Source organism: Rhodococcus sp. T2V (assembly GCF_029269925.1).
Taxonomy (GTDB): domain Bacteria; phylum Actinomycetota; class Actinomycetes; order Mycobacteriales; family Mycobacteriaceae; genus Rhodococcus_F; species Rhodococcus_F koreensis.
In genome coordinates, this window is sequence record NZ_JARJBD010000029.1 from 57,672 (window position 1) to 113,504 (window position 55,833).

Genomic DNA, 55,833 nt, shown 5'->3' on the forward strand with positions numbered 1-55,833 from the left:
GCCAAGTCAAAGGCCCCGCCCGTTGCCGGGGCGGGGCCTTTCTCGAACTGATGTGTCAGCGGCCGGTGTCGGTTCCGGGGTCGCCTTCGTCGCCGACGGTCAGCGGCTCGTGGCGTTCCTTCTCGAGCACGGTGCTGGCGTGCTTGCCACCGTGGCCCGGTCCGACGTGCGCCTCGGCCTTCATCCGCTCGACCATGTGCGGGTAGTGCAGCTCGAACGCGGGGCGCTCGGAGCGGATGCGCGGCAGCTCGGTGAAGTTGTGCCGCGGCGGCGGGCAGCTGGTGGCCCACTCGAGGGAGTTGCCGTAACCCCACGGGTCGTCGACGGTGACGACCTCGCCGTACCGGTAGCTCTTGAAGACGTTCCAGATGAACGGCAGCGTCGAGGCACCGAGGACGAACGCGAAGATCGTCGAGAACGAGTTGAGGAACGTGAACCCGTCCGAGGGCAGGTAGTCGGCGTAGCGACGGGGCATGCCTTCGTTACCCAGCCAGTGCTGGACGAGGAACGTGCCGTGGAAGCCGATGAACGTGGTCCAGAAGTGCCACTTGCCGAGACGCTCGTCCATCATGCGACCGGTCATCTTCGGGAACCAGAAGTAGATGCCCGCGTAGGTGGCGAACACGACGGTGCCGAAGACCACGTAGTGGAAGTGGGCGACCACGAAGTAGGTGTCCGTGACGTGGAAGTCCAGCGGCGGGCTCGCGAGGATGACGCCCGACAGACCACCGAAGAGGAACGTGATGAGGAAGCCGATCGAGAACAGCATCGGCGACTCGAACGTCAACTGGCCCTTCCACATGGTGCCGATCCAGTTGAAGATCTTCACACCCGTCGGGACGGCGATCAGGAACGTCATGAACGAGAAGTACGGGAGCAGCACGGCGCCGGTGGCGTACATGTGGTGCGCCCACACCGCGATGGAGAGCGCTGCGATCGCCAGGGTCGCGTAGACCAGGCCGCTGTAACCGAACACCGGCTTACGGCTGAAGACCGGGAAGATCTCCGAGACGATGCCGAAGAACGGCAGCGCGATGATGTACACCTCGGGGTGACCGAAGAACCAGAACAGGTGCTGCCACAGCAGCACACCACCCGTGGCCGGGTCGAAGATGTGGCCACCGAGGTGACGGTCGACGAACAGACCCATGAACGCGGCGGTCAGCAGCGGGAACGCCAGCAGAATCAGGATGCTGGTGATGAAGATGTTCCACGTGAAGATCGGCATCCGGAACATCGTCATGCCGGGGGCACGCAGGCAGATGACGGTGGTGATCATGTTGACACCACCGAGGATGGTGCCGAGGCCGGCGACCGCGAGGCCCATGACCCAGAGGTCGGCGCCGACGCCCGGGGAGTGCAGCGCACTCGTCAGGGGCGTGTAGGCGGTCCAGCCGAAGTCGGCGGCACCACCGGGGGTGATGAAGCCCGCGGTCGTGATGATCGCGCCGAACACGTACAGCCAGTAGCTGAACGCGTTGAGTCGCGGGAACGCCACGTCGGGGGCACCGATCTGCAGCGGCAGGATGTAGTTGGCGAACCCGAACACGATCGGCGTCGCGTACAGCAGCAGCATGATCGTGCCGTGCATCGTGAACAGCTGGTTGAACTGCTCGTTCGACAAGAACTGCATACCGGGCACAGCGAGCTCGGCGCGCATCATCAGGGCCATGAGACCACCGATGAGGAAGAACGCGATCGAAGTCGTCAAGTACATGATTCCGAGCACCTTGGGGTCGGTGGTCGTAATCATTTTGAAGATGAACGAGCCCTTGGGTCCCTGCCGCGGCGGGTAAGGCCTGGCTGCAGCTATCGCGGGGACTGGCTGGGGCGCTACGGCAGTCACTGATCCTCCTGAATGCGCGTCCGACCCCGGGCTGCGAGGCGAACGGTCTCTGGCTTGCGCTCATCGAATCGTAGACCGTGCCCTCTGCGGCCTCCGACTGGGTCCTACCCACTGTCGTACTTACCCGGACTCAGAGCAAACCGGGGCGCGGGCGACCTGCGGTTTGTTCCACCGGGGAGAGGCGGGGAGTGCTCACTGTCACGCAGTCCGGCGTGTCGCATGGAGACGGTCGCGGCGGTCCCGCGGAGGCTCCGGCACGCCGGAAGCCGGCTGTTAAGGTTTCGCTCACCTAACTTCAATCAGGAGCTCCATGTGAACGTTCTCTCCCGCCGCCGGGTAGTCGCCGGCGCGGTCGCGCTGGCCGCGGCAGCCACCTTCTCGATCACGTCCTGCTCCAGCAGCGACGACTCCGCCGTCGCCGGCACCACGTCGTCGACCGGGCAGTTCCCCCGCACCGTCGACCACTTCCGCGGCAGCACCAAGATCCCGGCCGCACCGCAGCGCATCGTGGCACTCGACAACAGCTTCACCGACGCCGTCCTCCTCCTCGAGGCACCCCTGGTCGGGTACGTCGACTACCGCGAGCCCGGCCTGCCCGACTACCTCGGCACCACCCGCGACGAGTACGCGGCGGATGCGAAGTCGGTGGGCAAGGTCAGCAACGCGAGCCTCGAGCAGATCGCCGCGCTGCAACCCGACCTGATCATCTCCGCCGAGGTGCGCGACGGAAAGAACTACGAGCAACTGTCGGCGATCGCGCCGACCATCTTCACCGAGACGACCGGGCCCACGTGGAAGGACAACATCCGGCTCGTCGGAAAGGCGCTCGGCAAGGAAGAACTCGCGGAGCAGAAGATCGGTGCCTACGAGGAGCGGGCCGCCTCGGTCGGCGCGGAGATCAACGGCACGGCGTCGAATCCGGTGATCTCGGTCGTCCGGTTCGCGGGCGAGCCGACGGCGCGCCTCTACCGCACCACCTCGTTCAGCGGCATCGTCCTCGCGGACGCCGGGCTGGCACGTCCGCAGAGCCAGGGCCCCGATCCGGCCGACCCGGACAACATCATGCAGGCCGTCAGCCCCGAACTGATCAGCGAGGCGGAGGCCGACGTCATCTTCGTCAGCACCTGGCAGGACCCGGCAGGCAAGAGCGCCGAAGCAGCGAAGCCGTTCCTGGAGAGCCCGCTGTGGCAGACGCTGAAGGGACGCAAGGTCGACGTCGACGACGCCCGCTGGATGACGCCGGTCAGCGTCCAGGGTGCGCACCTGATCCTCGACGACCTGTCGGACGCGTTCGGGGTGGACAAGCACAGCGGCTAACCTGAACGCGCCCGCACACACAGGAAGTCGCCGAATTGTCCCCTCGTAGGTTTTCCGCCCGCCGCGCGTCCACCGGTCTGGTCGCTGCCGTCGCCGCGCTCACGCTGGCCGGCTGCTCGCAACCGTCCGACGACGATCCTGCAGCGTCCATCGTCCGGACCACCACGCAGATCGCCGGAGCCGGCGTCGTCGGCATCGAGCGGGACACCACGACCTCCTGCGCCGAGCCGGCCCCGGTCGACGCCGCACTCGCGGCCGGCTCGACGCACCGGGTGGTCCACACAAAGGGCCAGAGCGACGTCCCGTCCGATCCGCAGAGGATCGTGGTCCTCGACAGCGCCGCGCTGGACGCGGTGTGCGCCCTCGGCCTGTGGGAGAACGTGGTCGGCGCGGCAACCCTCGACGGTGAGTCGCCGCAGCCCGGCTACCTCGGCACCGGCGTCTCCGAGATCCCGAGCGTCGGATCCGTCGACGCCCCGGACCTGAACAGGATCGCGCAGACGGACCCGGACCTGATCCTCGGATCGAGTCCGGCGTCCGACCAGCTGTACGGCGCGCTCTCCCCCATCGCACCCACCGTGTTCGTCGGCTCCGACCCCGTGTACTGGAAAGCGCAGTTCCTCCTCGCCGGCAACGCGCTGGGACGGGCCGACGCGGCGAGCACGGCACTCGAGCAGTACCAGCAGGACGCGAAGCAACTCGGCATCGACATCGATGCCGCACAGACCCAGGCGTCCGTCGTGCGTTTCGACGCCGACAGCATGGAGGTCGAGGGTCCGGCCACGTTCGCGGGCCAGGTCCTCACGGACGCCGGGGTGCGGCGGCCCGCCTATCAGAACCTCGACGGCACCGTCACCGAATCGATCTCCGAAGCCGACATCGACCAGGCCGAGGGCGACCTCATCTACGCCGTCCTGGACGGCAAGGAGGGCACCGCGCACGCGGAGGACGTCATGTCCGGGGAGGCCTGGGAAGACCTCGAGGCCGCCCGCGACAAACGGGTCTTCGCCGTCGAGGGTGACGTGTGGGGCGGAAACGGCGTCGTCGCCGCGCGCGCAATGCTCACCGACCTGCGGAACACGCTGAACGGCTACGTCGGCTAGGAGGCTCGATGCCCGTGCCCGAGTTCGTCACCGCCCTGCGCTGCCACGTCGGAACCGCACCGCTGTGGTTGTCCGGGGTGAGCGTCGTGGTGCGTGACGACGACGGGCGGGTGCTGCTGACCCGGCGCGTCGACAACGGCAAGTGGGCCGTCGTGTCCGGCATCCTCGAACCCGGGGAGGAACCGGGACCGGCCGCGCTCCGGGAGGTCCGCGAGGAAACCGGCGTGGACGCCGAACTGGTCCGGATCACGAGCGTCGACGTCACCGACCCGGTCACCTACCCCAACGGCGACGTCGCGCAATACCTCGACGTGTGCTTCCTCGCCCGGTACGTCGGCGGGGAGGCCGCCGTGTCGGACGACGAGAACCACGACGTGGCCTGGTTCTCCCCCGACTCGATGCCGGACGACCTCACCCCGTCGTCGCGGCTGCGCCTCGACAAGGCAGTGCAGGACGTCCCGGAGGCGTGGTTCCGCCGCTGAACGCAATTCGCCCGATGCCGCACCGGTGCAGCAGAACCGAACCGGTGTGACATCGGGCGACGCGAAAAGTTCGTTCTAGAAATCCCAGTCTTCGTCTTCGGTGTTGACGGCCTTGCCGATGACGTAGGAGCTGCCCGAGCCGGAGAAGAAGTCGTGGTTCTCGTCCGCGTTGGGTGAGAGCGCCGACAGGATCGCCGGGTTGACGTCCGTCTCGTCCTTCGGGAACAGACCCTCGTAGCCGAGGTTCATCAGCGCCTTGTTGGCGTTGTACCGCAGGAACTTCTTGACGTCCTCGGTGAGGCCCACCTCGTCGTACAGGTCCTGGGTGTAGTCGACCTCGTTGTCGTAGAGCTCGAAGAGCAACTCGAACGTGTAGTTCTTGAGGTCGTCGCGCTCGGCCTCGGTGAGCTGCTCGAGACCCTTCTGGTATTTGTAGCCGATGTAGTACCCGTGCACGGCCTCGTCACGGATGATGAGGCGGATGAGGTCGGCGGTGTTGGTGAGCTTCGCCCGCGACGACCAGTACATCGGCAGGTAGAAGCCGGAGTAGAACAGGAAGCTCTCGAGCAGGGTGGACGCCACCTTGCGCTTGAGCGGCTCGTCGCCCTGGTAGTAGTCCATGACGATCTCGGCCTTGCGCTGCAGGTTCGGGTTCTCCTCGGACCAGCGGAAGGCGTCGTCGATGTCGCGGGTGGAGCACAGCGTCGAGAAGATCGAGCTGTAGCTCTTCGCGTGCACCGACTCCATGAATGCGATGTTGGTGTACACCGCCTCTTCGTGCGGGGTGATGGCGTCGGGAATGAGGCTGACGGCGCCCACGGTGCCCTGAATGGTGTCGAGGAGCGTCAGCCCCGTGAACACCCGCATCGTGAGCTGCTTCTCCTGCGCCGTGAGCGTCCCCCACGACGGGATGTCGTTGGACACCGGCACCTTTTCGGGCAGCCAGAAGTTGCCGACGAGACGGTCCCACACCTCGGCGTCCTTCTCGTCCTGGACGCGGTTCCAGTTGATCGCGGATACGCGACTCACCAGCTTGACCATTGATTCCTCACTTCGTTCGGCTGTGAGTACTTGTTAACCGCCGGCGGTTAACAAGTACTCACGGGCGGCGGAGCCGCCTACAGCATGCAGGAGACGCAGTTTTCGACCTCGGTACCCTCCAGAGCCATCTGACGCAGCCGGATGTAGTACAGCGTCTTGATGCCCTTGCGCCACGCGTAGATCTGCGCCTTGTTGATGTCGCGGGTGGTGGCGGTGTCCTTGAAGAACAGCGTCAGCGACAGGCCCTGGTCTACGTGCTGGGTGGCCGCGGCGTAGGTGTCGATGATCTTCTCGTACCCGATCTCGTAGGCATCCTGGTAGTACTCCAGGTTGTCGTTGGTCAGGTAGGGCGCCGGGTAGTAGACGCGGCCGATCTTGCCTTCCTTGCGGATCTCGATCTTCGACGCCACCGGGTGGATGGAGCTGGTGGAGTTGTTGATGTAGGAGATCGATCCGGTCGGCGGCACCGCCTGCAGGTTCTGGTTGTAGATCCCGTGCTGCTGCACGGACGCCTTCAGCTCCCGCCAGTCGTCCTGGGTCGGGATGTGCAGGCCCGCATCGGCGAACAGCTGCCGCACCCGCTCGGTCTCCGGCTCCCACACCCGGTCGGTGTACTTGTCAAAGAACTCTCCGGACGCGTACTTGGACTCCGGGAAGCCCGCGAAGTACGTGCCCCGCTCCTTGGCGATCTCGTTGGACGCCCGGATCGCGTGGAACACCACGGTGTAGAAGTAGATGTTCGTGAAATCGATGCCCTCGTCGGAGCCGTAGTGGATCCGCTCGCGCGCCAGGTATCCGTGCAGGTTCATCTGCCCGAGCCCGATGGCGTGACCCTCGTCGTTCGCCTTCCGGATCGACGGGACTGAGTCGATGGAGGTCTGATCGGCGACGGCGGTCAGCGCGCGGATCGACGTCTCGATGGTGCATGCGAAGTCCGGCGAGTCCATGGTCTTCGCAATGTTCAGCGAACCGAGGTTGCAGGAGATGTCCTTGCCGATGTGGCTGTAGGACAGGTCGTCGTTGAACAGCGACGGCGTGGAGACCTGCAGGATCTCCGAGCACAGGTTCGAGTGGGTGACCTTGCCCGCGATCGGGTTGGCGCGGTTCACCGTGTCCTCGTACATGATGTACGGATAACCGGACTCGAACTGCAGCTCGGCGACGGTCTGGAAGAACTCGCGCGCCTTGATCTTCGACTTGCGGATGCGCTTGTCGTCGACCATCTCGTAGTACTTCTCGGTGACGTTGATGTCCGCGAACGGCTTGCCGTAGATGCGCTCCACGTCGTACGGCGAGAAGAGGTACATGTCCTCGTTCTTCTTCGCCAGCTCGAACGTGATGTCCGGGATGACGACGCCGAGAGACAGCGTCTTGATGCGGATCTTCTCGTCCGCGTTCTCGCGCTTGGTGTCGAGGAAGCGGTAGATGTCCGGGTGGTGCGCGTGCAGGTACACCGCGCCCGCGCCCTGACGCGCGCCCAGCTGATTGGCGTACGAGAAGGAGTCCTCGAGCAGCTTCATGATCGGGATGACCCCGGAGCTCTGGTTCTCGATCTTCTTGATCGGGGCACCGTGCTCACGAACGTTGCTGAGCAGCAACGCAACTCCGCCGCCGCGCTTGGACAGCTGCAGGGCGGAGTTGATCGAACGGCCGATCGACTCCATGTTGTCCTCGATGCGCAGCAGGAAGCAGGACACGGGCTCGCCGCGCTGCTTCTTGCCCGAGTTGAGGAAGGTCGGGGTGGCAGGCTGGAACCGGCCGGCGATGATCTCGTCGACGAGCTTGGTCGCCAGGTCCTCGTCGCCGGCAGCCAGCGTCAGGGCGACCATGCAGACACGGTCCTCGAAACGCTCCAGGTACCGCTTACCGTCGAACGTCTTGAGCGTGTACGAGGTGTAGTACTTGAACGCGCCCAGGAACGTCGGGAAACGGAACTTCTTCGAGTAGGCGTGGTCGATCAGCGTCTTGACGAAGTTGCGGGTGTACTGGTCGAGGACCTCACGCTCGTAGTAGTTCTCCTTGACCAGGTAGTCCAGCTTCTCGTCCTGGTTGTGGAAGAAGACGGTGTTCTGGTTGACGTGCTGGAGGAAGTACTGGTTCGCGGCCTCGCGATCCTTGTCGAACTGGATCTCGCCGTTGGGCCCGTACAGGTTGAGCATCGCGTTGAGTGCGTGGTAATCGAGACCGTTCGTCGAGTCTCCACCGCGCGCGTCGCGCTCTACGCTCCCCGCGTCGATGGTGTCTGTGATGGTCGGCGCCACTTCTCGTGCTCCTCGTCGTCTAAGTGATCCCAGAATTCACCCAGACCGGCCTTTACCCGCTCGACGTCCTCGGCTGTGCCCATGAGTTCGAAGCGGTAGAGGTAGGGAACGTGGCATTTCTGAGAAATGATGTTTCCTGCAAAGCAATAGGATTCACCGAAATTGGTGTTTCCTGCCGCGATCACTGCTCGGATCAGCGACCTGTTGTGTGTGTTGTTGAGAAATCGGATGACCGGCTTCGGGACGTAGCTGGTGTCGCGGCCCATGGCCGTCGTCCCCCCGCCGTAGGTCGGGAGGATCAGCACATAGGGTTCGTGCACCTCGAAGGTGCCCTCGCGGTCGTGAATGGGTATGCGCGTCGCAGGCAGCCCGAGCCGCTGGACGAATCGGTGCGTGTTCTCCGAGGCGCTGGAGAAGTACACCAGCGATGTCATCGGTTTCCACAATCTGGACTAGTACTACCGTTTACTTCCGTCCGGGAATCGGCTCGTTCTCCGCCTCGGGCGGTGCGATCGCCTCGCTTCAAGCAGCGTTTGCCGAGAGGGTCTTGATGCGGTCGGGGCGGAAGCCCGACCAGTGCTCGTCACCGGCCACGATCACGGGCGCCTGCAGGTATCCCAGTGCCATGACGTAGTCCCGGGCTTCGGGGTCTTCGGTGATGTCGACGACGGAGTATTCGATACCCGCCTTGTCGAGGGCCCGGTAGGTGGCATTGCACTGAACGCAAGCGGGCTTGGTGTAGACGGTGATGCTCATGAAGTCCCTCTTTCCACTGCCGAATGGAGCTGACGAAGTGTGTGTTCAGCGCACTGAGACTTCCCCGGATCGAGATGGCGGTGACCCCCGATGGAGATGCTCACCGAGTCGGTTCTCGTTGTGGTCTCTCAGTGCTCAAGACACTACACCTAGTGGCCGACAGAAACACTTAACCCGAGATGTTGTGAGTCACATTGATGAAATTCCCTGGTCGTCATCCCGCGGACCACAAATTTCAGTGCTCGCTCCGGCGTGTCGCACATCACATTTTCGGCGTGACGCGGAACACCCCTCGCATCGCGCTCGCGCACTGGAGGCTTGGGGAGCTTACGTCACCTCCGGGGACACGCCCGCATCGGCGGCGCGGGCTCCGGCACAGCGCCGTCCGGACCCGCCGGCCACGGGCTCCGCCGGACCGTCGCGGCCGCTCCCGGGACCCGGCCCCGCCGCACCCCACCCCTCTCACCCGTCTGCTGCGGCCGGGCGCACCGGGCGTCGCACCCGGCGGGCGCCCCCACGCTTGCCGGCCGGTAACTGCCGGACCCGACGCCGCGTCCCGGTAGCGTGAGCGGATGCCCGAAGAGCCCCTCGTCTGGTCGGCACCCGTAGCGCGCACGAGGCGGGTGACGCCGAACATGCAGAGGATCACCCTCGCGGGCGGCGATCTGAGTCGATTCGAATCCAGCGGGACGCCCGACGAGCGCCTGCTCCTCGCGTTCCCGCCGGACGGCGCGGAGAAGCGCAGTTACACCGTGCGCCGCTGGGACCCGGACGCCCTGGAGATGGACATCGACTTCGCCGTCCACGCGGGCGGGACCGCGGCGCACTGGGCCGCGAGCGCGCGCCTGGGCGAGATGCTCGGGTTCTCCACCGCCTCGGGGTGGTACGCGCCGCCCGCCGAGGCCGAATGGCAGCTTCTCCTCGCCGACATGACGGCACTGCCCGCCGTCGGGCGGATCCTGGAGGAATTACCCGATTCGGCGCGTGTGCACGTGATCGCGGAGGTCACCACACCGGCGGACCGGCAGCAGTTCGCGACCGACGCAGCGCTGACCGTGACGTGGCTGGACGGAAGCGGCAACGGCACCGGGGACAGCCTGCTGGCCGAGGCGGCCCGCGACCGGCCGGTCCCGGATTCGCCGGGATACGTGTGGTTCGCGGGCGAGGCGACGGTGTCGCGGGTGGTGCGACGCTGGTTGCGCCACGACCTGGGCTGGCCCGCGGACCGCTACGACGTCATCGGCTACTGGCGCGACAACAAGGAGGAGTGGGTCGCGCGGTACGAGACGGTGCGCGAACAGATAGAAGCCGCCAGGGACTATGCCCTGGCGGCCGGTGAAGACTTCGACGCGGTGCGGGACGCCGTCGATGCAGCCCTGGATCGGACCGGGCTGTAACGACGGCGTCCCGCGTGCGGATCGTCAGGCGTCGACGAGTTCCTTCGTGGCGTCGACCAGGCTGGCGACGACGCCGGCGACCTGCTGCGCGACCTCGGCGTTCTCGCGCGGGTGCCGGTCACCGAACTTGTCGATGGTGCCGCCGATGGCGAGGGTGACGTCCTCGAGGACCTTGCCGCCTGCGATGCGGACAGCCTTGCGGGTGTCCTCGTGCGCCCACTGCGCGCCGTTGCCGCTGGGCGAGGCGCTGATGACGGCGACGGGCTTGTCCTTGACGGCGCCGGTGCCGTACGGCCGGGAGATCCAGTCGATGGCGTTCTTGAGGACGGCCGGGATGGTGCCGTTGTACTCGGGCGTGAGGAGCAGGAGCGCGTCGGCGCGGCCTGCGGCGTCGCGCAGCGCCTCGACGGCGGGGATGGAACCGGCGACGTCGATGTCCTCGTTGTAGAAGGGGACCTCACCGAGTCCGTCGAACACGATCACCTCGGCACCCTCGGGTGCCACGGCGACCGCGGTCTCGGCGAGCTGACGGTTGACCGAGGCGGCGCGGAGGCTGCCGACGAGAACGAGAACGTTGGTCTGTGACATGTCAATAATCCTTCGATGGTGCGTAGGGCGACTCGTGAACATGTATAGCAACTAAACGGACCGCGGTCCACTTATGTTCCCGTCGCGGTAGGATGCGGAGTGTGACCAGCCCCCTCCTGCCCCAGATCGGGGTCGATCCCCCGGAACGCGGAGACGCCGCACGTAACAGGCGTCTTCTGCTCGATGCGGCCGCGCTCCTAGTCGCCCAGCGTGGTGTCGACGCCGTCACGATGGACGCCGTCGCCTGCAAGGCCGGTGTGGGCAAGGGCACAGTGTTCCGCCGGTTCGGCAGCCGGTCGGGACTCATGCACGCTCTCCTCGACCACACCGAACGAGAACTCCAGCAGTCCTTCATGTTCGGTCCGCCGCCCCTCGGGCCCGGCGCCGACCCGATCGACCGGCTGATCGCCTTCGGGCACGCCCGCATCGCGATCGTCGAAGTGCAGGGCGAGGTCCAGCGCGCGGCCGAGAACTCTCTCGAGTTCCGTTTCGCCGCCCCCGCGCGGGCGGTGTCCGTGCGCCATGTGGTCTCCCTCCTCCGCGCGGCCGGCGTGCAGGGCGATCACGAATTGCTCGCGTGCTCGCTGCTCGCCCCCCTGGAGGCCACACTCGTCCTGCACGAACTGCGCGACCTCGGGATGTCCGTCGAACGGCTCGGCGACGCCTGGGAGGACCTGATCCGGCGCGTCACCCGATGTTGATCCCGGATCCGGGCATTTTGTCTAACCTCGGGGAATGCGCACCACCGCCGCCGTTCTCGGCCTCCTGACGTTCGCCTCGCTCACCGCCTGCGGCGGGGACGCGCAGCCCGAGGCCTCGGACCCGGTGGGCCGCACGTTCGTCTCCACCTCCGTCGAGGGCGACCCCATTCCCGGCGGTGGGCCGCTCGTGCTCGGGTTCACCGACCCCGGGCGACTGTCCGTCGACGCCGGATGCAATCAGGGCAGCGCCGACGTCGACCTGTCCGACGGGAAGATCGTGACGGGACCGCTCGCCATGACGCTGATGGCGTGCCCCGGCGAGGCGGCAGGCGCCGACGCCTGGGTGGCGGCCCTGCTGGACGCGAAACCGAACTGGACCCTCGACGGCGACACGCTCACCCTCACCACGCCCACCGCTTCGGTGACGCTCACGGATGAGAAGGTCGCCCGGCCGGACCGGCCCGTCGTCGGGACCACGTGGACGGTGACCGCGCTGATCAGCCCGGACGCGGTCACCACGACAGCGGCGCTGGAACGGACCGCACCGCAGTTGCTGATCGCAGCCGACGGTTCGGCGTCCGGTTTCACCGGCTGCAACCGGATGACCGGGACCGCGGACGTGCAGCAGAGTTCGATCACGTTCGGGTCGTGGGCCACCACCCGGATGGCGTGTCCGCCGGACGAGACCGAGGTGGAGCGCGCCGTCCTCACGGCTCTGACCGGGGAGACGGGATACAGCGTCCATTCGGATTCGATGCGCGTGGTCAACGCGGACGGCACCGGGCTGGAACTACGGGCGAGCTAGAGAGCGGTCAGCCAGCGCCCGAGTTCGCGGGCGCTCGCATCGATCCGGGCCGGCCAGTCCAGTGCCGAGTCGTCCGCCGTGTCGCTGACGTGCTTGACGAGCCGGCACCGGGCACCGGCGCGGGCGCTGGCATACGCGACGGCGAAACCCTCCATGTCGACGAGGTCGGCTCTGCGGGCGAGTTCGTCGCGCACGCCGGCGTCGGACACGAACAGATCTCCGGTCGCGAGCACGGAACCGTCGCCGTCGGGCAGGGCCAGAAGATCGGCCACGTCGTGCCCGAGCGCCCGGATGGCGTCGCCGCTGATGTCGTGGTTCAGGACGGTCGACGGCGTGAACAGCCCGCTGTGATGCTCGTGGAGCGCCCCCGCGGTGCCGATGTTGACGACGAGCGGCCGGTCGGTTCGCGGGTAGTCGGCGAGCGCGGACGCCACGGCCACGGCGGCGCTCACCTTGCCGATCCCGGTGATCAGGACCTCGAACTCGGACGGGACGTGCACCGCCTCCGCCTTGGTCGCGCTGACCACCAGAATGTCCGATCGACTCATACGCGGAACCGTACCCTGCGCCCGTCAGGGGCACTCGCTAGAGTTCTGGCATGGCGAATCTACGTGCGCAGATCCTCGAGGAACTCGGTGCCCGGCCCACCATCGACGCGGCCGGCGAGATCCGCAAACGTGTTCAGTTCCTGAAGGACTACCTGCTGTCGACCCCGGCCAAGGGTTTCGTCCTGGGTATCAGCGGCGGTCAGGACAGCACCCTCACCGGACGCCTCGCCCAGCTCGCGGCGAGCGAACTGCGCGAGGAGGGCCACGACGCCGAGTTCGTGGCCGTGCGGCTGCCCTACGGCACCCAGGCCGACGAGTCCGACGCGCAGATCTCCCTCGACTTCATCAAGCCCGACCGGTCGGTGGTCGTCAACGTGAAGCCCGGCGCGGACGCGACCGCGAAGGAGTCGTCCGAGGCGCTGCGCGACATCATCGGCGACGGCGGCGAACTCCGCGACTTCGTCCGCGGCAACATCAAGGCCCGCGAGCGCATGGTGATCCAGTATTCGATCGCCGGTCAGCTCGGGTATCTCGTCGTCGGCACCGACCATGCCGCCGAGGCGATCACCGGTTTCTTCACCAAGTTCGGCGACGGCGGCGTGGACGTCACTCCCCTGACGGGGTTGTCCAAGCGTCAGGGTGCCGCGCTGCTCCGCGAACTCGGCGCACCCGAGAGCACGTGGAAGAAGGTTCCCACCGCCGACCTCGAGGACGACCGTCCCGCCCTTCCCGACGAGGAGGCGCTGGGCCTGACGTACGCGCAGATCGACGACTACCTCGAAGGCAAGGACGTCCCCGACGCCGTGGCCGAGAAGCTTGAGGCGATGTTCCGCAGCACCCGGCACAAGCGCACCGTCCCGGTGACCCCGCTCGACACGTGGTGGCGGTGACCCGGTGGTCCAGGCGCTGGTCGTGGGCGGTACCGGCACGGCGGGCCGGCAGGTGGTCAAGGAGTTCCTCGCCCGCGGTCACTCCGTCCGGGTCCTGACCCGGCACGGCGGGGCGCCCGGTAGCGAGATCGCGCATTTCCACGGCGATCTCGTCACCGGCGACGGCCTCGACGAGGCGCTCGACGGTGTCGACGTCGTGGTGGACACCACCGACGGCAAGACCAAGGGCACCCGGGCGGTGCTGGAGAAGGGCGCCGAGAACCTGCTCGCCACCGCGGACGGCGCGGGCGTCGGACGCGCCGTCCTCCTCTCCATCGTCAACGTCGACCAGGCCGAATTCGCCTACTACCAGGCGAAGCGCACCCAGGAGCGGGTCTACGAGAGTGCCGCGATGGAGACGGCGATCGTGCGGGCGACCCAGTTCCACGACTTCATTCCCATGATCGCGAAGCCGGCGAGCCGGGCGGGGCTGATCCCGGCGTTCTCGAAGACGAGCTTTCAGACCATCGACACGAGGGACGTGGCGACCGCCCTGGTCGACGCAGCCCTGGCCACCGACGCGCCGAAGGGGACGACCACCATCGGTGGCCCGGAGGTGCGCACCGCCCGCGACCTGACGACGGCGTGGAAGAAGGCCACCGGGACGCACGGGTTCGTCGTGAACGTGCCGCTTCCCGGCGCACTGGGGCAGTTCCTGCGGAACGGATCGAACCTGGTGCCCGACAACCGGTTCGGAACGATCACCTTCGACCGGTGGCTGGCCGAGTCCATCCACTGAACGGCCCGGCGGACAGCGGACTAGCCGCCGGCGAACGGCGGCAGCACGTCCACCTGGGCTCCGGCGGTGCGCGTCAGATCGCGGGTCAACTCGGAGTCCACCAGGAAGGCGGAGACCGAGAGCACCTGCTGCATGTCGGGACCGTACTTGGCGAGGAGAAGGTCCTTCACCTGGCCGAGATCCGCGGTGGCCGGGAGGTCGAGGGTCTCCTTCGTGCAGCCCGCCGCGTCGGCGGCGGCCGCGAAATACCGAACCGAAATGCCTGTCACGTCAACCACCGATTGCTCCCATGCTGCGTTGCGGCGGGGCGAAGCCCGCCGCGTTGATCCCGTGGCCTGCCCACTTGTTCCACATCGCGCCGCGCCACAACTGCGCCAGGTCCTCGTCGCCCGCACCCGACCGCAGCGCCGACCGCAGGTCGACCTCCTGGTCGCTGAACAGGCACGAACGTACCGTTCCCTCGGCGGTGAGGCGGGTGCGGTCGCAGTCGGAGCAGAACGACCGGGTCACGGAAGCGATGATTCCGACCGTGCCGGGTCCGCCGTCGACGAGCCACTCCTCGGCGGGCGCCGACGGGTCTTCCCTCCCGTGTTCGGTGAGCGTGAACCGCTCGCCGAGGACGGCCAGCAACCGGTCGGCGGTGACCATGTTGTCGCGTGCCCACTCGTGATCGGCGTCGAGCGGCATCTCCTCGATGAACCGCAGCGTGACGCCCTCGCTCAGGCACCATTCCAGGAGATCGGCCGCTCCGCTGAGCGTTTCGGGCATCAGCACCGCATTGATCTTCATCGGCGCCAGTCCGGCTCGGGCGGCGGCGCGGATACCGGCCATCACCGACGGGAGACGGTCACGTCTGGTCAGTCTCGCGAAGTGCTCACGATCGACCGAATCGAGGGAGACGTTGACCCGTGTCAGCCCGGCCCGGGCGAGCCCGGCCGCGCGGTGCTCGAGACCGACCGCGTTGGTGGTCATCGCGAGCGGAATCCCCGGCACCCGCTCGGCGCATCCGGCGATCATCCGCTCGAGATCCACCCGCATCAGTGGTTCGCCCCCGGTGAACCGGACCTCCCGCACACCGAGCCGGTGGACGGCGATGTCGACGAGCCTGACGATCTCGTCCGCGGTGAGGAGATTCTGCGCCGGAATGGCGGGCAGGCCCTCCTCGGGCATGCAGTACGTGCAGCGCAGCGAACACTTTTCGGTGATCGACACCCGCAGATCCCGCGCGACGCGGCCGAACCGGTCGACCAGCTGATCGACGTCCGGTCTGCCGTCGAGCGAGACCGACGACCGGACGGTCGGGATCCCCATCTCCACCGTCGTCATCGAGTTGCCTTTCGCTGCATCTGTCCAGTATGCCGCGCGGGGGTGAGCGTTGTCCGATGCGGTGTGCATCACTCCGCTGGGAGGTGCCTAGGATTGGTGATCATGGCCGGAGGAATATCGTGACCGCACGCTCTGTCGAGCAGCACGCCCAGCACGTCGCCGAACTCCTCGCGCCGCTGCACGGGCGCCCGGCCGAGGAGATCCCGCTGGGCGAGGCACTCGGGCGCGCACTCGCCGCCGACGTGCACTCCCCCGTCGACCTGCCGTTGTTCCGAAATTCGCAGATGGACGGATACGCCGTCGACGCCGCCTCCGTCGCGTCCATCCCGGCGGTGCTGCCGGTGCGGGGCGTGATCGCCGCGGGACCGGCAGGCACCACCGTCCACACACCCGGGACCGCCTACCGGATCATGACCGGTGCTCCGATCCCCGAAGGCGCCGACGCGATCGTCCCGGTCGAGGACACCGAGGCCGCGGACGGACAGGTCCGCATCGAGCGCTCGCGCACCGCCGGTGAGTTCGTGCGCGAGCGCGGCAGCGACGTCCGGGAGGGCATGCTCCTGCTGTCCGCGGGCAGTGTCCTCGCCGCCCGGCACATCGCCGTCCTCGCCGCCGTCGGCTTGCAGCGCGTCCCCGTGCGCCCGCGCCCGCGCATCGCCGTGATCACCACGGGAGCCGAACTGGTGGACGCCGGAACGACGCTGCACCCCGGAGAGATCTACGACTCCAACGGAATCGCCCTCGCGTCGAGCGCCAGGGCCAACGGCGCCGAGGTCGTGTCGATCGCGCGCAGCGGCGACGACCCGGCCGAATTCCGGAACCTGCTCGCGGAGGCGACCACCACCGCCGACCTCGTCCTCACGTCCGGCGGGGTGTCGATGGGCGACTTCGAGGTGGTCAAGGAGACGCTCTCACCGCTCGGCGCGCACTTCGGGCACGTCGCGATGCAACCGGGCGGCCCGCAGGGCACCGCCGTCGTCGACGGCACGCCCGTCCTCAACTTTCCGGGAAACCCGGTCAGCACCCTCGTCTCCTTCGAGGTGTTCGCACGTCCCGAGATCCGGCGCGCCGCCGGGCTCCCGCCGACGGAACCCGAGGAACTGCCGCTCACCGCGGCCGTCACCTCCATTCCCGGCAAGCGGCAGTTCCTCCGGGGGCGCCGCACCGACGCCGGCGTCGAACTCGTGTCCGGCCCCGGCTCCCATCTCGTCGCCGCGATGGCGTGGGCGGACGTCCTCCTCGACGTTCCCGCCGACGTCACCGCGCTCGACGCCGGCCAACTCGTGAAGGTGATCCCCCTATGACCGACCTGACGCACCTCGACAGCGAGGGCCGCGCCCGCATGGTCGACGTGAGCGCAAAAGCGGACACGACCCGAACCGCGGTGGCCGCCGGGCAATTGGTGACCACCCCCGCGGTGATCGAACTGGTCCGGGCCGACGATCTGCCCAAGGCCGATGTCCTCGCGACGGCCCGGATCGCCGGGATCTCCGGGGCGAAGAAGACGTCCGAGCTGATTCCGCTCTGCCATCAACTCGCGCTGTCGTCGGTGAAGCTGGAGTTCGGGTTCACCGACACCGCGATCACCATCGAGGCCACCGCGAAGACGAAGGGCCCGACCGGCGTCGAGATGGAGGCCCTCACAGCCGTGGCGGTGGCCGGATTGACGTTGCACGACATGGTGAAAGCCGTCGACCCCGCCGCGACACTGGACGGTGTCCGGCTGCTCACCAAGGACGGCGGCAAACGCGGGCACTGGACGCGCGAGCAGCAGAGCACCGGAACGGCCACGGTGACAGCACGATCCGCGGCCGTACTGGTCGCCTCGACCGGTGGGGTGCAGGGCACGCGGGAAGACACGACCGGCCCGGTGATCGCCGCGTGGCTCGAGGAACGTGGCTTCACCACCCGGGGTCCGCTCGTCTACGCGGACGCGGACATCGCGGCCGGACTCGCCGACGCCCTGTCCGGAAGCCCGGCACTGATCATCAGCACCGGCGGCACCGGGGTCTCCCCCACGGACGCGACCCCGGAGGCCACCCGCGCGGTGCTCGACCGCGAACTGCCCGGCGTGGCCGACGCCATTCGGAACCGCGGCACGGAGGTGACCCCGCACGCCTCGCTGAGCCGCGGACTCGCCGGTGTGGCGAACGGCACAGTCGTGGTGAATCTCCCCGGCTCGCCGGGCGGGGTCAAGGACGGATTGTCCGTCCTCGACCCCATCGTCGATCATCTTCTCGCTCAGGTCGCAGGTGGAGGTGCGCACGATGCCTGACATTCTCGCCCAGATCTCGGATCAGCCGCTCGATCCCGCCGTCGTCGACGCCGCCGTGGCCGGGCCCGAACACGGCGCCGTCGTCGTGTTCACCGGTGTCGTCCGCAATCACGATGGCGGACAATCGGTCTCGGCACTCGAATACCAGTCACACCCGGACGCCGAACGCTTCCTCCGCACCGTCTGCGAGGAGGTCGCGGCCTCGTCCGGACTTCCCGTGGCGGCCATCCACCGGGTCGGATCTCTCACCGTCGGCGACCTCGCGGTGGTCGCCGCGGTCGCCGCTCCCCACCGCGGCGAGGCGTTCACCACGTGCGCCGAACTGGTGGAGCGCATCAAGCACGAGGTACCCATCTGGAAGCGGCAGAAATTCGCCGACGGGGCGTCCGAATGGGTCGGTCTGTGACTCCTCGGTCAGACCGGCCGGCCGTCACCAGGTAGACTCGCCATCACTAGATGACCACGACGGTCATCCAGCGTCGTAGAACGCATTCAGTTCGGTCACCCGAATCCTGTTGGATGTGCACCACCGCATCCGCTCTTCTTACGGCGAAGAAGCTTGCCGACCGGCAACGCCGCCAACCTGTGCTCGAGCTCCGACGGAGACCTTCCGAATCGGCCCTCCGGGCACAACCCTGTGCTCGAAAGGCCTGACCACTTGTCTGACACGAATACCCCCGACACGACGTTCGCCGCGCTCGGTGTCCGCGAACCGCTGGTGAAAGCACTCGCCGACAAGGGGATCACCTCCCCGTTCCCCATCCAGGTCGACACCCTCCCCGACACGCTGTCGGGACGGGACGTGCTCGGCCGCGGCAAGACGGGCAGCGGCAAGACGCTGGCATTCTCCATTCCGATGGTGTCCCGCCTCGCGGGTGAACTGTCCGGCGGAAAGCGCCGCCCGGGTCGCCCGGTGGGCCTGATCCTCGCCCCCACCCGCGAGCTCGCCACGCAGATCACCGCGACCCTCGAGCCCCTCGCCGCCGCGTACGACCTGCGTGTCACCACGATCTTCGGTGGCGTCTCCCAGAACCGTCAGGTGAACGCCCTCCAGGCGGGCGTCGACATCGTCGTCGCGTGCCCCGGACGGCTCGAAGACCTGATGAAGCAGAGGTTCGTGAGCCTCGACGCCGTCGAGATCACGGTGCTCGACGAGGCCGATCACATGGCCGACCTCGGCTTCCTGCCCGTCGTCACCCGCATCCTCACCGCGACCCCCCAGCAGGGGCAGCGGCTGCTGTTCTCCGCCACCCTGGACAACGGCGTCGACAAGCTCGTGAAGCGATTCCTGAAGAACGAGGTGCTGCACTCGGTGGACGAGGCGAACTCGCCCGTCGCGGCCATGACGCACCACGTGTTCGACGTGGACGGCGTCGAGGCCAAGCGCAAGCTGGTCGAGCGGCTGGCATCCGGCACCGGACGCCGCATCCTGTTCATGCGCACCAAGCACCAGGCTCGCAAGCTGGCCCGTCAGCTCACCGAGGCGGGAATCCCCTCGGTCGACCTGCACGGCAACCTGTCGCAGGCGGCCCGCGACCGCAACCTCGCCTCGTTCTCCGCCGGTGAGGCCCGCGTGCTGGTGGCCACCGACGTCGCGGCGCGCGGCGTGCACGTCGACGACGTCCAGTTGGTCGTCCACGTCGATCCGCCCGCCGAGCACAAGGCCTACCTGCATCGTTCCGGCCGCACCGCACGCGCGGGCAGCGCAGGCGACGTCGTCACGGTCGTGCTGCCCGAGCAGCGCAAGGACCTGGCCGTCCTCATGCGCAAGGCCGCGATCAAGGTGACCCCGGTCCGCAGCACCGCGGACTCCGCACACGTGCTCGACCTGGTCGGCGACATCGCACCGCACGTCGCGCCGGCCCCGAAGGCGGCACCGGCGTCGAACGGCGGCGGACGCAATCAGAGGCCGGGCGGCGGCCAGGGCGGACGCGGCGGTCAGGGCGGCCGCGCACACGGTCAGGGCGTCGGCGCACGTCGCTCCCGCTCGGGTGGAGCCGGACGTCCCCGCGCAGCCTCCTCCACGGGCGGCGGAACCCGCACGGCGTCCGCCGGCGGTTCACGCCGCCGTCAGGGCTAGAACTTCTCGAGGTGGACGGCGTCGGCCAATGGCCGGCGCCCCCGCCACCCGAAGCGCTCGAGGTCCGGCACCTGCTGGAACTCGGCGACCTTCCCCACGCACAGCCACGCGATGGGACGCACCGGCTCGGGGATGCCCAGCAGTTCGGTGAGATAGGGCTCGTCGTAGAACGACACCCAGCCGACGCCCACGTTCTCGGCGGCCGCGGCGAGCCACAGATTCTGGATCGCGAGCACCGCGGAGAACAGGCCCGTGTCGTCGACCGTGTGCCTGCCGAGGATGTGTTCGCCGCCGCGGCTCCGGTCGTACGTCACGACCACCCCCATGCCGCTCTCGCAGATCCCTTCGATCTTGATGGGGTCGAACGTCTTCTTGCGATCTTCGGGCAGCGACTCCGCGAACCGCCTGCGGGCGCCGGCCACATGGTCGGCGAACGTGGTCAGCGTGCCGGTGTCGCGTACGACGACGAAATCCCACGGCTGGGTGTTGCCCACGCTGGGCGCGCAGTGCGCGGCGCCCAGGATTCGGTCGAGAACCTCCTCCGCGATCGGCTCCCCGGTGAACTCGGCCCGCACGTCGCGGCGGCGGCGGATCGCGTCGTACACCGACAGCGCCGGCTCGGGATTCGTATCGGGACTACACGCAGACTCGGTCACGCGGTCACGGTATAGCGGTGCACACCCAGCATCGCGCCGGGGTCCGCATCTTCGCCCTCCGCCACGACGCAGCCCGCGAGCCGGGTCCGCACGTGCTCGCCCTCGATGTCCGCACCGATGAGCACCAGCTGGGTCGCCCGCTCTTCGCCGGGCTCCCAGCGCGTCGAGGTGAATCTGATGTGCGGGCCGACGGTCTGCACCTCGAACTTCCGCGACTGCCCGGGCACCGCGAAATGCACGAACCCCTTGATCCGGTAGATCCCGACCGGACGCTTCTCGAGGAACTCGACGAGCCGCCGCGGATCGATCGGCTCGTCCGAGGCGAAATCGACTGCCTCGTACGACGAATGCAGGTGGTTGTGGTCATCGCAGTGGTCGTGCTGATCCAGCAGGAGCTGGTCGAGGGTGAGCTGCTCCCCCGGCGCCGGTTCACGCCCGGGTTCCCGGTCGAACAGCAGGGTGGGCTCGATCCGGCCGTGCGCAGTGGTGAGCACGGGCGCGCGGTCGTTGTAGCCGCGGACCATCGCTTGCACGGCGGCGCGCCGGTCGTCGTCGATGCGGTCCGTCTTGTTGAGGATCACGAGGTCGGCGAGCGTGACGTGCTTGCCGAGGTCCGGGTGCTGCTCGGACATGTCCTCGAACTGCTCGCCGTCGACCATCACGACGAGACCGCCGTACATCACGTGCGGGTTGGTGCTTCCGAGGACGAGACGAATCATGTTGCGCGGCTCGGCAAGCCCGCTCGCCTCGACGATGATCACATCGATCTGCGACGCGGGATGCGCGAGGCGGTCCAGCATCTCGTCCATGTCGCTGACGTCCACGGCGCAGCACATGCAGCCGTTGCTCAGCGACACCATGGAGTCGACCTGGCCGGCCACCATCATCGAATCGATGTTCACGGCGCCGAAGTCGTTGACGATGACGCCGACCCGGACGCCACGGTTGTTGCGCAGCACATGGTTGAGCAGGGTGGTTTTTCCCGAACCGAGGAATCCGGCGACGATGACGACGGGTATCCGCTTCTTCGCCAACGTTGCGACCTCCGTGGGACCTCGACGAGCTACCGGGCGCCCATCCTAACGCCCGGCACCCGGGCGCGCGTCAGCCGACCGCGGCGAGGATCGCCGCGTCCACGTCGGCGGCGGGCGCCATCGGCAGCGTGTGGTGGGTGACTCCGGGGATCGTGATGACCGTGGCCGACGGGAGCAGCCGCCCGACGTTCTCCGCGACGCTGCCCGCGTCGTGCGCCCGGCTGCCACCCGCCAGCACCACCGTCGTGGGGACGGTCAGGCCCGCCAGCGCGCCGGCTGTCGGACGCGACGGCACGACGAGCGTGGTGCGGCCGAACGCGGCCACCCCGAGCGCGGTGACGCCGAGCCACCGCGGGTCGACTCCGGCACCCGCCGTCTCCCAGCAGATCAGGCTCCGTTGCCGTCTCTCGGTCGGCCGGATCAGCACGGGCACCGCGTGGAACAGGTACCGCGCGCTCAGGCCCGCAAAGCACGACGTCGGGTCGAGCAGCACCAGGCCGTCGACGCGACGGGAATCGTGCAGCGCGTAGGCGAGCGCGATCATCGCACCGTACGAGTGGCCGACCACAACCGGCGCCGTCACCCCCAGGGTGTCGAGCACCGCGTCCAGCCACTCGAACAGGTCCGGGGCGGTGCGCAGCGGTGCACCGTCGTTCACACTGCGCCCCACGTCGCCCATGACGTCCACCGCGAGCACCCGGTGACTGCGGGCGAGTGCCGCGACGTTGGCGATCCACACCGTCGACGTCGCCCCTCCGCCGGGAAGCAGCAGCAGCGGCGTCCCCGACTCCGGTCCGCACACGTTCACCCGGGTGGGCCCGAACCGCGTCGGGACGTCGACGGGGGTGACGTTCACCGGCCAGTCGTCCAGCAGCGAGTCGTAGGCGCGGACGAAGTCGCCGACTGCCGTCATCGCATCCTCCTCGAAATATCTCGATGATCGAGATACTAGACATTCGAAGGAAAGGTCGCAGTAGATTGCGGAGCGTGGACGTGGACGAAGGCGCACAGACCGTGCACCGGCTGCGCGCACTCGCAGTGGAGCTGAACCTGCTCGGTGCCGAATTCGCGCAACTGCACGGACTGCACACCACCGATCTCCGCGCCCTGATCTGCATCCTCGACGCCGACCGGGCAGGTCTCGCCGCCACACCCGGATGGCTCGGAGGTCAACTCGGCATCAACTCCGCCTCGGTCACCGCCCTGCTCGACCGCATGGAGAAGGCAGGTCTGATCCGCCGCGACCGGGACGCCGACGACCGCCGCAGGTCGTTGCTCGCGGTCACACCCCGCGCCGTCGATCTCGGTCAGACGTTCTTCGGGCCGCTCATCCACCGGACGGCCGCCGTCCTCGACGACTTCGACGCGGTCGAAAAAGCCACCATTTCACGGTTTCTCGACGGCGTGAACCGTGCGGTCGCCGTCGAACGCCGGGCCGGCCCTCAGCGCACGGACGGCACGGAGTCGAGGTCGCGGACCCGGCGCGCGGGCGACCCCGCGTAGAGCCCGTTCGGCTCGCAGTCGCGGGTGACCACGGCGCCCGCCCCGACGACACACCCTTCCCCCACCGTCACTCCGGGAAGGATGATCGCGCCCGCGCCGATCCAGCACCCGTCGCCGATCACGATCGGGCGGTCGACCACGCGCCCGCCCCGGCCGGAACTCGGACCGATCTCGTGGGTGCTCGTGACGAACTGGACGCGGTGCCCGACCGCGACCTGCCTGCCGAGCGTGATGGGCGCGGTGCCGTCGAACAGGACGCCGCGGTTGACGAACGTCCCCAGCCCCATCGTGACGTCCTTGCTGCCGAAATAGCAGCCCGAATAGATGCCGGCTCCCCACACTTTCGCTCCCGCGGCCATCAGCAGCAGGACCCGCAGCCACACGGGGACGAACGCGGAGGCCTGGACGATGGTGACGAACCGCATCCCGTCACCCTAGCCCCGCGGAGCACGTTCGCGATCGAGGTTTGCTATTCATTAACTATTTCACCGCACGAAACTGCACGGTGCGGCGTAGCATGGGGCGCCATCGAAGAAGCACGAGGGGGAACCGTGAGACAACTGGATAGCGACGGGTTCGCTGCGCTGATGGAATCCATTCCCCACGCGATCAGCGTTCACGACCGCGAACGAAACGTCGTGTTCAGCAACCCCGCCTGCGCGGCCCTGATCGGCTACGACGCCGACGAATTCGCGGACCTCGACCACGAGCAACTGTTCCACCCCGACGACGCCGCACTGTGGGGCACCATGCTCGCCCGGGTACTGAGCCAGGAAAGCCCCAGCGCGACAGCACATCTGCGCATCCGGCACCGGGAGGGCCACTGGATCTGGGTGCTCGTCGCGGCGTCCACGTTCACCGCAGGCACCGAGAGACTGGTCGCCCTCGTGCTCCAGGACGAGTCCGACACGATCTGGGGCAACCCCACGGCCGCGAGGCGGCCGATCCGATAACCATCCGCTCACCGGCCGTCGTCGGAACCGCCGCAGCACGGCGGAGTCCGGACGGTGGCGCCGCATCGCCGGCAGAAATGGGTGCGGTGCCCACCGTTGCTGGACGTCGCACACCCACACACCTCCCACCCCACCAGGCACGTATTCGCGGCCAGCGGGTGCCCGTTCGGACAGCACCCCGGCGCGGTCTCGGTTCGGGCGGCCACACGTCGAATCTACCCAGCAGTCGAACGGATGTGCGAATCGCTACCCGAAGCGTCACATGTAGTTGCCGGGCGAACCGTCGTCCTGGCCGTCCTCCCGCTCCACCAGGAACCAACTCCCGGGGGCGTAGATCAGCTCCCGCGCGGCGCGGACGATGACGAGCGCCCCGGACTCGTGGATGCTGTAGCTGTCGTCGTCGCCGAAGTCGGTGACGGCGAACTCCGCCAATTGGTCGAATGAGCGATGCGTCACAGTGAATGTCATGACGCCAGTGTCCCACCGGGACAAGAAAGATGAATGAGGAAAGCCCCCCACCCGCATCGTCTGCGGATGAGAGGCTTCTCTCGAAAGTGGAGCTAAGGGGACTCGAACCCCTGACCCCCACACTGCCAGTGTGGTGCGCTACCAGCTGCGCCATAGCCCCGTATTCGGTTGTTCTCCGCACTCGGAATGACTTCCTCCGTGCTCGAAGAAAGTTACACCATTGCCGACCGGGCCAACAAATCGCCTGGTCAGAGGCGCTTCGCGCCCGTGCGTGGTTAAGGAGTCCAGACACTCGTCAACCACGCACGGGCGGCGGAGCCGCCTACAGCTGCGACACCCAGTTCTCGTTGGACAGCGCGTCGATCACGGTGCCGTCCTTGACGACGGCGGGCGTGCCGGTGGCACCGCTCGCGGCGAGGGCCTGACGGCCCGCCTCGGCGTGCGCCCGGGCCTGCTCGACCTTCGCCCCGGTGGTGATGCACTGGGCGGCCGCGTCGGATGCTCCGGCGTCGCGGGCGATCTGCGCGAGTTCCTCGTTCGTGTGATCGGAGCTGCCGTTCTCCTTCGGCTGGTTCTCCGGCGAGAACAACGCCGCGTGGAATGCCGAATACGCCACGGCGTCACCGGTTTCGGCGACGCACTCGGACGCGGCGACGGCGCGGGTGGAGTAGTCGCCGGTGGCCGAGAGCCGGTCGAGGAAGTTCAGGACGTGGTAGCGCACGGCCACCTTGCCGTCGTCGATGGACTGCGCGAGTTCCTGACCGTTCTTGTTCTCGAGCTCGGCGCAGTACGGGCACATGGGATCTTCGAACAGGTCGACCGTGGTGGCCGCATCCGGCCGGCCGAGGAGCACGACGCCGTCGTCCTGCAACGCCACCTGGACCTCGGAGTTCTGGACCCCGCCGTAACCGTCGTTGCGCGGCTTGCTGCGGTTGCTCTGCCAGATCACACCACCGATGACGAGTACGGCGATGACCAGTACGGCGAGCCCACCGAGAATGTAGGTGGACCGGCTGGATTCCGGCTGCGGGTTGTACTTGTTCTTCGAGCTCACGTGGATGCAGTCCTTCGACGTCGGATCGATTTACCGAATGCTTACTCTGCCACCGTCTGCTGAGGGGTCACTGAGAAAAGTGGTGCGGGAGCGGAGCCCCAGCGCGAACGGGGAACGGGGGAACACGATCAGCCACACCGCCAGTGCGAGGAAGCCCACATCCCGGAGGATCTCCTTGGTGTAGTCCCAGCCGTTCACGTCGGCCGCACCGCCGCCGCCGAAGCATCCGCAGTCGATGGACAGCCCGCGCGCCCACACCGAGACGATCACGCCGATGAGGACGAGCAGGAGCGCGGCGGACACCGAGGCCGTCGCGCGGACGGCGAGCCCGATCAACAGAAGCAGACCGAGGGCGATCTCGAAGAACGGCAGCGTGTTGGCGACCGGCCGGACGAGGTCTTCGGGCAGTAGCTGGTACGCCCGGACCGCGATGATCGTCTGGGCGGGGTCGGCGACCTTGAGTGCGCCGGAGACCAGCCAGACGGCGGCGAGTGACAGCCGGGCGAGCAGGGAGACGACCTTGATCCACACCCGGACGAGCGTACCGAAGACGCCGGTCAGACCGCCTCGACCGTCACCTTGGGCGCCGGCTTGTTCGGGACCAGCAGCCAGCCGAAGGCGGCGAGGAGCATGACTCCTCCGGTGACCCCGAATGCGACCGCGTACGACAGGTGCTGGGCGAGCAGACCCGCGCCGACCGGGCCGAGGACCCCGCCGACGTCGGCGACCATCTGGAACGCGGCCAGCACGGGGCCGCCGCGGGATTTCGCGCCCACGACGTCGGCGACCGCTGCCTGCTGCGCGGGGCTCATCACTCCGGATCCGATGCCCGCGATGCCGGACAGCACCAGGAACACCAGCAGGTTCTCGCTGAGTCCCATTCCGACGGTGCTGGCGCCGCACACCAGCAGTCCGAGCAGGACGAACACCTTCCGGCCGTAGACGTCCGACAACCGCCCGGACACGATGAGGACGAGCGCATTGCCGACGGCGAACACGGTGAGGGCGATACCGGCGAGCGCGGCGTCGCGGTGCAGCGCCTCGACGACGAACAGCGGCACCATCGCCACCCGCACTCCGAAGATCACACCACCGAACGCAAAGTTGGAGCCGAGCGCCGCCCGGTAGACGGGCTGCCCGAGTGCTTCCCGCAGCGTCATGGTGGCACCGGCGGCAGTGGCGTCGGGCGCCGTCAGGTGCGAACCCCGCAGGCTCACGAACACGACAGCGGCCGCGACGACGAGGGCGATCGCGTAGATCACGAACGGAACCCGAAGCCCGAATCCGACGAGCAACCCTCCGACGAGAGGTCCGGAGATCGATCCCATCAGGAAACTGGTCGCGTAGAGCCCGGACACACGACCGCGGCTGTCCACCGGTGCGATGCGGATCACCAGGCCCATCGCCGACACCGTGAACATCGTCGAGCCGATGCCCCCGAGTGCGCGGAAGACGAGCAACTGCCAGTAGTCCCCCGCGACCGCGCAGGCCGCGGTCGAGGCGGCGACGATCAGGAGCCCGGTGATGTAGACGGGCCGCTCCCCCAGTTTCTGCACGAGCCGGCCGCTCACCGGAGCGAAGATCAGACGCATGAACGCGAACGACGAGATCACGACGGTGGCCGCCGTCACGCTCACGTCGAAGCTGCGGGCGAACTGCGGGAGGGCGGGTGCGACGATCCCGAATCCGAGTGCGATGACGAAGCTGGCCGAGACCAGCACCCAGATTTCCGAAGGGAGCCGCGGGCTGCGCCCGGCGGGCAGCCCGGCTGCGCGAGTGTTCATAGTTGAATCCGATGGTAGGTGCCCCCGCTTCCGCGGCGGCACCTACCCCGTCGAACACCTACTTCAGGACGTCGGCCACCAGTTCCTTGGCCGCCGCCTGCACCTGCGCGAGATGATCCGGGCCCTGGAACGATTCGGCATAGATCTTGTAGACGTCCTCGGTGCCCGACGGCCGCGCCGCGAACCACGCCGATTCGGTGGTGACCTTCAGCCCGCCGAGGGCCGCCCCGTTGCCCGGGGCGCTCGTCAGCGTCGCGGTGATCGGCTCCCCCGCCAGTTCGGTGGCCGCCACCTGTTCGGGCGACAGTTTCGCCAGCACCGCCTTCTGCTCCCGGGTCGCGGGGGCGTCGATGCGGGCGTAGGCGGGACTGCCGAACTGCTCCGTCAGTTCCCGGTACCGGACCGACGGCGTCTTTCCCGTCACCGCCGTCATCTCCGAGGCCAGCAGGGCCAGGATGATCCCGTCCTTGTCCGTGGTCCACACCCCGCCGTCGTGGCGCAGGAACGACGCACCCGCGCTCTCCTCGCCGCCGAAACCGAGCGAACCCTCGAGCAGCCCGGGGACGAACCACTTGAAACCCACCGGGACCTCGAGCAGTTCACGGCCGAGGCTTCCGACCACCCGGTCGATCATCGACGAACTGACCAGCGTCTTGCCCACCTTCACACCCGAGCCCCACCCTTGTCGGTGCGAGAACAGGTAGTCGATGGCGACCGCGAGGTAGTGGTTGGGATTCATCAGACCCGCATCGGGAGTGACGATTCCGTGCCGGTCCGCGTCGGCGTCGTTGCCGGTGGAGATGTCGAACCGGTCCCGGGCTCCGATCAGCGAGGCCATGGCGTTCGGCGACGAGCAGTCCATGCGGATCTTGCCGTCGGTGTCGAGGGTCATGAACCGCCACGTGGCGTCGACGAGCGGGTTGACGACCTCGAGGTCGAGACGGTGGATGTCGGCGATCGCACCCCAGTAGTCGACGCTCGCGCCGCCCAGCGGGTCGGCGCCGATCCGCACCCCCGCGCTGCGGATGGCATCGAGATCCAGAACGCTCGGCAGGTCGTCGATGTAGAAGCGAAGGAAGTCGTACCGCTCGGCCCGCGCGATCGCCCGGGCCGCCGGGATCCGCCGCACCCCCGAGAGGTCCCGCCGGAGTAGCTCGTTCGCCCGGTCGGCGATGATCGTCGTCGCCTCGGAGCCGGCGGGGCCACCGTGCGGCGGGTTGTATTTGAAGCCGCCGTCGCGGGGCGGGTTGTGCGACGGCGTCACGACGATGCCGTCGGCCTTCGACTCCGGGCCGCTGCGGTTGTAGCGGAGAATCGCGTGGCTGACCGCGGGAGTCGGCGTGTAGCGGTCCCGCGAATCGATCAGCACCGTCACGTCGTTCGCGGCCAGCACCTCGAGCGCCGACGTCCACGCCGGCTCGGACAGGGCGTGGGTGTCGCGCCCGAGAAACAGAGGTCCGTCGATGCCCTGGGACGCCCGGTACTCGACGATGGCCTGAGTGGTGGCGAGGATGTGCGCCTCGTTGAACGCGGTGTCCAGGCTCGAGCCCCGGTGGCCGGACGTCCCGAACAGCACCTGCTGCACAGGGTTCTCGGGGTCGGGCACGCCGCTGTAGTACGCGGTCACCAGGTGCGCGATGTCTACGAGATCCTCCGGCAGTGCCACCTGACCCGCCCTGTCGTGCGCCACGAGACCTCCTGGAAACGTTTCGGGATCGAACTCGGCTCCAACCCATCCTGCACCCTCACGCCGGAGTCTGCCCTCAAGACGTCAATCGGAATCCCAGCCAGGCGACGGCCAGACCGGCCGCCACACTCGCGACCGTGTAGACGACGGACGTGAGCGCCAGCCGGATCCGCAGCAGTCCCACCGATTCCACCGCGAACGTCGAGTACGTTGTCAGTCCGCCGCAGAAGCCCGTGCCCAGCAACGCGAACGCCTGCGCGGACATCGACGCCCCCGACAGCACTCCGAGGATCAGGCACCCGGCGACGTTCACCAGGAAGGTGGCCACCGGGAAACTGCGGTACGAAGCGACGTACCGGCCGGCGAGGTACCGCGTCGTCGCACCGAGCGCGCCGCCGACCGCGACGAGGAGGACGATCATGCGGCCGCCTTCCGCGCCAGCCGGTGGCGGTGACCGACGAGCATCCCCAGCCGCGCCGCGAGCAGGGCGGGGATCAGGGTGGCCACGACGTAGAGGGTCGCGGTCACCGCGTCCTGCCGCACCGCGTCGACGGCGAAGGTCGAGAACGTGGTGAAACCGCCGAGGACGCCGACCCCCAGGAACAGCCGCCACAACCGGTCCGGTCCCACCGTCTCGGCGAGGTAGCCGAGCAGCAGCGACCCGATCACGTTGATCAGAAGGACGGTCCAGATGCCCGGCCACGCCTCGGACAGCAGAAATCTCGCGGACGCACCGAGCGCACCGCCCAGCGCGACCACGGCCACCGGTTTCGTCAGGGACACGGCACACATCGTGTCACGGCGGCCCGCCGGGATGGTCGAACTCCGGTGCGCACAAAAAAATCCGGGCCGGAACACCTGATGGTGTCCGGCCCGGACTTCGTGGAGCTGCCGGGAATTGAACCCGGGTCCTCCGCAGCAAAGCTAGGGCTTCTCCGTGTGCAGTTTGCTATGTCTCTACTTGGATCTCCCAGTCTCGCAAACAAGCCAGGATGACGATCCCAGTCGCTGTTGGTTGTCCCATTCGACTCCGCGACCGAGTCGAACGGTAAAGCCCTCTAGCTGATGCCAGTACCCGGACCGAGGGCGAACCCGGACTGACAGACACGCAGTCGCTACTTAGGCAGCGAGTGCGTAGTCGCGCTGATTGGAATCGGCGCTTATATGTTTGCAGCGACGCTTACGGTGGTCTCTTGCCTGCACCGACACGCTTCCCCTACCTCAACGTACGCAGTCGAAACCGTTCAGCCCCGTACGTGCCCCACGAGTCTCGCGGGGCCACCTAGTGTAACGCGAACCCCGCCCGGATTCATCCCGGTTTTCTCCGGGAGTGTCGACGGGCGTGTTTCAGCTGGCCACGGCGATCATTCCGACGGCTGCGAGGGCGAGGAGCATCCCCGCCTGCTGCATTCTGCTCACCCGTTCACCGAGCATCACCATCGCCAGCAGCACGGTGGCCGCGGGGTACAGCGACCCGATCACGCTGACGAGCGACAGCAGTCCACCCTGGAACGCGTACATCATCGCCGCGTTGGCCAGGACGTCGAGGAAACTCACGTACACGGCGAGTTTGAGGGGTTCGCCGTGGGGTGGCACGAAGTGGCCGGCGGCCAGGGCGACGAGCCACACCACCGCGGTCGCCGCGGCGCGGGACACGGCGAGCGCCCACATTCCGCCCTCCTCGCCGATCTGGTGCAGCGAGACGAAGGACAGCGCGAACGCGATGCCGGATCCGACGGTGAGCAGCGCCACGGTGCGGGTGAAGCGCAGCACCCTGCCGCCGGCCACCTCGCCCGCGGTCTCGTCGGGCGATTCCCGGCTGACGAGGACGACGGCGACGAGGGCCACCGCGATCCCGATGTACGCGACGGGCCCGGGCCGCTCGCCGAACGCGAGCCCGATCAACACCGGAATACCGGCGACCAGCACGGCCGTCAGCGGCGACACCACCGACATCGGTCCCGACGCCAGCGCGAGATAGAACCACCAGACCGCCACGCCGCCTGCCACTCCCGCCACTGCGCCCCACACGAGGGAGGACGAGGTGAGAGTGCCGCCGGCGAACGGGGCGATCAGGAGCACGATCAGCAGGGACAGCGGGTACGAGACGATGACGACGCGCAGCGCCGCCACCCTGCGGGACGCGACTCCCCCGACGAAATCGCTCACGCCGTAGCCGATCGCGGCCACGAGCGCGAGCAGGATGGACGTCAGCGCATGCCCTTGACTCGGCGTCCGAGTTCGCGGGTCACCTCACGCTCGGCGGTCCGCCTGGCCAGGTCCTGGCGCTTGTCGTAGTCCTGCTTGCCCTTGGCGAGCGCGAGCTCCACCTTGACCTTGCCGTCGGAGAAGTACATCGACAGGGGAACCAGAGTCTGGTTGCCCTCGCGGGTCTTGCCGACGAGGTGCTCGATCTCCCGCTTGTGCAGCAGCAGCTTCCGGGTGCGGCGCGGCGAGTGGTTGGTCCACGTACCCTGCGTGTACTCGGGGATGTGCAGGGAGCGCAGCCACACCTCCCCGTCGTCGACTGTGGCGAACGCGTCGACCAGCGACGCCTTGCCCTCGCGCAGACTCTTCACCTCGGTACCGACGAGGGCGATCCCCGCCTCGTAGACGTCGAGAATGGTGTAGTTGTGACGCGCCTTGCGGTTGGTCGCAATGACCTTGCGGCCCTTTTCCTTCACGTTCCGGGCCTTTCAGTCCGCGATGTCCGAGGTGAACAGTTCGTACCCTCCAGCATAGGAGAAGGGGCAAACCGATTATTCGCGGACGTACAAGCGCAGGGTCACGTATGCGGTGACCGCCGCCATTCCGACGCCCACCAGCACCAGCACCGGCGACACGAACAGCACGTCGCTGTTGGAGATCCGGGCCACGATGTTGGCCTCGTACACGTCCGCGAGCACGTCGTCGATGAACATGTTCTTCGCGGTGAACAGGCCGACGATGGCCAGGACGGCGCCGACGAGCGCGGCGACCACCGCCTCGAGCAGGAACGGCAACTGCGTGTACCAGCGAGTGGCGCCGACCAACCGCATGATGCCGACCTCGGTGCGACGGGTGAAGGCCGCGATCTGAACCATGTTCGCGATCAGGAGAATTGCCGCCACGGCCTGCACGATCGCGATCGCGAACGCGGCGTTGCGCACCCCGTTGAGGACGCTGAAGAGCCGCTCGACCAGTTCGCGCTGGTTGAGGACGCTCTCGACGCCCGGGCGGGTGCCGAAGTTCTCGTTGATCACGCCGAACCGTTCGGGGTCGCTGAGCTTGACCTTGAACGAGGCGGGGAAGCTGTCGGGGCTGACAAGCGCGGCGAGTTCGGGCTGATCCTTGAACACCCGCTCGGTCGCGTCCTTCACCGCGTCGTCCCGGTTGAGGTACTCCACCGACACCACCGACGGCGTGTCCTCCAGCTCCGTGCGCAGCGACTTGCAGATCTCCCCCTCACAGCCCGGATCCGACGTGGAGATGTCGTCGGTGAGGAAGATCTGTACCTCGACGCGGTCCAGGAAGATCTGCTGGGTCTTGCCGGCCATCTGCACCACCAGCAACCCGCTCCCGAACAGGCCGAGGGAGATCGCGGTGGTGAGGATCATCGCGATGGTCATGGTGACGTTGCGGCGGAGTCCGGTCAGGACCTCACTGAAAATGAAACTGGCACGCATCGGGGAATCAGAGTCCTTCGTAGGAGACTTGGGGACAGTACGGAAGCTTGGAGTGCAGGGAGGGCGGCTAACGCCCCACGCCGTACACACCCCGAGCCTCGTCGCGCACCACTCTGCCGAGGTCCAGTTCCACCACGCGACGACGCATCGAGTCGACGATGTGGTGGTCGTGGGTCGCCATCACCACCGTCGTTCCGGTGCGGTTGATCCGTTCGAGCAGCAGCATGATGTCCTGGCTGGTCTCCGGGTCGAGGTTACCGGTGGGCTCGTCGCACAGCAGCACCAGCGGCCGGTTCACGAATGCCCGCGCGATGGCGACGCGCTGCTGCTCACCACCGGACAGTTCGGTGGGGAGGCGGTCGGCCTTCCCGGACAGCCCGACCATCTCGAGCACCTCGGGGACGGTCCGGGAGATCATCGCGCGCGGCTTCCCGATCACCTCGAGCGCGAACGCGACGTTCTCGGACACGGTCTTCTTCTGCAGGAGCCGGAAGTCCTGGAAGACGACGCCCATGCTCTGCCGCAGCTTCGGCACACGCCGGGCGGACAGCTTGTTGACGTGGAAATCCGCGATGTGAATGTCACCCGACGTCGGCGACTCCTCCTTGAGGAGCAGGCGCATGAACGTCGACTTTCCCGAGCCCGACGGGCCGATCAGGAAGACGAACTCGCCCTTGTCCACCTCGACGCTCACCTTGTCCAGGGCGGGCCTCGTGGAGGTCTTGTACGACTTCGACACATTCTCGACGCTGATCACGAGGAGCCAGTCTAGACGTTATCGAACAGTGACCAAACGGAGCGACGCGCGCGTCATCGCCCCGTCTGCGGTGTCGCCGACGTCGTCGGGACGGAAGACGTGGTCGGCGGCGTGGTCGTCTGCGGAGGCGGGAACGGATTGGGAATCCCGAACGGCAGCGTCGGCGTCGACGTCACCTGACTGGTCCCGGTGGGCGCCGTCTGCTCCGGCGTCGGCTCGGGTGTCGACTCGGTGGTCGTGGCGGTCTCCGTCGTCGACTCGATCGTCGTCTCGAACTCCGACGTCGGCGGCGTGGTCTCCTGGATCGGCGCCTCCCGGGTGGGGACGACAGCCGGAGCCACCGGCCCCTGGACCACCTCTTCGGCGGGGTTGAGGTACGTGTACAGCGTGTACAGCACCACCCACAGGATGCACAGCACCAGCGTCGACGTCCGCACCCGGCCGCCGAGGATCTTGGCGGGAAGGAACGAGGCGTGCAGAATCCGGTCCAGTCCGCGCCGGGGTTCGTCGGTCATCCCTCGCCCTCCGCTGCCCGGACCGTCTGGAGGTCCGGTTCGACGGTGATCCCCTGTCGTCTCATCGCGGTGGCGATGCGCACGCGCAGTGCGCGACCGACCTGGAACTGCTTACCCGGCAGGGTCCGCGCCACGACGCGGACGCTGACCTCGTCGACCGTCAGACTCTCCACTCCCATCACCGTCGGCTCGTCGAGCAGTAGTTTCTTCAGTCCACGATCCGCGAAGGCCTCGACACCGACCTGGTGGAGCACCTCGTTGACGCGGTTGATGTCCGACGTGGCCGGAACGGGAACGTCGATCACGGCGCGCGCCCAGTCCTTGGACAGGTTGATCGCCTTCACGATCTGGCCGTTGGGCACGGTGATGACCTCACCGTCCGAGTTCCGCATCCGGGTGACCCGGAGGGTGACGTCCTCGATCACACCCTCGGCGTCCTCCGACGACCCCGTCACCGCGAGCTGCACCGTGTCACCGAATCCGTACTGGCGTTCGGTGATGATGAAGAAGCCGGCGAGGATGTCCTGCACGACGCGCTGCGCGCCGAAACCGAGCGCCGCACCGAGCACGGTGGCCGGGGCCACCAGGCTGCCGATCGGCAGGCTCAGCTGGTCGAGGACCTTCATCGTCGCGATCACGTAGATGATGGTGATGATCACCCAGGTGATCACCTGCGCCACCGAGTGGCGGTGCTTGGTCGCCTCGGACCGCACGAGGGCGTCGCCCTGCATGTAGTTGCTGTCGATCCGGTCGGTGACCTTGCCGCCGCCCCAACTGACGAACCGCGCCATGAGGATCGCTCCGAGGACGGTGAGGGACACCGCGAGCCCCGTCGACGAGAGCCAGTCGAGGAGGTTCTGGGTGGGAGCGAACATCGCCGCCGACGTTTCCACGACTATCAGGACGCCTGATTCTCGCGCATCCGCCACCGGATGCCGGATTCGAGGAAGCCGTCGATGTCACCGTCGAGCACCGCCGACGGGTTGTTGACCTCGTACTCGGTGCGTAGATCCTTGACCATCTGGTAAGGGTGCAGCACGTACGACCGCATCTGGTTGCCCCAGGAACTGCCGCCGTCGCCCTTGAGCGCGTCCATCTCGGCGCGCTCCTCCTTGCGCTTGACCTCGAGCAGCTTGGCCTGGAGGACGCGCATCGCCGACACCTTGTTCTGCAGCTGCGACTTCTCGTTCTGACACGTCACGACGATGCCGGTCGGGATGTGCGTCAACCGGACCGCGGAGTCGGTGGTGTTGACCGACTGCCCGCCGGGGCCCGAGGAGCGGTACACGTCGACGCGGACGTCGTTCTCGTTGACGTCGATGTGGTCGGTGGTCTCGACCACGGGCAGGACCTCGACCTCGGCGAACGACGTCTGGCGGCGGCCCTGGTTGTCGAACGGGCTGATCCGGACCAGCCGGTGCGTGCCCATCTCGACGGAGAGGGTTCCGTAGCTGTACGGCGCCTTGACCGCGAACGTCGCGCTCTTGATGCCGGCCTCTTCCGCGTAGGACGTGTCGTAGACCTCGACGCCGTAACCGTGTTTCTCGGCCCAGCGGATGTACATGCGCATCAGCATCTCGGCCCAATCGGCGGCGTCGACGCCACCGGCACCGGAGCGGATGTTGACCAGCGCGTCACGCTCGTCGTATTCGCCGGACAGCATCGTCTTGACTTCCATCGCCGCGATGTCCTCGCGCAGGCTGTGCCGCTCGGCGTCGGCGTCCGCGATGGCCTCCGCGCCCTCGTCCTCGGCGAGTTCGTAGAGCACCGGCATGTCGTCGAGCCGCGAGCGCAGTTCCTCGACGCGGCGCAGTTCGGCCTGGGAGTGCGACAGCTGGCTGGTGACCTGCTGGGCGTGCTCCTGGTCGTTCCACAGCTCCGGATCGGCAGCCTGGTGTTCGAGCTCGTCGATACGGCGGCGCAACTCCTCTACGTCCAGCACCGATTCGACGGTGCGGAGAGTGGTGTCGAGCTCGCTCAGGTCTGCGGATACGTCGGGATGCACGGTTCCCAAGGTTACCGGGTGCGGACAGGTGCCCTGTCACCCCTTCGTTCCGGCCGAAGTCACCCCTTCCGATCACGTGGCGCGAAAGCCTTGCGGACCCCGGAAGCGCCTTGTTGCATGCACGGGTACGCACTTGTTTGTGCCGCCATCCCGGACGGAGTCGACGATGACCGTGACCGACCAGTACCTGAAGAACAACGAGGAGTACGCCGCCGGATTCACCGGGCCGCTCCCCCTGCCCCCGAGCAAACACGTCGCCGTCCTCGCCTGCATGGACGCACGTCTGGACGTCTACCGGATCCTCGGCCTCCAGGAGGGTGAGGCGCACGTCATCCGCAACGCCGGCGGGGTGGCGACGGACGACGAGATCCGCTCGCTCGCGATCAGCCAGCGGCTGCTCGGCACCACCGAGATCATTCTCATCCACCACACGGACTGCGGGATGCTCACGTTCACCGACGACGACTTCAAGAAATCCATCCAGGACGAGGTCGGGATCAAACCGGCCTGGTCGGCCGAGGCGTTCTCCGACCTCGACGAGGACGTCCGGCAGTCGCTGCGCCGCATCCAGGCCAGCCCCTTCGTCACGGCGACCACCTCTCTCCGCGGGTTCGTCTTCGACGTCTCCACCGGCAAGCTCGCCGAAGTGAAGATCGACTGAGCTCGGGCCGGTGCGGTACGAGTAATCTGTGCGACCGTGACCGACCTCGACGCCGACCTGCAGCTCGCCCTCCGAATCGCCGACGAGGCGGATGCCATCACGAGGGCCCGCTTCGGGGCACTCGACCTGTCGGTGGACGACAAACCCGACCTCACCCCGGTCACGGACGCGGACCTGGCGGTGGAACGGGCGGTCCGGGCGACGCTGGAATCCGAGCGGCCCGCCGACGCCGTCCTCGGCGAGGAGTTCGGCGGCGACGCGCAGTTCTCGGGACGGCAGTGGGTGGTCGACCCGATCGACGGCACCAAGAACTTCGTGCGGGGCGTCCCCATCTGGGCCACCCTGATCGCGCTGCTCGAGGACGGCGTTCCCACCGTCGGCGTCGTGAGCGCCCCGGCCCTCGCGCGCCGCTGGTGGGCGGCATCGGGTCGCGGCGCCTGGTCGACGTTCGACGGCTCCGAGCCCGCTCGGATCGCCGTCTCGGCCGTCGACCGGCTGGGTTCGGCCAGCCTCACGTTCTCGAGCCTGTCCGGATGGAAGGAACTCGGCATCCGCGAGCAGTTCCTCTCCCTCACCGACGACGTGTGGCGGGTCCGCGGATTCGGTGACTTCTTCTCCTACTGCCTGCTCGCCGAGGGCGCAGTCGACATCGCCGCCGAGCCCGAGGTGTCGTTGTGGGACCTCGCACCCCTCGACGTCCTGGTGCGCGAGGCCGGCGGCCGGTTCACCAATCTCGCCGGCGCCGACGGCCCGCACGGCGGCAGTGCGCTGGCCACCAACACTCTGCTGCACGACGAGGCGCTGTCCCGACTGCGCTGATGCAGTAATACAGGCAGCAGTCCTGACAAGATCTCCGCCCTCCTCGGCTCCCGAGGAGGGCGGATTTCGTATGTCTGCTGCCTGCGCCCCTCGAGAATCGGGCTCGGACCCGACGCTGCGGGAGCTCGCGGGCACCAGAACTTACTCGATAGTAGACACCCACCTTACTGCTGAGTAAGATAGTTCGTGTCCACGCCCGAACACCGAGAAACAGCTGGTGATCATGAGCAAGCAAGACACTGTTGCCCCCAACGGCAGAGCGAAGCGGAACCCCCGTGACACGTCCGCCGTCGGACTGAATCCCGTCAAGCGCGACGCCATGGGTGCCGCGATGCGCGTGCTGACCAAGATCACCGGATCCGATCTGGCCGAGAAGTACAACCTGCGCCAGACGATCGACCGGGTGACCTACGAAGGCACGAAGACCGGTTTCAAGACCCTCGGCGCCGCGACCCGCGGATTCCAGAAGGTGTCCGGCGGCGGCGCACCGAAACGCCTGCCCGACAACCCGACCGCCAAGGCCGGCTACTTCGACCTGACCCCGAGCGACGAGCAGCAGATGATCGTCGAGACCGTGCGCGAGTTCGCCGCCGAGATCCTGCGGCCCGCAGGCCACGACGCCGACGCTGCCGCCGCCGCACCGGCGGATCTCGTGAAGCGCGCCGCCGAACTCGGCATCACCCTGATCAACGTTCCCGAGGAACTCGACGGGGCCGCCAGCGAGCGCGGCGCCGTCACCAACTCCCTCGTCGCCGAGGCTCTCGCCCACGGCGACATGGGGCTCGCGCTGCCGATTCTCGCGCCGAGTGGCGTCGCGGTCGCCCTCACCCAGTGGGGCACCGACTCCCAGCAGAAGACGTACCTGCCCTCGTTCACGGGCGAGCAGGTTCCGAACGCGGCCGTGGTCGTCAACGAGCCCCGCGCACTGTTCGACCCGTTCGCGTTGCAGACCAAGGCGGTCCGCTCCCCCAGCGGCTACAGGCTCAACGGCGTCAAGAGCCTCGTTCCCGCCGCGGCCTCGTCGGAACTGTTCATCGTGGCGGCCGAACTCGACGGCAAGCCCTCCTTCTTCATCGTCGAGGCCGACACCAAGGGACTCGTCGTGGAGGCGGACCCGAGCATGGGCCTGCGCGCCGCGGGGCTCGGCCGGCTCAACCTCACCGATGTCGCCGTGCCCGAGTCGGGTCTGCTCGGCGCCGCCGACGCCGACGCGCGGAAGGCCGAATACGCCGACGCGATCCGATTGGCCCGCCTCGGCTGGGCGTCACTCGCGGTCGGCACCGGGCAGGCCGTTCTCGACTACGTGATCCCGTACGTCAACGAGCGGGTGGCGTTCGGTGAGCCGATCAGCAACCGTCAGGCGGTCGCGTTCATGGTCGCGAACATCGGCATCGAACTCGACGGCCTGCGCCTGGTCACGTTGCGCGGCGCCTCCCGCGCCGAGCAGGGGCTCTCCTTCGCCCGCGAATCGGCCCTCGCCCGAAAGCTGGCGTCCGAGAAGGGCATGCAGATCGGTCTCGACGGCGTTCAGCTGCTCGGTGGCCACGGTTACACCAAGGAACATCCCGTGGAGCGCTGGTACCGCGATCTGCGCGCCATCGGCGTCGCCGAGGGCATCGTCCTGATCTGAGCGGCCGGATTCGAACTAAGGAAAAGTCATGATCAACCTCGAACTTCCCAAGAAGCTCAAAGCCTCCGCGAACCAGGCGCACCAGGTTGCGGCAGAAATCTTCCGGCCGATCTCCCGCAAGTACGATCTCGCGGAGCACGCCTACCCCAAGGAACTCGACACCATGGCCGCCATGGTGGAGGGCCTCAACGACTCCGGTAAGGGGGCGGCGGGAGCCGCCCTCGGACGCGGCGACGAACCGAAGGTCATCGGGAACGTCAACGGCGGCAACATGTCCTCGCTGATGAACGTCATCGAAACCTGCTGGGGCGACGTGGGCCTCACACTGGCGATCCCGTACCAGGGTCTCGGCAACTCGGCGATCGCGGCGGTCGCCACCGACGAGCAGCTCGAGCGTTTCGGCAAGGTGTGGGCGTCGATGGCGATCACCGAACCCGGTTTCGGTTCCGACTCCGCCGCCGTCACCACCACCGCGGTCCTCGACGGCGACGAATACGTCCTCAACGGTGAGAAGATCTTCGTCACCGCCGGCGAGCGTTCCACCCACATCGTCGTGTGGGCCACCGTCGACAAGACCAAGGGCCGCGCCGCGATCAAGTCGTTCGTCGTCCCGCGCGACGCCCCGGGTCTGAGCGTCGCCCGCCTCGAGCACAAGCTGGGCGTCAAGGCGTCGGACACCGCCGTGCTGCTGCTGCAGGACTGCCGGATCCCGAGGGACAACCTGCTCGGCACGCCGGAGGTCAACGTCGAGAAGGGCTTTGCCGGCGTCATGCAGACGTTCGACAACACCCGCCCGATCGTCGCCGGCATGGCGGTCGGCCTGGGCCGCGCCGCGCTCGAGGAACTGCGCGGCATCCTCTCCGACGCCGGTGTGGAGATCTCGTACGACACTCCCGCGTACAACCAACACGCGGCCGCCGCCGAGTTCCTGCAACTCGAGGCCGACTGGGAAGCCGCCTACCTGCTCGCCCTGCGGGCAACGTGGATGGCGGACAACAAGAAGCCGAACTCACTCGAGGCGTCGATGTCGAAGGCGAAGGCGGGCCGCACCGGAACCGCCATCTCCCTCAAGGCCGTCGAACTCGCAGGCACATGGGGATACTCGGAGCGCCCGCTGCTCGAGAAATGGGCGCGCGACGCGAAGATTCTCGACATCTTCGAGGGCACGCAGCAGATCCAGCAGCTGATCGTGGCCCGCCGTCTGCTGGGGAAGTCGTCGGCCGAGCTGAAGTAGCACTCGCGCACGGCTCATGCCGTCCGGGAACGGGATTCACTCGAGGTCGCGCCACCGGACGAGCACCTCGTGCACCGCTTCGGCGCCCGGCAGAGGGTTCGGTGGCGCGGGCAGGTCCGCGGGATACAGCAGGAACGGCGTGTTCTGGGGTCCGCCGAGCCCGCCGTGCGATCCGACCTGGTCTTCGAATGCGGCGACCTCCCGGGTGTCCGGCCAGTACCGCCCGCCCACCATCAGGTCGGCGACGTTGTCGGACGTGTCCGTGCGGCGGACCCGATCGAGGGCGCCGGGCCCGAAATCGGTGAGCGGGTCGACGCCGTCGACCTCTCCGGTGGCGACGTCGGCGCTGCCGGCAGGCCGGAGCACGACCGAGCCGTCGTCGTCGCGGGCCACGAGCACGAACCCGATGCCGGGATGTGTGACGAGCGCCGGAATCAGGTCCGGGTAACGGGCGTCGATCCATTCGCGGGTGGCCCGGCCCGGCACCTGCGGGAAGCTGACCAGCCCGAGATTGCCCGACGCGAGTACCACCGGATTCTCGCCCGGGGTGACGGCGACGTCGGGAGTCGCTTCCGACCGGAGGCTGGCCTCGGCATAGCCGAGACCCTCGGCGCCGCACACTCGGCTGCCGAGCGTGACGGAGTCGCCCTCGCGGCGACCAGGTGCGTGGCAGGCGTCGAGCACGACGTCCTCGAGGCCCTTGCCGTAGCGGTCGCGGAACGTGGCCCCCTGACTCTGCCCGTGATCCGACAGCACGACGATGCGGTAGGGCCTGCCCGCCTGGGCGGCGACGGCGGCGATCATCCCGATCTCGTCGTTGAGTGTGCGCAGGACCTTACGCGTCTCGGGGCGTTCGACACCGGAATGGTGGGCGACCTCGTCGTACCCGACCAGGTCGACGTACACCGGGCAGCCCACCCCGCCGGACGCGCGGGGTGACGTCGGCGCGGCGTTGCCGGAACGCCTGCACGTTCTCCCGCAGCACCTCGGCGACGAGCCGAACCGCGGTGCGCACGGCGCTCGCCGGGTCGACGAAGTAGTCGGCGTATCCGGTTGCCCTGCCACCCATCCGGGCGCCTCGCATACGGCTGACCACGAGGACGTTGTCGTCGGCGCCGCCGGTGACCAGGTTGCCGCGGCTGGCGCCCCCGGTGAGGAGGCCGGGCCGGTGCGCGCGCTCGAGTTCGCGGGCGGCGTTGTCGGCGGGATTGCTGAAGACGGCGACGGTGCCGCGCGTCTTGTCGTACCACCGGAACGCCGGCACGTTGTGGTTGTCACCGTGCAGGACCCCGAGCTGGCTCGCACCGGTCTGACTGCTCCAGTCCGTGTGCCAGGACGTCAGGACATGAGAGCCCCGGTGCACGAGCCCGGCGAGGTGCGGCGTGACGCCGTCGCGGATCGCGCGTTGCAGCACCGCGTGGCCGAGGCCGTCGATCTGGATGCAGAGCAGTCCGGGCTCCCCCGGCGCCGCGTCCGCACCCCCGCGACGTCGTAGCCGGGACCGGTTGCGGCGCACCAGCATCAAACGGTCAGCCAGTTCCCGGCGAACACGCCCAGGAACAGCAGCGCCGGACCGACCCACAGCATCGCGCGCACGAGCAACGGCCACAGGGTGACCGACAGCAGTCCGTACACGAGGGCGAGGAACAATGCTGCCGGGATGGTGTCGAAGGGGCCGCCCGCAGGTGTCGGACGCAGCCGGACCCCCGGCAGGATCAGGTCGGTCAGGACCAGTGCGACGGCGGAGACGAGCCACAGCACGAGAAATTCGGTGACCGTCCTGGCCGGCGAGCCCAGAGAGCGCATCGCAGACCTCCCTTTTGGGGGATCGTAAGGTCTGACAGGGAGTGGCGCGGCGGAACTCATCGCAGCAGCGTCACCGCGACGAGCGAACGGGACCGCCATGACCGAGAACGCAGGGGTGCTCATCCGGTGGCGGGGGCATGCGACGGTCGAGATCACGGACAGCGGGACAACGATCCTGACGGACCCGGTGCTGACGGCAAGGGTGGCCCACCTGCGGCGTCGCCGCGGCCCAGACCCGATGGCCGACCCGGTGCGGCCGGACGCCGTGCTGCTGTCCCATCTGCACGCCGACCACACCCACCTACCCTCGCTCGCCCTGATCGAGAACGACGTTCCGATCGTCGTTCCCCGCGGCGCGGTGGACGCGTTCACGGGACTGCGGGTGTTCGGCGACCGGCTGATCGAGATGTCGCCCGGGCAGGACGTGCGACTCGGTTCGGTGACGGTGCGCGCGGTGCCGGCCGTGCACGACGGCAGGCGGTGGCGCCGTGGCCCGCAGCGGGCGCAGGCGCTGGGTTATGTCGTCGACGGCGCGGCGTCCACGTATTTCGCCGGGGACACCGCGCTCGACCCCGCGATGGCGGAGTGGGTTCCGCGCTGCGACGTCGCGCTGCTGCCGGTCGGAGGGTGGGGGCCGAATCTCGGACCGGGACACATGGATCCGGAATCGGCCGCCGCCGCGGCGAGGTCCGTGGCCGCCGCGGTGTCGATCCCGATCCACTTCGGCACCTTGTGGCCGATCGGACTGGACGCGGTCCGGCCTCGCCGGTTCCACGGCCCCGGTGGCGAGTTCGTCCGTCGCGCGGACGCGGACGGCCTGAGGGCCGTCGAACTGGACCCGGGCGAGGCATTCCGGTGACTGTCGGTTACGACCGGCACCGGTGCCGCTGTCCTCTACCCTGACTGGTGACACGGTCCCGCCTATCCGAAGGGTTCGACATGTCAGTGCAGCACGTTCTCACCAAGCTGACGGACGCTGTGGGAGCTGTGCGGGTGATGAACCGCGCAGGCCTCGTTCCGTTTCCCCGCGTCGACCAGGGTGTCCGATCGATTCTGGCGGTGCGGAAGTACGGCCCGTTCGCAGGACCCGTCCACGCGAACGCCGAGGCAGGCCTGGACGCGGTGGCCATCATCGACGAGCGCGGCCCCCTCACCTACGCCGACATCGAGGAACAGTCCAACGCCCTGGTGCGTGCGTGGCAGACCGACGGCATCACTGCGGGTTCCGTCATGGGATGCATGTGCCGCAATCATCGTGGCCTGGTGCTCACGATGCTCGCCGCCGCCAAGAACGGCACCAAGCTGGTGCTGATGAACACCGGTTTCGCCCGGCCGCAACTCGTCGACGTCGCCGCTCGCGAGCAGGTGCAGGCCTTCGTGTACGACGACGAATTCCACCAGGTCGCCGAGGCCCTCCCGGACGAGGTGATCGTCTATCGTTCGTGGGCGGAGGAAAATTCGACGTCCCGGGTCCGCACGCTCGACGACGCGATGGAGGGCCGAGATCGCGGTTCGCTGCCCGCGCCGTCCGCGCTCGGTGGATTCGTCCTCCTCACCAGTGGCACCACCGGCACACCGAAGGGCGCTCCCCGCGGACACACGTCGCCGCTCGCGTCGGCGCAGTTCCTCGACCGGGTTCCGCTGCGGCGCGGCCAGACGATGATGATGGCTGCCCCCGCCTTCCACGGGACCGGAGTCTCCCAGTTCGCACTCGCGCTGGCGCTGGGCCAGACCGTGGTGGTGCATCGGAAGTTCGATCCGGAGAACACGATTCGCCTGGTCGAGAAGCACCGGTGCGATACGCTGGTCGTCGTTCCCACCATGCTGCAGCGCATCATCGATCTCGGACCGGAGACCTTGGCGAAGTACGACACGTCGAGCCTGAAGATCATCTTCGCGGCCGGGTCCGCGCTCTCCCCCGACCTCTGCAAGCGCACCACCGCCGCGTTCGGCACGGTGCTCCACAACTTGTACGGCTCCACCGAGGTCGCCGTCGCCACCGTCGCGACACCCGCCGACCTCGAACTGGCGCCGGGTACCGCGGGACGGGCTCCCGTCACGTGCCACGTGGAGCTGTACGACGAATCGGGTCGACGAATCACCGAACCCGAGACCGTCGGACGCATCTTCGTCGCCAGCGGTCTCAGCTTCTCCGGATACACCGACGGTCGCGACAAGGAGCGCATCAACGGTCTGCTGTCGACCGGCGACGTCGGGCACTTCGACCGCAACGGCCTGCTCTTCGTGGACGGCCGCGACGACGACATGATCGTCTCCGGCGGCGAGAACGTCTACCCGCTCGAGGTCGAGAACCTGCTCGCCGACCGCGAGGATGTGCTCGAGGCCGCCGTGATCGGTGTCGAGGACTCCGAGTTCGGCCATCGACTCAGGGCTTTCGTCGTGCCCGCCCCCGGGTCCGCGAAGGACGCCGAGGAAATGAAGGCTCACGTCAAGTCGAACCTGGCGCGGTACAAGGTGCCCCGCGAGATCATCTTCATCGAGGAACTCCCCCGCAACGCGACGGGCAAGTTGCTGCGCCGCGTCCTGATCGAGATGGACGTCTCGGAGAGCTGATCCACCGGCCTGCGCCCCACACGGCGCTCCGTCGCCGGCCACGGAACTGAATACGGAAACAAAAAAGAACCGGTGCCCTGGATTCCAGGACACCGGTTCTTCGGTGGTAGCGGGGACAGGATTTGAACCTGCGACCTCTGGGTTATGAGCCCAGCGAGCTACCGAGCTGCTCCACCCCGCGCTGCATGAACAAAGTTACACGAGCGAACGAACGGATTGCAAATCGCCCGAAAAGAGGCCGACTAGCAACCTTTCAGCACCACCCGAGTCACATCCGTTACCTAAAAGTTATGACCTGCGTCACACTTTTGAGAAAATCTGTAACGTTTTCAGAACCCGCAACTCGCGGGCCGACCTGCGAAAACACCGTGCGTTCATCCCAGTATTTGGACGCCCGTCACAGAAAATCGGCCCGTGACCATTCCGTAATCGCCGCGTACGTTCGTTGCCAGCCCGAAACCAACGGGCAACGCCGACCCGCCGCAGCTCGACCTGCCCCAGCGGGATCCGGAATCCCGACACCTCGAGGGGCAGGACGAGGACAGATCGACCACCGGGTCGGCACACCAGCCGTCATCCACACGACCACCTCGTCGGCAGGCGCGGAGAGGAATCAACCACATGTTCAATTCCAGCATCGTCAAGCGGACCATGGGCGCAGTCGCACTCACCGGAGCAGTCATCGGAGTGCCGCTCGGCCTGAGCACCGGCACCGCTTCGGCCGCTTCCGGAGACTGGGACGCTGTCGCAGCATGCGAGAGCAGTGGCAACTGGGGCGCCGACACCGGAAACGGCTTCTCGGGCGGCCTGCAGTTCACCGACAGCACCTGGGCCGCGAACGGCGGCTCCGGCTCGCCTGCGAACGCCTCGCGCGAGGAGCAGATCCGCGTTGCCGAGAACGTCCTGGCGACCCAGGGACCCGGCGCCTGGCCGGTCTGCGGACAGTACCTCTGATCCGCACCCCACACTTGCCCGAGCGCCCTGCGCGCAGCACGACTGCGCGCAGGGCGCTCTTGCATTGCACGGCATCGACTTACACCACCGAGATCCGTTTCCCCGCCATTTACGCGTGAGCCGCTGCACAAATTCGTAGTGATCCCCGCCACATAACAACGGTGTAACGAATCGACTCCGAAACTATATCAAGCGCTTCTGAACTGCGGAAACAGGGAAAATTCGCTCTCAACGCCGGACACCTGTCCACCATTTTCGCCAGGTGAACTGCGGGCGGAGCTCCCGTACGGTCGCTCTCGGCCCGAAACAACCGGGCGAAAGCCGGCCCGCCGCTGCTAGCTCTGCCCCGCGGGTTCGGAATCCCCGAAACCTTCGAGGGGCAGGGACGCGGCACCGAATCGCAGCCCGGCGCGACGACGCGAACGTCGTCGCCCGCAGGCCGGCCACGCCAGCAAGCGCGGAGAGGATTGACCCCGCATGACCAATCACAGCATCAGCAAGCGTGCCCTCGGATGGATCGCCGTCACCGGAGCCGTCGTTGCCGTTCCGCTCGGCCTGAGCACCGGCACCGCCTCCGCCGCCTCCCACAACTGGGACGGCGTCGCAGCGTGCGAGAGCGGCGGCAACTGGGGAATCAACACCGGAAACGGCTACTACGGCGGCCTGCAGTTCTCGCAGAGCACCTGGGAGGCCAACGGCGGCAGCGGCTCGGCGTCGAACGCCAGCAAGGCCGAGCAGGTCCGAGTCGCCGAGAATGTTCTCGCGACGCAGGGCCAGGGCGCGTGGCCGGTGTGCGGTCAGTACCTGACCACCGGTGGCGGCGACGTCGCCGAGGCCCCCGCGCCCGCTCCCGCTCCGGCGCCCACCCCTGCGCCCGCCCCCGCGGCACCGGCCCAGGTCCAGGCGCCCGCTCCTGTCCAGCCCGCCGCGCAGCAGGCACTGGACGCCGCGCGTCAGGTCGCCGAGCAGAACGGCTACGGACAGCAGTTCCAGCAGCTGGTGAACGCCAACCCGCAGCTGGTCGACGCACTGCGCTGATCTTCGCTCGCATACGACGAGGCCCTGTCATCCGGTTCGGATGACAGGGCCTCGTTCGTTCTCCCGGTGAACCGTCTCTACTTCGGGATCGCCTCGTACGCGGCGACCGCCTTCTGCACCCGGGCGAGGGCCGCACCGTATGCCGCGAAGTCACCGCTGCGCTGCGCCGACGTCAACGCGTCGAGCGACGCATCCAGCTCCGCCACAGCCGCCGAGACATCGGTGCCGGACGGCGGAGTCGCCGGTGCGGTGGGCGCTGCCGGGGCCGCACCCTGGTCGACGGGCGGCGTCGTACCCGTCTCCGGAGGTGTCCCCTCCTCGGCGCTGGGCGCGGTGGCCACCGAGCCCGTTCCCGCACCGAACACCTGGTCGAGCGCCTGCGCCAGAGTCGGGGCGTACCCGACGCGCACACTGTTACTCGGCGGCGGCTCGCGGTAGCTCACCAGCACTCGGGACAGCTGCGGGAACGTCGACGTGTTCGGGCCCGTCGAACTTCGCTCCGTATACATAGGTTCGACGTACAGGATGCCGCCGTTCGCGATCGGCAGTGTCAGCAGGTTGCCGTACTGAATCTTGTTCGATCTCTCGAGCAGCGTTCTCTCCGACGCCACCCGCGGATCGGAGATCATCGAGTTCTGCGTCTGCTGCGGACCCTGGGTCTGGGTGTCCGTCGGCAATTGGAGCACCGTGAACTTGCCGTAGTTCTCCGGGTCCGATTTCACCGACAGATAGGCGGACAGGAACTCGCGGCTGTAACCCACCATCGCACTGGTCAGGTTGAACGACGGTTTCCCGGTCTCGGGATCGCCGACCAGCACGTAGTACGGCGGCTGGTTCGCGCTCGTGTCGATCGTGGGATCGCTCGGCACCGACCAGAACGCGTTGTTGGTGAAGAACTCCTTCGGATCGTCCACGTGGTACTTGGCGAGCATCTCGCGCTGCACCTTGAACAGGTCCTCGGGATAACGGAAGTGCGCGCGCAGTTCGTCCGGAATCGAGTCCGCAGGCTGAACCGCGTCGGGGAACACACCCATCCACGCGTCGAGCACGGGATCGTTCTGGTCCACCTGGTAGAGCTTGACCGTGCCGTCGTACGCGTCGACGGTGGCCTTCACCGAGTTGCGGATGTAGGACACCTCCTTGCGGGGCAGCAGGCGACCGGTGTTCTGGTCGATGCTGTCCTCCACCAGTCCGTCGAGCGAACTGCGCTGCGCGTACGGGTAGTCCTGCAGCGTGGTGTAGGCGTCCACGATCCACACGACCTTGCCGTCGACGACGGCCGGGTAGGAGTCGCCGTCCGCGGTCAGCCACGGAGCGACGTGCGTGACCCGGTCCCGGGGATCCCGGTTGTAGATGATCTTCGAATCCGAACCGATGGCACCGGAGAACAAAATGTTGCGTTCGGTGTACTTCGCCGCGAACGCCAGCCGGTTGAACCAGTTGCCGATCGGCACGCCACCCGAACCGGTGTACGTGTAGCGCGAGGTGTCGGTGTCGTACTCCCGCGGATCCGAACCCTGGGAACCACCGACGATCGCGTAGTCGGCATCGGTGTCGGCGATGACCTCGCCGTAGTAGATGCGCGGCTGCTCGACCGGGATGACCTGATTGCCCGCTGCCTGTGAGGCGATGTCGCTGACCATGTAGACGGGGTAACCGCTGTTGCTGTTGGCGGCTTCCTCCGCGGACTCGCCTGCGGCGGCGTTCACGCGGTTCGCGGGGGCCGCGACCAGTCCGTTGCCGTGTGTGTAGACGGTGTGCTTGTTGATCCAGTCCGTCTGGTTGCCCGTCAGGCTCTTCGACGACAATTCGCGGGCCGCGACAATGTAGTCACGCATCTCACCGTCGATGTCGTACCGGTCGATGTCGAGCGTCGGCGGGAAACCGTAGAAGTTCTTCAGCTGCTGCTGCTGGGTGAACGTCCGCGACAGGATGTTCGGGTCGAGCAGTCGCGTGTTCGCGATCGTCGTCACGTCGGCGGGCACGTCGCGCGGCGGCGTCGTCCCGTACCCCTGGTAGTCCTGGTACTCGACCTTGTCGTCGGTGATGCCGTACGCCTGCCGGGTGGCGGCGATGTTCCGCTCGATGTACGCGCTCTCCTTGTCGGCGGCGTTGGGGCGCACCGAGAACTGCTCCACCACGAGCGGCCACACCGCGCCGACCAGGATCGACGAGAGCACGAGAAGGGCTGTGGCCATTGCGGGTATCCGCAGATCGCGCAGGAAGATCGCCGCGAAGAATGCGCCCGCGCAGATGACCGCGATGGCCAGCAGGATCAGCTTCGCCTGCAGCACCGCGTTCATGTCGGTGTAGCTACCACCGGTGAACGTGGGCTCCTTGCGGCTGCTCGACAGCAGGGAATACCGGTCGAACCAGTACGCGACGGCCTTGAGGAGAATGAACGTTCCCGCCAGCACTGCCAACTGGACTCGCGCCGCATTGGTCAGCGCGCCGCCCCGGCCCGCGAGCTTGAGCCCACCGAAGATGTAGTGCGTCACCAGGCTCGCGAAGAACGCCAGCAGCACCGCCACGAACAGCCAATTGAGGACGAAACGGTAGAACGGCAGATCGAACGTGTAGAAGCCGACGTCGAGTCCGAATTCGGGATCGGCGACGCCGAACGCGCCGCCGTTGACGAACAACTGCACCGTCACCCAACTGGACTGGGCGATCAGGCCGGCGAGCAGTCCCACCGCGATCGGAATCGCGAGGCCGAACAGGCGCAGCCGGGTCATCACCGTGGTGCGGTACCGCGCCACCGGATCGTTGGGACCCGACACCGGGACGAACACCGGCCGCGAACGGTACGCGAGCAGCAGTGCCAGCCAGACGATTCCGCCGACCACCACCCCCACCACGAGGAAGAGCAGCAGACGGGTGACGAGGACCGTGGTGAAGACACCACGGAATCCGACCTCACCGAACCACAACCAGTCCGTGTACGTGCTGATCAGCCGAGGACCCACCAGCAGCAGGGCCGCGACGACAAGCGCCAGCACCAGCAGCACTCGACTGCGTTTGGACAACGACGGTAAACCTGCGGGGGGCCGCATGCCCACGTGCCACACTCCAAGAACTCGGCGACGTTCTCACGCCGCGGTCAACTGCACCGTTCGGTCGTCCACACCCCGAACAGCGAGGGCGTGACCGTTTCGTCCCACTCTACGTAACAACCGAGAGTTGCCGCCGTCGGTCCTGTTCCGGGGGTGCGAAGATGGGTCCTGTGAGTGAAGAGAATGTGAACCGAGAGACGGACGCCCTCGCCCGCTGCGTGCGTGAGGTGGTCGAATTCGTCGATGCCGGAGGGTGGGATCAGCCGCCCCAGATGTTCGCACTCGTCCCGACCGAACTCCTCGCGGCCGCCGAACCGAGCCTGCTCGACCAACTCGCCGACGGTGCGGAACTGACCCCGGTGGAACAGGATCCGTTCCCCGGCGACATCGACGGCGGGTCACGCGCACTCGACGAATTCCTCGCCACCACCAGCTGGCCCGAGTCCGTGGTCGGGTGCGCCCTCGTCCAGGAGATCGTGGTTCTGCCTCCCGAGGCGGAATCCGATCTCGACGACGCGCTCGTCCCCCTCCTGTCCGACCGCGACGCCGCCGACGACGCCGCACGGGCCGCGGCCGAGTCGCATCCCGACCGCCGGTCCGCCCGGCTCATCGCCGCCGTGCTGCGCGACGGACCGTCGCTGTGCCTGATGCAGTTGCGCCCCGACGAGGACGCCGACCCGTACGCCGGAATCGAACTGCTCACCTACGAAAACCTGGCGCCGAATCTCGTCAGCGCGCTGTACGCCACCCTCGACGCGACCGAAGAGGACTGACCGCTCCGCAGTCGAGTAGGACCGACCGCGCCGCAGTCAGCAGTGCGGCGCGTCGGCTCCGGCGTTGACGGCCTCGAGCGCGTCGACGGCCCCGTCGAGGTTCTCGACCTTCACCAGCCGGAGCCCGTCGGGTGCCCCCTGGCGTGCCTCGTCGCAGTTCTTCGCCGGCACGAGGAATGTCTCGGCGCCCGCTTCGGACGCGGCGATCAACTTGTACTTGATGCCGCCGATGGGGCCGACGTCGCCGTCGGAGTCGATCGTGCCGGTACCGGCGACGAACTTGCCGCCGTTGAGTTCGCCCGGGGTGAGTTTGTCGATCACGGCGAGCGTGAACATGAGTCCCGCCGAAGGGCCGCCCACGTCGGCGAGGTTGAAGTCGATCGTGAACGGGACGTCCGGGACCTCCTCCGGCGTGATCCCCAGGTAGCCCTTGGCCTCGTCGTCCGGGCGGGCACCGAGCACCACCCGCACCGTGGTCTCGGCGCCGTCACGCCGGATCACGATCGGCACCTCGGTGTTCGGAGGCACGTCGGCCACCGCCTCCTGCACGCCGCCGACCGTCGACACCGGCTTTCCGTCGACACTGACCAGCACGTCGCCTTCGCGCAGCAGCCCCTGGGAGGGGCCGTCCTCACCGACCTTGGCGATCCGCAGGTCCACCGGCTTACCCAGGAAGTGGAGTGCCGCCAGTTCGGCGCTGTCCTCCGACTGCTGGAAGTCGGCGTCGTTCTCCTGCTTGACCTCGTCCTTCGACTTGTCCGGCGGGTACACCTCCTCGCGGGGCACGATGCCCTGGCGTCCGCTCGCCCACAGTCCGAACGCTTCGAACACGTTGAGGTCGTCGCGCACGGCGACCGTCGTCATGTTGAGGTGGCCGGTGGTGTCGTCCACGTCCGTCCCCTCGATGGCGATGACCTGCTCACCACCCACTTCGCCGAGGGTGTTGAACGTGGGTCCCGGCCCGAGAGCCACGAACGGCACCTTGATCACGGTGCCGAGAATGCCGAGTACCACGATCGGGGCCAGCGCAGCCAGAAGCGTCACGATCCGTCGATTCACCTGGACCAGCGTAGAGCGCGAACCGGTGGGCACCGCTGTCGGCCGTCCGCGTGTTCGCCGTCAGCGTGACGCGGTCGCCAGCCACCGAACCATGCGCCTTGTACCGTTGAGTCATGAGCAATCCGCCCTTCGGCTTCTCCAAACCCGACGACGATCCCGATCGCGACAAGAACACGGGGGATCAGAACGGGCCCGACCGCGACAAGAACGCGGGCGGTTCCGGCGACTTCGGTTTCGGGGCGGGTGGTTTCCCCGCCGGGGGCTTCGACCCGGCCGCCCTCGGCCAGATGCTCACCCAGTTCGGCCAGATGCTGAGCGGGATGGGCACGTCGATGGGATCCGGGGAGCAGACCGGCCCGGTCAACTACGAGATCGCGAAGAAACTCGCCCGCCAGCAGATGGGGTCCGTCGCTCCGATCACGCAGGGCAATTCCGAGGCGATCGCCGACGCCTCGCGGCTCGCCGAACTGTGGCTGGACGCCGCGACGACGCTGCCCGCGGGCGCATCGAAGACCGTCGCGTGGACGCCCAACGACTGGCTCGACTACACCCTCGACACCTGGAAGCGGTTGTGCGACCCGGTGGCGGAGAAGGTGTCGGGCATGTGGGTGCAGGGGCTGCCCGAAGAGGCGCAGCAGATGGCAGGACCCATGCTCGGCATGATGAGCCAGATGGGTGGCCTCGCGTTCGGCTCCCAGCTCGGCCAGGCTCTGGGCCAGCTGTCGAAGGAAGTCCTCACCTCCACCGACATCGGTCTCCCCCTCGGTCCGGCGGGCACGGGCGCCTTACTTCCCGCCGCGGTGGAACGGTTCAGCAAGGGACTCGAACAGCCCGACCGGGAGATCCTCGTCTTCCTCGCCGCACGTGAGGCCGCCTACCAGCGCCTGTACAGCCACGTCCCGTGGCTGCGTCAGCGTCTCCTCGCCACCGTGGAGGAGTACGCCCGCGGCATCACCATGGACTTCTCCGCCATCGAGGACATGGCGAAGGGGCTCGATCCGTCCGCGCTGACCGATCCGTCGCAGCTCGAGAACATCCTGCAGCAGGGTGCCTTCGAGCCGCAGACCACACCCGAGCAGAAGCAGGCCCTCGAGCGACTCGAGACGTTGCTCGCCCTCATCGAGGGCTGGGTCGAGGTCGTCGTCGCGTCGGCGCTGAACGACCGCCTCCCCGGCGTCGCGGCACTCAGCGAGACGCTCCGCCGCAGGCGCGCGACCGGCGGACCCGCCGAGCAGACGTTCGCGACACTCGTCGGACTCGAACTGCGTCCCCGCAAGGTCCGGGAGGCGGCGCAGTTGTGGACGCGCCTGACGTCCGAGTCGACCGTCGACGCCCGTGACGGCGTGTGGGCCCACCCCGACCTGCTGCCCGACTCGTCCGACCTCGACAGCCCGGACGCGTTCGTCGAACGCGTGCTCGGGGGCGGCGACGGCGGCGACTTCGACAATCCCATGGCGCAGCTGGAGGCGACGGAGGCCCGCGAGCGGGCCGAGGAGGCCGAACGCGGCAAGTCCGGCAAGGACGAGGACCCGGAGTCCTGACCCCCTGATCGCACCAATGTGTCGGTAGCGGGAAGTCCGCAGGTCGGAGCGCGTTTCGGCCTGTGGACAACTCGCCTTTTCCGGGCCGGCGACCGATCGTGGCCTGGAATCCTCGGTGCGTGACCATCTCGCACCCGCACCCCGTCTGTGTCACTCTCGATCCCCGGATCGCCGTGCTCGTCCGCCCCGACGGGCGGGTGCAGTTCGGCTGGGATCCCGAGCGCGCACTCGTCCTCTCCCCGCCGCCCGGAATCCGGACCGAGCAACTCCTCGCCGTCGTCCGACTGCTCGACGGCAAGAACACGCGGCCGCACATTCTGTGGACGGCCGTCGAATACGGCCTGGCGCCCACGGACGTGTCGAAGCTGCTCGGCGATCTGGACCGCGCCGGTCTGATCGACGTCGCGGGCACCTCCCCCGTCGCGGACACGATCACCATCCGCGTGCACGGGCGCGGACCGCTGTCGGATGCGGTGTCCACCGGGCTCACCGACGGCGGCATCCGGGTCTCCCGCTCGTTCCGCTACTCCGCCGACGGCGACGTCCGGCGGTGGAACGCCCTGTGCGTCGTGCTCGCGGACGACCTGGTGGCGGACCCTCGCCTCGCTGCGGATCTGGTCCAGAACGGGATACCGCACCTGCAGGTCCGGCTGCGGGACGGTCGCGGTGTGGTCGGTCCGCTGGTGCTGCCGGGCCACACGAGTTGCCTGCGGTGCGCCGATCTTCTTCGCGCCGCGTACGACGAGGACTGGCCGCACCTGTCCGCTCAGCTCCTGGGGACGGTCGGGCATGCGAGTCCCGCCGTGATCATGGCCACGGCCGCAGTCGCCCTCGGCCAACTCGAGGCCGTGCTGTCCGCCCCGCGCGGCGCTCCGCCCAGCAGTCTCGACGCCACGCTCGAGATCGATCTGGGGGCGCACCGTCTGGTGACGCGGCGCTGGCCGAGGCAGGCGAGTTGCAGCTGCACGTATCTGGCGCCCGCCGTGGGCGAATCGAACCGGCATCGGTGATGATGCATGATGGTGGGGTGCCCGACATCCCCCGCAGGAGTTCTGCCCGCACCGCGAAACTCGCGAGCATCCCGTTGGGGATCGCGGGGCGTGCCGCGATGGGGTTCGGCCGAAAGCTGACCGGCGGCGACAGGGACGAGATCGATGCCCAGCTGAGTGCGAAGGCCGCCGAGCAATTGTTCGCCGTCCTCGGCGAACTCAAGGGCGGCGCCATGAAACTGGGCCAGGCGCTCAGCGTCATGGAGGCGGCGATCCCGGAGGAGTTCGCGGAACCCTACCGTGAATCGCTGAACAAGCTGCAGGCGCAGGCACCTCCGCTGCCCGCGAAGGCGGTCCACCGGATGCTCGACCAGCAACTGGGCACCAAGTGGCGGGAGCGGTTCCAGTCGTTCGACGACACCCCGACCGCGTCGGCCAGCATCGGCCAGGTGCATCGCGCCGTGTGGGCCGACGGCCGCGACGTGGCCGTCAAGGTTCAGTACCCCGGCGCCGACGAAGCGCTGCGCGCCGACCTGAAGACACTGGGACGGTTCGCGGGTCTGTTCGCCTCGGTCATGCCCGGGGTCGACGTGCGGCCGGTCATCGACGAATTCACCGCCCGCACCGAAGAAGAACTCGACTACCGGATCGAGGCGAACAATCAGCGCCGCTTCGCGAAGGTGTACGACGGGGACCCGCAGTTCGCGATTCCGCACGTCGTCGCCAGTGCCCCCAAGGTGGTGGTCACCGAATGGATGTCGGCGAAACCGCTGTCGGCCATCATCGCCGACGGCACCCCCGAGGAACGCAACACTGCCGGCGCACTGCTCGCGGAGTTCCACTTCGCCTCCCCCACTCGCGTCGGCCTGCTCCACTGCGACCCGCATCCGGGTAACTTCATGCTGCACAGCGACGGCCGCCTGGGGGTCATCGATTTCGGTGCCGCGGCACCGTTTCCGCACGGTCTTCCACCGGTTCTCGGGGCGATGGTCCGGCTGGCGCTCCACGAGCAGTTCGACGAACTGACGGAGTTGTTGCACGCCAACGGATTCGTCCTGCCGGGCAGAACGGTGACCGACAAGGAGATCGCCGACTACCTGCGTCCCGTCACCGATCCGATCCACACCGAATCGTTCCACTTCACCCGCGCCTGGCTGCAGAAGGCGGCGGGTTCCGCGACCGACTTCAACAGTGCGCAGTTCCGGACCGCCCGCGCACTGAATCTGCCCGCCGAGTACCTGATGATCTTCCGGGTTCTCGTCGGCTCGGTGGGGATCTGCGCCCAACTGGACGCGTACGCGCCGTACATGGCGATCCTCACCCGGTGGCTCCCCGGGTTCGTGGCCCCCGACCTGTGAGTACTTGTTAACCGCGGGCGCTGGCTGTCAGCATGGTCGTGAGACACCTGGCAGTCAGCGTGGGGAGCG

54 protein-coding genes, 2 tRNA genes, 1 other RNA gene and 2 pseudogenes are annotated in these 55,833 nt (G+C 67.8%); 26 read left to right on the forward strand and 33 right to left on the reverse strand.

Features of this window, described 5'->3' with window-relative positions; all coding sequences use genetic code 11:
* Nucleotides 1–55: 55 nt before the first annotated feature.
* On the reverse strand, nt 56–1,846 hold the full coding sequence (ctaD, locus tag P3H15_RS23955; protein WP_005240299.1) for a cytochrome c oxidase subunit I: 1,791 nt from the start codon (nt 1,844–1,846) through the stop codon (nt 56–58).
* A 312-nt stretch (nt 1,847–2,158) separates the two neighbouring features.
* Here ctaD and P3H15_RS23960 point away from each other — a divergent pair, with 312 nt between their 5' ends.
* Genes P3H15_RS23960 through P3H15_RS23970 form a run of 3 tightly spaced genes read left to right on the forward strand, consistent with a single transcriptional unit; the run spans nt 2,159 to nt 4,748 of the window.
* Complete coding sequence (locus P3H15_RS23960; RefSeq protein WP_276139501.1) at nt 2,159–3,163, forward strand: ABC transporter substrate-binding protein; 1,005 nt, start codon at nt 2,159–2,161, stop codon at nt 3,161–3,163.
* Nucleotides 3,164–3,198: 35 nt separating this feature from the next.
* Complete coding sequence (locus P3H15_RS23965) at nt 3,199–4,266, forward strand: iron-siderophore ABC transporter substrate-binding protein (protein WP_276139502.1); 1,068 nt, start codon at nt 3,199–3,201, stop codon at nt 4,264–4,266.
* Between the two features lie 8 nt (nt 4,267–4,274).
* A complete protein-coding gene (locus P3H15_RS23970) occupies nt 4,275–4,748 on the forward strand; it encodes an NUDIX domain-containing protein (protein WP_276139503.1) in 474 nt (157 codons plus the stop codon).
* Between the two features lie 75 nt (nt 4,749–4,823).
* On the opposite strand, the gene nrdF is transcribed toward P3H15_RS23970, so the two are convergent.
* The 4 genes from nrdF to P3H15_RS23990 all read right to left on the reverse strand — a co-directional run bounded on the left by nrdF (nt 4,824) and on the right by P3H15_RS23990 (nt 8,806).
* Nucleotides 4,824–5,789 carry a class 1b ribonucleoside-diphosphate reductase subunit beta gene (gene nrdF, locus P3H15_RS23975; RefSeq protein WP_015890191.1) on the reverse strand — a complete coding sequence of 322 codons (966 nt, stop codon included), beginning with the start codon at nt 5,787–5,789 and terminating at the stop codon, nt 4,824–4,826.
* A gap of 77 nt (nt 5,790–5,866) precedes the next feature.
* Nucleotides 5,867–7,948 carry a class 1b ribonucleoside-diphosphate reductase subunit alpha gene (gene nrdE / locus P3H15_RS23980; protein ID WP_276139545.1) on the reverse strand — a complete coding sequence of 694 codons (2,082 nt, stop codon included), beginning with the start codon at nt 7,946–7,948 and terminating at the stop codon, nt 5,867–5,869.
* Between the two features lie 59 nt (nt 7,949–8,007).
* Nucleotides 8,008–8,484: a class Ib ribonucleoside-diphosphate reductase assembly flavoprotein NrdI gene (gene nrdI / locus P3H15_RS23985; protein WP_087556616.1), complete on the reverse strand. Its 477-nt coding sequence runs from the start codon at nt 8,482–8,484 to the stop codon at nt 8,008–8,010.
* Nucleotides 8,485–8,572: 88 nt separating this feature from the next.
* Nucleotides 8,573–8,806 carry a redoxin NrdH gene (locus P3H15_RS23990; protein ID WP_005240286.1) on the reverse strand — a complete coding sequence of 78 codons (234 nt, stop codon included), beginning with the start codon at nt 8,804–8,806 and terminating at the stop codon, nt 8,573–8,575.
* Between the two features lie 572 nt (nt 8,807–9,378).
* On the opposite strand from P3H15_RS23990, the gene P3H15_RS23995 reads away from it, so the two are divergent.
* Complete coding sequence (locus tag P3H15_RS23995; RefSeq protein WP_276139504.1) at nt 9,379–10,203, forward strand: siderophore-interacting protein; 825 nt, start codon at nt 9,379–9,381, stop codon at nt 10,201–10,203.
* 24 nt (nt 10,204–10,227) lie between these two features.
* Here P3H15_RS23995 and P3H15_RS24000 read toward each other — a convergent pair whose 3' ends face one another.
* Nucleotides 10,228–10,791 carry an NAD(P)H-dependent oxidoreductase gene (locus P3H15_RS24000; protein ID WP_072937710.1) on the reverse strand — a complete coding sequence of 188 codons (564 nt, stop codon included), beginning with the start codon at nt 10,789–10,791 and terminating at the stop codon, nt 10,228–10,230.
* 101 nt (nt 10,792–10,892) lie between these two features.
* On the opposite strand from P3H15_RS24000, the gene P3H15_RS24005 reads away from it, so the two are divergent.
* Nucleotides 10,893–11,492 (forward strand): TetR/AcrR family transcriptional regulator, encoded by a 600-nt coding sequence (locus P3H15_RS24005; protein ID WP_095860810.1) that lies wholly within the window; start codon nt 10,893–10,895, stop codon nt 11,490–11,492.
* 34 nt (nt 11,493–11,526) lie between these two features.
* The gene (locus tag P3H15_RS24010) at nt 11,527–12,297 is read left to right on the forward strand and encodes an META domain-containing protein (protein ID WP_276139505.1); all 771 of its coding nucleotides are present in this window, start codon (nt 11,527–11,529) and stop codon (nt 12,295–12,297) included.
* Here the strand turns inward: P3H15_RS24010 and P3H15_RS24015 are convergent.
* Nucleotides 12,294–12,845, reverse strand: a complete 552-nt coding sequence (locus P3H15_RS24015; RefSeq protein WP_276139506.1) for a nucleosidase — start codon at nt 12,843–12,845, stop codon at nt 12,294–12,296. The genes P3H15_RS24010 and P3H15_RS24015 overlap by 4 nt on opposite strands.
* Before the next feature lie 50 nt (nt 12,846–12,895).
* Between P3H15_RS24015 and nadE the strand changes: the two genes are divergently transcribed.
* Nucleotides 12,896–13,735: an ammonia-dependent NAD(+) synthetase gene (gene nadE / locus P3H15_RS24020; RefSeq protein ID WP_276139507.1), complete on the forward strand. Its 840-nt coding sequence runs from the start codon at nt 12,896–12,898 to the stop codon at nt 13,733–13,735.
* A gap of 4 nt (nt 13,736–13,739) precedes the next feature.
* Nucleotides 13,740–14,513, forward strand: a complete 774-nt coding sequence (locus tag P3H15_RS24025) for an SDR family oxidoreductase (RefSeq protein WP_276139508.1) — start codon at nt 13,740–13,742, stop codon at nt 14,511–14,513.
* 20 nt (nt 14,514–14,533) lie between these two features.
* Here the strand turns inward: P3H15_RS24025 and P3H15_RS24030 are convergent, their stop codons facing one another.
* Nucleotides 14,534–14,791 carry a MoaD/ThiS family protein gene (locus P3H15_RS24030; RefSeq protein ID WP_015890181.1) on the reverse strand — a complete coding sequence of 86 codons (258 nt, stop codon included), beginning with the start codon at nt 14,789–14,791 and terminating at the stop codon, nt 14,534–14,536.
* Nucleotides 14,784–15,839, reverse strand: a complete 1,056-nt coding sequence (moaA, locus tag P3H15_RS24035) for a GTP 3',8-cyclase MoaA (RefSeq protein WP_276139509.1) — start codon at nt 15,837–15,839, stop codon at nt 14,784–14,786. The genes P3H15_RS24030 and moaA overlap by 8 nt, the downstream gene beginning before the upstream one ends.
* 119 nt (nt 15,840–15,958) lie before the next feature.
* Between moaA and glp the strand changes: the two genes are divergently transcribed.
* From glp to P3H15_RS24055, 4 genes are all read left to right on the forward strand, one after another.
* Nucleotides 15,959–17,143: a gephyrin-like molybdotransferase Glp gene (gene glp, locus P3H15_RS24040; RefSeq protein WP_276139510.1), complete on the forward strand. Its 1,185-nt coding sequence runs from the start codon at nt 15,959–15,961 to the stop codon at nt 17,141–17,143.
* Entirely contained in the window at nt 17,140–18,114 is a 975-nt protein-coding gene (gene moaCB / locus P3H15_RS24045; RefSeq protein WP_276139511.1) for a bifunctional molybdenum cofactor biosynthesis protein MoaC/MoaB, read from the forward strand. Before glp ends, moaCB begins: the two co-directional genes overlap by 4 nt.
* Entirely contained in the window at nt 18,107–18,520 is a 414-nt protein-coding gene (locus P3H15_RS24050) for a molybdenum cofactor biosynthesis protein MoaE (RefSeq protein ID WP_276139512.1), read from the forward strand. Before moaCB ends, P3H15_RS24050 begins: the two co-directional genes overlap by 8 nt.
* Nucleotides 18,521–18,772: 252 nt before the next feature.
* Nucleotides 18,773–20,194 (forward strand): DEAD/DEAH box helicase, encoded by a 1,422-nt coding sequence (locus P3H15_RS24055; RefSeq protein WP_276139513.1) that lies wholly within the window; start codon nt 18,773–18,775, stop codon nt 20,192–20,194.
* Here the strand turns inward: P3H15_RS24055 and bluB are convergent.
* The 3 genes from bluB to P3H15_RS24070 all read right to left on the reverse strand — a co-directional run bounded on the left by bluB (nt 20,191) and on the right by P3H15_RS24070 (nt 22,797).
* Nucleotides 20,191–20,850 (reverse strand): 5,6-dimethylbenzimidazole synthase, encoded by a 660-nt coding sequence (bluB, locus tag P3H15_RS24060; RefSeq protein ID WP_276139514.1) that lies wholly within the window; start codon nt 20,848–20,850, stop codon nt 20,191–20,193. The genes P3H15_RS24055 and bluB overlap by 4 nt on opposite strands.
* Complete coding sequence (locus P3H15_RS24065) at nt 20,847–21,884, reverse strand: GTP-binding protein (protein ID WP_276139515.1); 1,038 nt, start codon at nt 21,882–21,884, stop codon at nt 20,847–20,849. The genes bluB and P3H15_RS24065 overlap by 4 nt, the downstream gene beginning before the upstream one ends.
* Before the next feature lie 70 nt (nt 21,885–21,954).
* A complete protein-coding gene (locus P3H15_RS24070) occupies nt 21,955–22,797 on the reverse strand; it encodes an alpha/beta fold hydrolase (protein WP_276139516.1) in 843 nt (280 codons plus the stop codon).
* Nucleotides 22,798–22,862: 65 nt separating this feature from the next.
* Between P3H15_RS24070 and P3H15_RS24075 the strand changes: the two genes are divergently transcribed.
* Nucleotides 22,863–23,387 carry a MarR family winged helix-turn-helix transcriptional regulator gene (locus P3H15_RS24075; protein ID WP_276139517.1) on the forward strand — a complete coding sequence of 175 codons (525 nt, stop codon included), beginning with the start codon at nt 22,863–22,865 and terminating at the stop codon, nt 23,385–23,387.
* On the opposite strand, the gene P3H15_RS24080 is transcribed toward P3H15_RS24075, so the two are convergent.
* Complete coding sequence (locus P3H15_RS24080; RefSeq protein ID WP_276139518.1) at nt 23,327–23,812, reverse strand: DapH/DapD/GlmU-related protein; 486 nt, start codon at nt 23,810–23,812, stop codon at nt 23,327–23,329. The two genes, P3H15_RS24075 and P3H15_RS24080, sit on opposite strands and share 61 nt — an antisense overlap.
* 126 nt (nt 23,813–23,938) lie before the next feature.
* On the opposite strand from P3H15_RS24080, the gene P3H15_RS24085 reads away from it, so the two are divergent.
* Entirely contained in the window at nt 23,939–24,340 is a 402-nt protein-coding gene (locus tag P3H15_RS24085; protein WP_276139519.1) for a PAS domain S-box protein, read from the forward strand.
* Nucleotides 24,341–24,598: 258 nt separating this feature from the next.
* Here P3H15_RS24085 and P3H15_RS24090 read toward each other — a convergent pair whose 3' ends face one another.
* From P3H15_RS24090 to prfB, 16 genes are all read right to left on the reverse strand, one after another.
* Nucleotides 24,599–24,808: a hypothetical protein gene (locus P3H15_RS24090; RefSeq protein WP_276139520.1), complete on the reverse strand. Its 210-nt coding sequence runs from the start codon at nt 24,806–24,808 to the stop codon at nt 24,599–24,601.
* 87 nt (nt 24,809–24,895) lie between these two features.
* A tRNA-Ala gene (locus P3H15_RS24095) sits at nt 24,896–24,968 on the reverse strand.
* A gap of 162 nt (nt 24,969–25,130) precedes the next feature.
* Complete coding sequence (locus P3H15_RS24100) at nt 25,131–25,862, reverse strand: DsbA family protein (RefSeq protein WP_276139521.1); 732 nt, start codon at nt 25,860–25,862, stop codon at nt 25,131–25,133.
* A 30-nt stretch (nt 25,863–25,892) separates the two neighbouring features.
* Entirely contained in the window at nt 25,893–26,393 is a 501-nt protein-coding gene (locus P3H15_RS24105; protein ID WP_276139522.1) for a MauE/DoxX family redox-associated membrane protein, read from the reverse strand.
* Between the two features lie 26 nt (nt 26,394–26,419).
* Entirely contained in the window at nt 26,420–27,646 is a 1,227-nt protein-coding gene (locus P3H15_RS24110; RefSeq protein WP_276139523.1) for an MFS transporter, read from the reverse strand.
* A 58-nt stretch (nt 27,647–27,704) separates the two neighbouring features.
* Entirely contained in the window at nt 27,705–29,336 is a 1,632-nt protein-coding gene (pgm, locus tag P3H15_RS24115) for a phosphoglucomutase (alpha-D-glucose-1,6-bisphosphate-dependent) (RefSeq protein WP_276139524.1), read from the reverse strand.
* A gap of 73 nt (nt 29,337–29,409) precedes the next feature.
* Nucleotides 29,410–29,754: a fluoride efflux transporter CrcB gene (gene crcB, locus P3H15_RS24120; protein ID WP_276139525.1), complete on the reverse strand. Its 345-nt coding sequence runs from the start codon at nt 29,752–29,754 to the stop codon at nt 29,410–29,412.
* The gene (locus tag P3H15_RS24125) at nt 29,751–30,125 is read right to left on the reverse strand and encodes a CrcB family protein (protein WP_276139526.1); all 375 of its coding nucleotides are present in this window, start codon (nt 30,123–30,125) and stop codon (nt 29,751–29,753) included. The genes crcB and P3H15_RS24125 overlap by 4 nt, the downstream gene beginning before the upstream one ends.
* Nucleotides 30,126–30,213: 88 nt before the next feature.
* Nucleotides 30,214–30,585, reverse strand: a transfer-messenger RNA (tmRNA) gene (ssrA, locus tag P3H15_RS24130).
* 95 nt (nt 30,586–30,680) lie between these two features.
* Nucleotides 30,681–31,535, reverse strand: a complete 855-nt coding sequence (locus P3H15_RS24135; protein ID WP_072937690.1) for a DMT family transporter — start codon at nt 31,533–31,535, stop codon at nt 30,681–30,683.
* A gap of 8 nt (nt 31,536–31,543) precedes the next feature.
* On the reverse strand, nt 31,544–32,017 hold the full coding sequence (gene smpB / locus P3H15_RS24140; protein WP_015890164.1) for an SsrA-binding protein SmpB: 474 nt from the start codon (nt 32,015–32,017) through the stop codon (nt 31,544–31,546).
* 75 nt (nt 32,018–32,092) lie between these two features.
* Entirely contained in the window at nt 32,093–32,998 is a 906-nt protein-coding gene (gene ftsX / locus P3H15_RS24145) for a permease-like cell division protein FtsX (protein WP_072937689.1), read from the reverse strand.
* A gap of 67 nt (nt 32,999–33,065) precedes the next feature.
* Entirely contained in the window at nt 33,066–33,755 is a 690-nt protein-coding gene (ftsE, locus tag P3H15_RS24150; RefSeq protein ID WP_005240222.1) for a cell division ATP-binding protein FtsE, read from the reverse strand.
* A gap of 53 nt (nt 33,756–33,808) precedes the next feature.
* On the reverse strand, nt 33,809–34,270 hold the full coding sequence (locus tag P3H15_RS24155) for a hypothetical protein (RefSeq protein ID WP_276139527.1): 462 nt from the start codon (nt 34,268–34,270) through the stop codon (nt 33,809–33,811).
* On the reverse strand, nt 34,267–35,145 hold the full coding sequence (locus P3H15_RS24160) for a mechanosensitive ion channel family protein (protein WP_276139528.1): 879 nt from the start codon (nt 35,143–35,145) through the stop codon (nt 34,267–34,269). Before P3H15_RS24160 ends, P3H15_RS24155 begins: the two co-directional genes overlap by 4 nt.
* A 23-nt stretch (nt 35,146–35,168) precedes the next feature.
* Complete coding sequence (prfB, locus tag P3H15_RS24165) at nt 35,169–36,275, reverse strand: peptide chain release factor 2 (RefSeq protein ID WP_276139529.1); 1,107 nt, start codon at nt 36,273–36,275, stop codon at nt 35,169–35,171.
* Between the two features lie 166 nt (nt 36,276–36,441).
* Here prfB and P3H15_RS24170 point away from each other — a divergent pair, with 166 nt between their 5' ends.
* The 4 genes from P3H15_RS24170 to P3H15_RS24185 all read left to right on the forward strand — a co-directional run bounded on the left by P3H15_RS24170 (nt 36,442) and on the right by P3H15_RS24185 (nt 40,619).
* The gene (locus tag P3H15_RS24170; RefSeq protein ID WP_276139530.1) at nt 36,442–36,936 is read left to right on the forward strand and encodes a carbonic anhydrase; all 495 of its coding nucleotides are present in this window, start codon (nt 36,442–36,444) and stop codon (nt 36,934–36,936) included.
* A 36-nt stretch (nt 36,937–36,972) separates the two neighbouring features.
* Nucleotides 36,973–37,755 (forward strand): histidinol-phosphatase, encoded by a 783-nt coding sequence (gene hisN, locus P3H15_RS24175; protein ID WP_276139531.1) that lies wholly within the window; start codon nt 36,973–36,975, stop codon nt 37,753–37,755.
* 217 nt (nt 37,756–37,972) lie between these two features.
* On the forward strand, nt 37,973–39,385 hold the full coding sequence (locus P3H15_RS24180) for an acyl-CoA dehydrogenase family protein (protein ID WP_276139532.1): 1,413 nt from the start codon (nt 37,973–37,975) through the stop codon (nt 39,383–39,385).
* A gap of 28 nt (nt 39,386–39,413) precedes the next feature.
* A complete protein-coding gene (locus P3H15_RS24185; protein ID WP_276139533.1) occupies nt 39,414–40,619 on the forward strand; it encodes an acyl-CoA dehydrogenase family protein in 1,206 nt (401 codons plus the stop codon).
* A gap of 36 nt (nt 40,620–40,655) precedes the next feature.
* Here the strand turns inward: P3H15_RS24185 and P3H15_RS24190 are convergent.
* Nucleotides 40,656–42,425, reverse strand: a pseudogene (locus P3H15_RS24190) (alkaline phosphatase family protein).
* 97 nt (nt 42,426–42,522) lie between these two features.
* Between P3H15_RS24190 and P3H15_RS24195 the strand changes: the two are divergent.
* Both P3H15_RS24195 and P3H15_RS24200 read left to right on the forward strand, forming a co-directional pair.
* Nucleotides 42,523–43,284 carry an MBL fold metallo-hydrolase gene (locus P3H15_RS24195; RefSeq protein ID WP_276139534.1) on the forward strand — a complete coding sequence of 254 codons (762 nt, stop codon included), beginning with the start codon at nt 42,523–42,525 and terminating at the stop codon, nt 43,282–43,284.
* Between the two features lie 80 nt (nt 43,285–43,364).
* Nucleotides 43,365–44,999, forward strand: coding sequence for an acyl-CoA synthetase (locus P3H15_RS24200; RefSeq protein ID WP_276139535.1), 1,635 nt, complete (start codon nt 43,365–43,367; stop codon nt 44,997–44,999).
* 104 nt (nt 45,000–45,103) lie between these two features.
* On the opposite strand, the gene P3H15_RS24205 is transcribed toward P3H15_RS24200, so the two are convergent.
* Nucleotides 45,104–45,180: transfer RNA gene (locus P3H15_RS24205), tRNA-Met, on the reverse strand.
* A gap of 440 nt (nt 45,181–45,620) precedes the next feature.
* Here P3H15_RS24205 and P3H15_RS24210 point away from each other — a divergent pair.
* Together P3H15_RS24210 and P3H15_RS24215 are read left to right on the forward strand one after the other, a co-directional pair.
* Nucleotides 45,621–45,950 (forward strand): annotated as a pseudogene (locus P3H15_RS24210) (transglycosylase family protein); the annotation flags it as partial.
* A gap of 480 nt (nt 45,951–46,430) precedes the next feature.
* The gene (locus P3H15_RS24215) at nt 46,431–46,991 is read left to right on the forward strand and encodes a transglycosylase family protein (protein ID WP_276139537.1); all 561 of its coding nucleotides are present in this window, start codon (nt 46,431–46,433) and stop codon (nt 46,989–46,991) included.
* Nucleotides 46,992–47,068: 77 nt separating this feature from the next.
* On the opposite strand, the gene P3H15_RS24220 is transcribed toward P3H15_RS24215, so the two are convergent.
* Nucleotides 47,069–50,050: a UPF0182 family protein gene (locus P3H15_RS24220; protein WP_276139538.1), complete on the reverse strand. Its 2,982-nt coding sequence runs from the start codon at nt 50,048–50,050 to the stop codon at nt 47,069–47,071.
* Nucleotides 50,051–50,205: 155 nt separating this feature from the next.
* Here P3H15_RS24220 and P3H15_RS24225 point away from each other — a divergent pair, with 155 nt between their 5' ends.
* On the forward strand, nt 50,206–50,817 hold the full coding sequence (locus P3H15_RS24225; RefSeq protein WP_276139539.1) for a PPA1309 family protein: 612 nt from the start codon (nt 50,206–50,208) through the stop codon (nt 50,815–50,817).
* Nucleotides 50,818–50,853: 36 nt separating this feature from the next.
* Here P3H15_RS24225 and P3H15_RS24230 read toward each other — a convergent pair whose 3' ends face one another.
* The gene (locus P3H15_RS24230; protein ID WP_276139540.1) at nt 50,854–51,876 is read right to left on the reverse strand and encodes a PDZ domain-containing protein; all 1,023 of its coding nucleotides are present in this window, start codon (nt 51,874–51,876) and stop codon (nt 50,854–50,856) included.
* 113 nt (nt 51,877–51,989) lie between these two features.
* Between P3H15_RS24230 and P3H15_RS24235 the strand changes: the two genes are divergently transcribed.
* The 3 genes from P3H15_RS24235 (at nt 51,990) to P3H15_RS24245 (ending at nt 55,764) form a co-directional block, all read left to right on the forward strand.
* A complete protein-coding gene (locus tag P3H15_RS24235; RefSeq protein WP_276139541.1) occupies nt 51,990–53,417 on the forward strand; it encodes a zinc-dependent metalloprotease in 1,428 nt (475 codons plus the stop codon).
* 119 nt (nt 53,418–53,536) lie between these two features.
* The gene (locus P3H15_RS24240) at nt 53,537–54,427 is read left to right on the forward strand and encodes a hypothetical protein (RefSeq protein ID WP_276139542.1); all 891 of its coding nucleotides are present in this window, start codon (nt 53,537–53,539) and stop codon (nt 54,425–54,427) included.
* On the forward strand, nt 54,427–55,764 hold the full coding sequence (locus P3H15_RS24245; protein ID WP_276139546.1) for an AarF/ABC1/UbiB kinase family protein: 1,338 nt from the start codon (nt 54,427–54,429) through the stop codon (nt 55,762–55,764). Before P3H15_RS24240 ends, P3H15_RS24245 begins: the two co-directional genes overlap by 1 nt.
* The last annotated feature ends 69 nt before the right edge of the window (nt 55,765–55,833 follow it).

Excerpts from the sequence above, each read along its gene's own strand:
- P3H15_RS24245 (WP_276139546.1), top strand. The coding sequence starts at position 54,427 with ATGATGCATGATGGTGGGGTGCCCGACATCCCCCGCAGGAGTTCTGCC.
- P3H15_RS24185 (WP_276139533.1), top strand. The coding sequence starts at position 39,414 with ATGATCAACCTCGAACTTCCCAAGAAGCTCAAAGCCTCCGCGAACCAG.
- P3H15_RS24090 (WP_276139520.1), bottom strand. The coding sequence starts at position 24,808 with ATGACATTCACTGTGACGCATCGCTCATTCGACCAATTGGCGGAGTTC.
- P3H15_RS23970 (WP_276139503.1), top strand. The coding sequence starts at position 4,275 with ATGCCCGTGCCCGAGTTCGTCACCGCCCTGCGCTGCCACGTCGGAACC.
- P3H15_RS24000 (WP_072937710.1), bottom strand. The coding sequence starts at position 10,791 with ATGTCACAGACCAACGTTCTCGTTCTCGTCGGCAGCCTCCGCGCCGCC.
- P3H15_RS24215 (WP_276139537.1), top strand. The coding sequence starts at position 46,431 with ATGACCAATCACAGCATCAGCAAGCGTGCCCTCGGATGGATCGCCGTC.
- nadE (WP_276139507.1), top strand. The coding sequence starts at position 12,896 with ATGGCGAATCTACGTGCGCAGATCCTCGAGGAACTCGGTGCCCGGCCC.
- ftsX (WP_072937689.1), bottom strand. The coding sequence starts at position 32,998 with ATGCGTGCCAGTTTCATTTTCAGTGAGGTCCTGACCGGACTCCGCCGC.
- P3H15_RS23990 (WP_005240286.1), bottom strand. The coding sequence starts at position 8,806 with ATGAGCATCACCGTCTACACCAAGCCCGCTTGCGTTCAGTGCAATGCC.
- P3H15_RS24125 (WP_276139526.1), bottom strand. The coding sequence starts at position 30,125 with ATGTGTGCCGTGTCCCTGACGAAACCGGTGGCCGTGGTCGCGCTGGGC.
- P3H15_RS23995 (WP_276139504.1), top strand. The coding sequence starts at position 9,379 with ATGCCCGAAGAGCCCCTCGTCTGGTCGGCACCCGTAGCGCGCACGAGG.
- nrdF (WP_015890191.1), bottom strand. The coding sequence starts at position 5,789 with ATGGTCAAGCTGGTGAGTCGCGTATCCGCGATCAACTGGAACCGCGTC.
- moaA (WP_276139509.1), bottom strand. The coding sequence starts at position 15,839 with ATGACGACGGTGGAGATGGGGATCCCGACCGTCCGGTCGTCGGTCTCG.
- P3H15_RS24195 (WP_276139534.1), top strand. The coding sequence starts at position 42,523 with ATGACCGAGAACGCAGGGGTGCTCATCCGGTGGCGGGGGCATGCGACG.
- P3H15_RS24110 (WP_276139523.1), bottom strand. The coding sequence starts at position 27,646 with ATGAACACTCGCGCAGCCGGGCTGCCCGCCGGGCGCAGCCCGCGGCTC.
- nrdE (WP_276139545.1), bottom strand. The coding sequence starts at position 7,948 with ATGCTCAACCTGTACGGGCCCAACGGCGAGATCCAGTTCGACAAGGAT.
- P3H15_RS24015 (WP_276139506.1), bottom strand. The coding sequence starts at position 12,845 with ATGAGTCGATCGGACATTCTGGTGGTCAGCGCGACCAAGGCGGAGGCG.
- P3H15_RS24010 (WP_276139505.1), top strand. The coding sequence starts at position 11,527 with ATGCGCACCACCGCCGCCGTTCTCGGCCTCCTGACGTTCGCCTCGCTC.
- crcB (WP_276139525.1), bottom strand. The coding sequence starts at position 29,754 with ATGATCGTCCTCCTCGTCGCGGTCGGCGGCGCGCTCGGTGCGACGACG.
- P3H15_RS24155 (WP_276139527.1), bottom strand. The coding sequence starts at position 34,270 with ATGACCGACGAACCCCGGCGCGGACTGGACCGGATTCTGCACGCCTCG.
- P3H15_RS24070 (WP_276139516.1), bottom strand. The coding sequence starts at position 22,797 with ATGACGGCAGTCGGCGACTTCGTCCGCGCCTACGACTCGCTGCTGGAC.
- P3H15_RS24225 (WP_276139539.1), top strand. The coding sequence starts at position 50,206 with ATGGGTCCTGTGAGTGAAGAGAATGTGAACCGAGAGACGGACGCCCTC.
- P3H15_RS24170 (WP_276139530.1), top strand. The coding sequence starts at position 36,442 with ATGACCGTGACCGACCAGTACCTGAAGAACAACGAGGAGTACGCCGCC.
- P3H15_RS24235 (WP_276139541.1), top strand. The coding sequence starts at position 51,990 with ATGAGCAATCCGCCCTTCGGCTTCTCCAAACCCGACGACGATCCCGAT.
- P3H15_RS24200 (WP_276139535.1), top strand. The coding sequence starts at position 43,365 with ATGTCAGTGCAGCACGTTCTCACCAAGCTGACGGACGCTGTGGGAGCT.
- P3H15_RS24080 (WP_276139518.1), bottom strand. The coding sequence starts at position 23,812 with ATGCGGTTCGTCACCATCGTCCAGGCCTCCGCGTTCGTCCCCGTGTGG.
- P3H15_RS24160 (WP_276139528.1), bottom strand. The coding sequence starts at position 35,145 with ATGTTCGCTCCCACCCAGAACCTCCTCGACTGGCTCTCGTCGACGGGG.
- P3H15_RS24050 (WP_276139512.1), top strand. The coding sequence starts at position 18,107 with ATGCCTGACATTCTCGCCCAGATCTCGGATCAGCCGCTCGATCCCGCC.
- moaCB (WP_276139511.1), top strand. The coding sequence starts at position 17,140 with ATGACCGACCTGACGCACCTCGACAGCGAGGGCCGCGCCCGCATGGTC.
- nrdI (WP_087556616.1), bottom strand. The coding sequence starts at position 8,484 with ATGACATCGCTGGTGTACTTCTCCAGCGCCTCGGAGAACACGCACCGA.